49 protein-coding genes, 1 tRNA gene and 2 pseudogenes are annotated in these 52,747 nt (G+C 42.6%); 16 read left to right on the top strand and 36 right to left on the bottom strand.

Annotation, left to right across the window (positions count from 1 at the left end; genetic code table 11):
* Positions 1-485: 485 nt before the first annotated feature.
* The 11 genes from E4T82_RS09055 to E4T82_RS09005 all read left to right on the top strand — a co-directional run bounded on the left by E4T82_RS09055 (position 486) and on the right by E4T82_RS09005 (position 9,982).
* On the top strand, positions 486-1,298 hold the full coding sequence (locus E4T82_RS09055; RefSeq protein ID WP_135182512.1) for a Cof-type HAD-IIB family hydrolase: 813 nt from the start codon (positions 486-488) through the stop codon (positions 1,296-1,298).
* A gap of 12 nt (positions 1,299-1,310) precedes the next feature.
* Positions 1,311-2,531: a peptidase T gene (pepT, locus tag E4T82_RS09050; protein WP_135182511.1), complete on the top strand. Its 1,221-nt coding sequence runs from the start codon at positions 1,311-1,313 to the stop codon at positions 2,529-2,531.
* Between the two features lie 145 nt (positions 2,532-2,676).
* Complete coding sequence (locus E4T82_RS09045; protein ID WP_135182510.1) at positions 2,677-3,315, top strand: helix-turn-helix transcriptional regulator; 639 nt, start codon at positions 2,677-2,679, stop codon at positions 3,313-3,315.
* 127 nt (positions 3,316-3,442) lie between these two features.
* Positions 3,443-3,760 (top strand): PadR family transcriptional regulator, encoded by a 318-nt coding sequence (locus tag E4T82_RS09040; protein ID WP_135182509.1) that lies wholly within the window; start codon positions 3,443-3,445, stop codon positions 3,758-3,760.
* Positions 3,757-4,857 (top strand): DUF4097 family beta strand repeat-containing protein, encoded by a 1,101-nt coding sequence (locus E4T82_RS09035; protein ID WP_135182508.1) that lies wholly within the window; start codon positions 3,757-3,759, stop codon positions 4,855-4,857. Before E4T82_RS09040 ends, E4T82_RS09035 begins: the two co-directional genes overlap by 4 nt.
* Positions 4,858-4,867: 10 nt before the next feature.
* Positions 4,868-5,452, top strand: a complete 585-nt coding sequence (locus E4T82_RS09030) for a DUF1700 domain-containing protein (RefSeq protein WP_135182507.1) — start codon at positions 4,868-4,870, stop codon at positions 5,450-5,452.
* Entirely contained in the window at positions 5,439-6,008 is a 570-nt protein-coding gene (locus E4T82_RS09025; RefSeq protein WP_135182506.1) for a DUF4097 family beta strand repeat-containing protein, read from the top strand. The genes E4T82_RS09030 and E4T82_RS09025 overlap by 14 nt, the downstream gene beginning before the upstream one ends.
* A gap of 38 nt (positions 6,009-6,046) precedes the next feature.
* On the top strand, positions 6,047-6,277 hold the full coding sequence (locus E4T82_RS13100; protein ID WP_135182505.1) for a hypothetical protein: 231 nt from the start codon (positions 6,047-6,049) through the stop codon (positions 6,275-6,277).
* Positions 6,278-6,475: 198 nt separating this feature from the next.
* On the top strand, positions 6,476-7,210 hold the full coding sequence (locus E4T82_RS09015; protein ID WP_135182504.1) for an ABC transporter ATP-binding protein: 735 nt from the start codon (positions 6,476-6,478) through the stop codon (positions 7,208-7,210).
* 11 nt (positions 7,211-7,221) lie between these two features.
* A complete protein-coding gene (locus E4T82_RS09010) occupies positions 7,222-8,550 on the top strand; it encodes a hypothetical protein (protein WP_135182503.1) in 1,329 nt (442 codons plus the stop codon).
* A gap of 238 nt (positions 8,551-8,788) precedes the next feature.
* A complete protein-coding gene (locus tag E4T82_RS09005) occupies positions 8,789-9,982 on the top strand; it encodes a cation diffusion facilitator family transporter (protein ID WP_135182502.1) in 1,194 nt (397 codons plus the stop codon).
* A gap of 34 nt (positions 9,983-10,016) precedes the next feature.
* Here the strand turns inward: E4T82_RS09005 and E4T82_RS09000 are convergent, their stop codons facing one another.
* The 16 genes from E4T82_RS09000 to E4T82_RS08925 form a co-directional block, all read right to left on the bottom strand.
* On the bottom strand, positions 10,017-11,159 hold the full coding sequence (locus E4T82_RS09000; RefSeq protein WP_135182501.1) for a mannitol-1-phosphate 5-dehydrogenase: 1,143 nt from the start codon (positions 11,157-11,159) through the stop codon (positions 10,017-10,019).
* A gap of 14 nt (positions 11,160-11,173) precedes the next feature.
* Entirely contained in the window at positions 11,174-11,611 is a 438-nt protein-coding gene (locus tag E4T82_RS08995) for a PTS sugar transporter subunit IIA (RefSeq protein ID WP_135182500.1), read from the bottom strand.
* Position 11,612: 1 nt separating this feature from the next.
* The gene (locus E4T82_RS08990) at positions 11,613-13,565 is read right to left on the bottom strand and encodes a BglG family transcription antiterminator (protein ID WP_135182499.1); all 1,953 of its coding nucleotides are present in this window, start codon (positions 13,563-13,565) and stop codon (positions 11,613-11,615) included.
* A gap of 50 nt (positions 13,566-13,615) precedes the next feature.
* Complete coding sequence (locus E4T82_RS08985; protein WP_135182498.1) at positions 13,616-15,379, bottom strand: PTS mannitol transporter subunit IICBA; 1,764 nt, start codon at positions 15,377-15,379, stop codon at positions 13,616-13,618.
* Between the two features lie 210 nt (positions 15,380-15,589).
* Positions 15,590-16,429 (bottom strand): amino acid ABC transporter substrate-binding protein, encoded by an 840-nt coding sequence (locus tag E4T82_RS08980; protein WP_135182497.1) that lies wholly within the window; start codon positions 16,427-16,429, stop codon positions 15,590-15,592.
* Between the two features lie 30 nt (positions 16,430-16,459).
* The gene (locus tag E4T82_RS08975; RefSeq protein WP_135182496.1) at positions 16,460-17,092 is read right to left on the bottom strand and encodes an amino acid ABC transporter ATP-binding protein; all 633 of its coding nucleotides are present in this window, start codon (positions 17,090-17,092) and stop codon (positions 16,460-16,462) included.
* Between the two features lie 8 nt (positions 17,093-17,100).
* Positions 17,101-17,742, bottom strand: a complete 642-nt coding sequence (locus tag E4T82_RS08970; RefSeq protein ID WP_135182495.1) for an amino acid ABC transporter permease — start codon at positions 17,740-17,742, stop codon at positions 17,101-17,103.
* Between the two features lie 624 nt (positions 17,743-18,366).
* Positions 18,367-19,398, bottom strand: a complete 1,032-nt coding sequence (locus E4T82_RS08965; RefSeq protein ID WP_135182494.1) for a galactitol-1-phosphate 5-dehydrogenase — start codon at positions 19,396-19,398, stop codon at positions 18,367-18,369.
* A gap of 34 nt (positions 19,399-19,432) precedes the next feature.
* The gene (locus E4T82_RS08960; RefSeq protein WP_135182493.1) at positions 19,433-20,773 is read right to left on the bottom strand and encodes a PTS galactitol transporter subunit IIC; all 1,341 of its coding nucleotides are present in this window, start codon (positions 20,771-20,773) and stop codon (positions 19,433-19,435) included.
* Between the two features lie 32 nt (positions 20,774-20,805).
* Positions 20,806-21,084, bottom strand: coding sequence for a PTS galactitol transporter subunit IIB (gene gatB / locus E4T82_RS08955; RefSeq protein WP_135182492.1), 279 nt, complete (start codon positions 21,082-21,084; stop codon positions 20,806-20,808).
* 11 nt (positions 21,085-21,095) lie between these two features.
* Positions 21,096-21,554 (bottom strand): PTS sugar transporter subunit IIA, encoded by a 459-nt coding sequence (locus E4T82_RS08950; RefSeq protein WP_135182491.1) that lies wholly within the window; start codon positions 21,552-21,554, stop codon positions 21,096-21,098.
* Between the two features lie 3 nt (positions 21,555-21,557).
* Complete coding sequence (locus E4T82_RS08945) at positions 21,558-23,621, bottom strand: BglG family transcription antiterminator (protein ID WP_135182490.1); 2,064 nt, start codon at positions 23,619-23,621, stop codon at positions 21,558-21,560.
* Between the two features lie 363 nt (positions 23,622-23,984).
* Complete coding sequence (glmS, locus tag E4T82_RS08940; protein ID WP_135182489.1) at positions 23,985-25,799, bottom strand: glutamine--fructose-6-phosphate transaminase (isomerizing); 1,815 nt, start codon at positions 25,797-25,799, stop codon at positions 23,985-23,987.
* Positions 25,800-26,300: 501 nt separating this feature from the next.
* On the bottom strand, positions 26,301-26,825 hold the full coding sequence (gene lepB, locus E4T82_RS08935) for a signal peptidase I (protein ID WP_135182488.1): 525 nt from the start codon (positions 26,823-26,825) through the stop codon (positions 26,301-26,303).
* Positions 26,826-26,872: 47 nt separating this feature from the next.
* The gene (locus E4T82_RS08930; protein WP_135182487.1) at positions 26,873-27,502 is read right to left on the bottom strand and encodes a GDSL-type esterase/lipase family protein; all 630 of its coding nucleotides are present in this window, start codon (positions 27,500-27,502) and stop codon (positions 26,873-26,875) included.
* 176 nt (positions 27,503-27,678) lie between these two features.
* Positions 27,679-27,930, bottom strand: a complete 252-nt coding sequence (locus tag E4T82_RS08925) for a hypothetical protein (RefSeq protein ID WP_135182486.1) — start codon at positions 27,928-27,930, stop codon at positions 27,679-27,681.
* A 315-nt stretch (positions 27,931-28,245) separates the two neighbouring features.
* Between E4T82_RS08925 and E4T82_RS08920 the strand changes: the two genes are divergently transcribed.
* Complete coding sequence (locus tag E4T82_RS08920; protein ID WP_135182485.1) at positions 28,246-29,367, top strand: NAD(P)/FAD-dependent oxidoreductase; 1,122 nt, start codon at positions 28,246-28,248, stop codon at positions 29,365-29,367.
* Positions 29,368-29,423: 56 nt separating this feature from the next.
* Here the strand turns inward: E4T82_RS08920 and E4T82_RS08915 are convergent, their stop codons facing one another.
* The 11 genes from E4T82_RS08915 to E4T82_RS08875 form a co-directional block, all read right to left on the bottom strand.
* Positions 29,424-30,467 (bottom strand): zinc-binding dehydrogenase, encoded by a 1,044-nt coding sequence (locus E4T82_RS08915; RefSeq protein WP_135182484.1) that lies wholly within the window; start codon positions 30,465-30,467, stop codon positions 29,424-29,426.
* 290 nt (positions 30,468-30,757) lie between these two features.
* Positions 30,758-31,912, bottom strand: coding sequence for an MFS transporter (locus E4T82_RS08910; protein WP_135182483.1), 1,155 nt, complete (start codon positions 31,910-31,912; stop codon positions 30,758-30,760).
* A 157-nt stretch (positions 31,913-32,069) separates the two neighbouring features.
* On the bottom strand, positions 32,070-32,411 hold the full coding sequence (locus E4T82_RS08905) for a Lin0368 family putative glycerol transporter subunit (RefSeq protein WP_135182482.1): 342 nt from the start codon (positions 32,409-32,411) through the stop codon (positions 32,070-32,072).
* Between the two features lie 15 nt (positions 32,412-32,426).
* A complete protein-coding gene (locus E4T82_RS08900; RefSeq protein ID WP_135182481.1) occupies positions 32,427-32,786 on the bottom strand; it encodes a Lin0368 family putative glycerol transporter subunit in 360 nt (119 codons plus the stop codon).
* A gap of 17 nt (positions 32,787-32,803) precedes the next feature.
* Complete coding sequence (locus E4T82_RS13035; RefSeq protein ID WP_265588326.1) at positions 32,804-33,043, bottom strand: DAK2 domain-containing protein; 240 nt, start codon at positions 33,041-33,043, stop codon at positions 32,804-32,806.
* Between the two features lie 64 nt (positions 33,044-33,107).
* On the bottom strand, positions 33,108-33,383 hold the full coding sequence (locus E4T82_RS13030; protein WP_265588325.1) for a DAK2 domain-containing protein: 276 nt from the start codon (positions 33,381-33,383) through the stop codon (positions 33,108-33,110).
* A 66-nt stretch (positions 33,384-33,449) separates the two neighbouring features.
* Positions 33,450-33,644, bottom strand: a complete 195-nt coding sequence (locus E4T82_RS13025) for a dihydroxyacetone kinase subunit DhaK (protein WP_280842414.1) — start codon at positions 33,642-33,644, stop codon at positions 33,450-33,452.
* Positions 33,645-33,684: 40 nt separating this feature from the next.
* Entirely contained in the window at positions 33,685-34,431 is a 747-nt protein-coding gene (locus tag E4T82_RS08890; RefSeq protein ID WP_280842413.1) for a dihydroxyacetone kinase subunit DhaK, read from the bottom strand.
* An 18-nt stretch (positions 34,432-34,449) separates the two neighbouring features.
* Positions 34,450-34,833, bottom strand: a complete 384-nt coding sequence (gene dhaM, locus E4T82_RS08885; protein ID WP_135182480.1) for a dihydroxyacetone kinase phosphoryl donor subunit DhaM — start codon at positions 34,831-34,833, stop codon at positions 34,450-34,452.
* The gene (locus tag E4T82_RS08880; RefSeq protein ID WP_135182479.1) at positions 34,834-35,640 is read right to left on the bottom strand and encodes a triose-phosphate isomerase family protein; all 807 of its coding nucleotides are present in this window, start codon (positions 35,638-35,640) and stop codon (positions 34,834-34,836) included.
* Positions 35,634-36,077, bottom strand: a complete 444-nt coding sequence (locus E4T82_RS08875) for an RpiB/LacA/LacB family sugar-phosphate isomerase (RefSeq protein ID WP_135182478.1) — start codon at positions 36,075-36,077, stop codon at positions 35,634-35,636. Before E4T82_RS08875 ends, E4T82_RS08880 begins: the two co-directional genes overlap by 7 nt.
* 244 nt (positions 36,078-36,321) lie before the next feature.
* On the opposite strand from E4T82_RS08875, the gene E4T82_RS08870 reads away from it, so the two are divergent.
* The gene (locus E4T82_RS08870) at positions 36,322-37,074 is read left to right on the top strand and encodes a DeoR/GlpR family DNA-binding transcription regulator (protein ID WP_135182477.1); all 753 of its coding nucleotides are present in this window, start codon (positions 36,322-36,324) and stop codon (positions 37,072-37,074) included.
* Positions 37,075-37,122: 48 nt separating this feature from the next.
* On the opposite strand, the gene pyk is transcribed toward E4T82_RS08870, so the two are convergent.
* The 3 genes from pyk to E4T82_RS08855 all read right to left on the bottom strand — a co-directional run bounded on the left by pyk (position 37,123) and on the right by E4T82_RS08855 (position 42,881).
* On the bottom strand, positions 37,123-38,628 hold the full coding sequence (gene pyk / locus E4T82_RS08865) for a pyruvate kinase (protein WP_135182476.1): 1,506 nt from the start codon (positions 38,626-38,628) through the stop codon (positions 37,123-37,125).
* A 51-nt stretch (positions 38,629-38,679) separates the two neighbouring features.
* On the bottom strand, positions 38,680-39,693 hold the full coding sequence (gene pfkA, locus E4T82_RS08860; RefSeq protein WP_135182475.1) for a 6-phosphofructokinase: 1,014 nt from the start codon (positions 39,691-39,693) through the stop codon (positions 38,680-38,682).
* Positions 39,694-39,773: 80 nt separating this feature from the next.
* Positions 39,774-42,881: a DNA polymerase III subunit alpha gene (locus E4T82_RS08855; RefSeq protein WP_135182474.1), complete on the bottom strand. Its 3,108-nt coding sequence runs from the start codon at positions 42,879-42,881 to the stop codon at positions 39,774-39,776.
* Positions 42,882-43,134: 253 nt separating this feature from the next.
* Here E4T82_RS08855 and E4T82_RS08850 point away from each other — a divergent pair, with 253 nt between their 5' ends.
* Genes E4T82_RS08850 through E4T82_RS08840 form a run of 3 tightly spaced genes read left to right on the top strand, consistent with a single transcriptional unit; the run spans position 43,135 to position 45,059 of the window.
* A complete protein-coding gene (locus E4T82_RS08850) occupies positions 43,135-43,500 on the top strand; it encodes a GntR family transcriptional regulator (protein ID WP_075104337.1) in 366 nt (121 codons plus the stop codon).
* 3 nt (positions 43,501-43,503) lie between these two features.
* Positions 43,504-44,211, top strand: a complete 708-nt coding sequence (locus E4T82_RS08845) for an ABC transporter ATP-binding protein (protein ID WP_135182473.1) — start codon at positions 43,504-43,506, stop codon at positions 44,209-44,211.
* Between the two features lie 14 nt (positions 44,212-44,225).
* Positions 44,226-45,059 (top strand): ABC transporter permease, encoded by an 834-nt coding sequence (locus E4T82_RS08840; RefSeq protein ID WP_135182472.1) that lies wholly within the window; start codon positions 44,226-44,228, stop codon positions 45,057-45,059.
* Positions 45,060-45,112: 53 nt separating this feature from the next.
* On the opposite strand, the gene E4T82_RS08835 is transcribed toward E4T82_RS08840, so the two are convergent.
* From E4T82_RS08835 to E4T82_RS08815, 6 genes and pseudogenes are all read right to left on the bottom strand, one after another.
* Positions 45,113-49,555, bottom strand: coding sequence for a pullulanase (locus tag E4T82_RS08835; protein WP_135182471.1), 4,443 nt, complete (start codon positions 49,553-49,555; stop codon positions 45,113-45,115).
* Between the two features lie 187 nt (positions 49,556-49,742).
* Positions 49,743-50,726: pseudogene (gene add / locus E4T82_RS08830) on the bottom strand (adenosine deaminase).
* Between the two features lie 161 nt (positions 50,727-50,887).
* Positions 50,888-50,975: transfer RNA gene (locus tag E4T82_RS08825), tRNA-Ser, on the bottom strand.
* Positions 50,976-51,193: 218 nt separating this feature from the next.
* Positions 51,194-51,385 carry an XRE family transcriptional regulator gene (locus tag E4T82_RS08820; RefSeq protein ID WP_135182470.1) on the bottom strand — a complete coding sequence of 64 codons (192 nt, stop codon included), beginning with the start codon at positions 51,383-51,385 and terminating at the stop codon, positions 51,194-51,196.
* Positions 51,386-51,526: 141 nt separating this feature from the next.
* Positions 51,527-51,673 (bottom strand): hypothetical protein, encoded by a 147-nt coding sequence (locus E4T82_RS12530; protein ID WP_167753606.1) that lies wholly within the window; start codon positions 51,671-51,673, stop codon positions 51,527-51,529.
* A 938-nt stretch (positions 51,674-52,611) separates the two neighbouring features.
* Positions 52,612-52,747, bottom strand: a pseudogene (locus tag E4T82_RS08815) (ISAs1 family transposase); the annotation flags it as partial.

Genomic DNA, 52,747 nt, shown 5'->3' with positions numbered 1-52,747 from the left:
TTGAAGAGCTCAAACATTACGCTAAAAATCCATATACAACACTAAAATAAATTTAAAGACCAGCCAAATCCCTTGGCACACAAGGAGGGAGCTGGTCTTTGCTTGTTTTTAAGTGATAAACTCGGGATGGACTGCCTTGAGCCCTTAGTGTCGTCTTTCTGCCACCCTGGCTCTTTAAACAATCCACCCTACTTAACCACGCTTTCGGGTTTCTAGGCGCGTGAAAAAACAGCACAAGGGGCTAACCTCGCTCTCCTATTTTCGGGCTCGGGAAAAAACAGCACAAGGGGCTAACCTCGCTTGCCTATTTTCAGGCTCGGGAAAAAACAGCACAAGGGGCTAACCTCGCTTGCCTATTTTCAGGCTCGGGAAAAAACAGCACAAGGGGCTTGACGCGCTTTCGTGTTTCTAGGCGCGTGAAAAAACAGCCCACTGGGCTGTTTTTTTATGCTATACTAGTCTATAGAATACTGAAGGAGGAATCTATGATAAAATTACTTGCCCTTGATATGGACGGGACTTTGCTCAATAGTCAGAAGCAGTTGACAGAGCCCCAGATTGAGGCAATTCATCGGGCTGTGGAGAGCGGTGTCAAGCTAGTTCTTTGTACTGGGCGTATGTTGACAGGGGTCAAGCCATACTTTGACCAGCTGGGACTGGATGCGGAAAATGAGTACGTCATTGTCAATAATGGCTGTTCAACCCACCAGACGAGTGATTGGAAGTTGATAGACTGGGAGGAACTATCACCTGATGACATTCGCTACCTGACCACTTTCATTCCAGAAAGTGAGATGCAATTGACCTTGTTTGACGAGGAGCACTACTATGTCCTTGACGATCAGCCAAATGAATACTCACGCACAGATGCTAACTTGGTCTTTGTGGAGCCAACGATTTTAAGCATGGAGGAGGCGACCAATCAGAGCCGTCATCTCTTCCAAGCCATGTTTGTCGGCACCAAGGAAGCAACGGATGCGTTTGAAACCAAACACGCAGCAACACTCAACCAACACTTTGACGCTGTACGCTCGCAGGATGTGCTACTAGAAATCCTGCCAGCAGGAACAAATAAGGCTTCTGCCTTGAAGAAATTAGCGGAACACCTGCAGATTTTACCTGAGGAAATCATGGCCATTGGCGATGCCAATAACGATATTGAAATGCTTGAATTTGTAGATCTCAGTATCGCAATGGGCAATGCCAATGACCACATCAAATCTATAGCAGATGATGTCACCGATACCAATGACCAAGACGGTGTAGCCAAAGCCATTTATAAACACATTTTACATTAAAAGGAGAACAACATGAAATACCCTACTCTTTTAGACCGCTTTCTTGTCTACGTGAAAGAAAACACACGTTCAGATGAGAACTCTACGACCACACCTAGTACGCAAAATCAGGTGGAGTTTGCTCAAAATATCCTGCTTCCTGAAATGGAACGCATCGGGCTTCAAAATGTCCACTATTTGCCAAATGGCTTTGCCGTCGGAACCCTTCCTGCTAACGACCCAAGTTTGACCCGCAAGATTGGCTTTATCGCCCACATGGACACAGCCGACTTCAATGCCGAAGGAGTTAATCCACAGATTATTGAAAACTATGACGGTAAGCCGATTACTCTTGGAACATCTGGCTTTGAATTGCACCCAAAAGATTTCCCGCAGCTCAACAACTACCATGGTCAAACCTTGATTACAACAGACGGAACAACCCTGCTAGGTTCTGATGATAAGTCGGGAATTGCTGAAATCATGACAGCGATTGAATACTTGGTCGCACATCCTGAAATCAAGCACTGCGAAATTCGGGTTGGATTTGGTCCTGACGAAGAAATCGGAGTCGGTGCCGACAAGTTTGATGTAGAAGATTTTGATGTGGACTTTGCCTACACCATGGACGGTGGACCATTGGGCGAACTCCAGTACGAAACATTTAGCGCTGCTGGTGCCAAGATTGACTTTATCGGTCGCAACGTGCACCCAGGATCTGCCAAGGATCAAATGATTAATGCTTTCCAATTAGCAATTGATTTTCACAATGCTCTTCCAGAAGCGGATCGCCCTGAAAAAACAGACGGCTACCAAGGATTCTTCCACCTCATGGATATGTCAGGAAGCGTAGATCAGGCACATGCTTCTTACATTATTCGTGATTTTGAAGAGGCAGATTTCCTAGATCGCAAACAATTGATGCTCGATATTGCAGAAAAGATGAATCAAGACTTTAACACACCACGCGTCATCGTCAATCTTCAAGATCAATACTACAACATGAAGAAAATTATTGAAAAGGACATGACCCCCATTACCATTGCAAAAGAAGTCATGGAAAATCTCAGTATTCAGCCAATTATCGAGCCAGTTCGTGGGGGAACGGACGGTTCTAAAATCTCCTTCATGGGGATTCCAACACCTAATATCTTTGCTGGTGGTGAAAACATGCACGGACGCTTTGAATTTGTCAGCCTTGAAACCATGGAAAAAGCGGTTGACGTCATCTTAGGCATTGTAGGGCATAAATAAACGATCATAAACACCCACTTGACTGCAGTCCGTTTCGTTTTCAAGAGATTTTTGCCCCTGTGCAACCAATAGTAGCAAAATATAAAGGAGGCTTTCTTGGCAAATACCCTTCCATTTGCTAGAGTAAGGATAAGGAGGTGACACTATGTTACTAAATGAAAAAATTCGTCTCATTCGTACCATTCATCAATTGTCACAGGAACAATTCGCTGAAACATTTGTAGTCAGTCGCCAATCGGTCTCCAAGTGGGAAAATGGCAGTGCTATTCCTGACCTTCAAATTCTCATCAAAATAGCTGACTTTGCAGACATCAGTTTGGACCAGATAGTCAGAGAAGAGATTGATTTCCCAATTCAGCAAAAAGCAGAGCAAGAAATACCCGAAGTCAAACCTCAACGAACCACTGGTCTTTCAATCCAAGATTATCTCGGAAAGGTCTGCGATGTCTCTCTCAATACCATCTGGTATCAGGTCCTGCGGAATGTCAAAATCGTTGGTTGCTACAAAAATATGATTTGTTTTGAAAAACACAAACGCTACGGCTACTTTAATCTCCATCGCTGTCTGGATATTCTCGTCAAAAGGGAAGAGGACTACACCCCCTTCAACCATATCTCCCTTGGAAAATGCAAGGCCTACACGAATACAGATCAATTTTGGGGTGGCAATCACTACCTCTTTAGCCAAGTGAGCGCTGTCCACGAAAACAGTCTCGAACTTCAAACAGGAACATTTACGACGACGATTGATTTTGACAAACTGGTTGTTCTGATGATGAAATAGCTAAACCAAGCACGTTAACGGTGCTTGGTTTTTAGTATGTAAAAATTTTATATATAATGCTTGACATTGCTTGGAGATATGTATATAATTTATATATAAAATATTTACACATAGTCGAGGTGAGCATATGTACTATCCTGTCTCCTCTGTCTTAATCGAATTTCTGATCCTGTCCATTGTCGAAAAGCAAGATTCCTACGGATATGAAATCAGTCAGACCATTAAGATTGTAGCTGATATTAAGGAGTCAACCATGTATCCTATTTTGAAAAAGCTGGAAAAAGCAGCCTTTGTGACCACCTACTCTCAGGAATTTCAGGGGCGCAAGCGCAAATATTACAAGATTACCGACCAGGGGCGCAAGCAAATTATCTTTTTGCAGACAGAATGGACGGAATACAAAGACAATATTGATGGCATTATAGAAGGGAGTCTACGAAAATGACACGCAACGAATATCTTTCACAACTACAAGCGGCCTTAGAAACGCTCAGTCAACAAGACAAAGAAGATGTCTTAGAGTATTTCAACGAATATTTTGACGAATGTCCAGATGTTGATGAGGCGATTCGGCACCTAGGAACACCACAAGAAGCAGCTGAAGAAATTCTTGCCAATCTTGATATGGAAGTCGTCCAACATGTGACAGAAACAGATCCTATCACCTCTCCGCAAATCAGTATTTGGAATCGATTGTTTGAGAAAACCCAACAGACGCTTCAAGATTCCCAACGTGAAGCAAGAGAGGCATTTTCTCCAGTTACCCTAACTCTGGAAGATATTGATACGATTCAATTGGAACTGGAGGATTTCCACCTTACCATCATAGAATCCGAAACAGAACGTATAGAATTGCGCTACTTCCAACATCAACTGAATGCAGAAAAGCCATTTCACCACAGTATTTACGGAAAGACCTTGTCACTGCAAAGCCGAGACGGAGGCATCCGCGTTCCAGCTCATTTCTTCTTGCAGTTTGCTTTTAATCCTGAAGTCACACTTGCTCTTCCAAGACATATCCAGCTCAACAAACTGACTGGAAGATTGGAAGATACCAATCTGCAATTAAAACTACCGACTATCCAAACACTTGCCCTAGAAGTTGAAGACTCTAACCTCTCTATGGAAGGTCTGACAACCGTTACTACATCACTCGAATTAGAAGATGCAAATATCACGATAAAGGATAGCCACTTGCAAAAGCTGTCTCTCGAGATGAGCGACAGCAACATGAGCCTCTCTCACTCCACCATTGAGCAGGCACACTTGGAACTAGACGATGCCAATTTCTCTGCTTCTACTGTTCGTTTCTTGCAGCATGTCCACATCTCAGCCTGTGACAGCCATCTTTCCTTGACACTAGAGAAACAGGCTGGAACTTCCTATCATTTTTCTTCTGAAGACGGGGCTATGTCCATTTCTCCAAAACTTCAGGGACAGATTCAAGTTGACGACGATTACAGCCAATTTGACTACCAAGCTCCCGATGAAGAACACCGTTTAACCATTGAAAACGAAGACGGTATGCTAACGATCAAATAAGGAGAATCACATGACACGTAACGAATATCTTACACATTTGCAACGATACCTCAAACACCTACCAGCAGAGGACTATCAAGACGCAATGGAGCATTTTAATGAATACTTTGATGAGGCAGGAGCTGAAAATGAGGCACAAGTGATTGCTGACTTAGGCAGTCCCAAGCAGGCCGCACGGGAAATTCTCGACCAACTCTATGAGAAAAAGACCAAGGCTGGCACTACTACGACTCAACATACCATCCTCATTGTCGCACTCAGCATCCTAGCAGCACCTGTCGCCTTTCCCCTAGCCCTCACCCTCTTAGCCTTGTTTCTAACTGCTATTCTCCTCGTTTTTAGCTTCCTTTTGGTATTAGCTTCTGTGTGGATTAGCGCCCTTGCTGTAGGTTTAGCTCTTCTGCTTGCAGCCTTTCAGAGTTTTTCTATCGGCTGGACCAGCTCCCTCCTCTTTGTTGGGCTGGGACTTGTTGCCATTGCTCTTGGAGCTCTCGGTACACAAGCAACCATTATCCTTGGAAGAAAGGCTATCCTTGCCCTTGTTCGCTTGATTCAAGAAAAAATCATTAGGAGAAACCGTCATGAAATCATTTAATCGCTTTACCAAAGTCTGCTTAACCCTTCTCTTTATCGGACTCAGTCTCACAGGAATTGGCTTCCTACTCGGGGGCTGGACAGATGTGGAGCAACAAATTACGAACCGTAGGCTCGAAACAGTTGACTTTGACAGGCTAGAGTCCCTCGAAATCCAAACGAGCATTATTCTTTCTCCTTCAAAAGACGACCAATTTCACCTCAGCTACTATCACTATCTCAAAGATAAGACTGTTCCTGTTCGATATCAGTTAGGCGAGCAAAAACTGACCGTTACTGACAATCAGCAGAATTCTTTCGTCAATGTCAATGGCCTCTTCGAAGTTGTTCTTCATCTCAGTCAACAGAATTGGGTCGAAGACCGTATTCCTCGCTTAGAGATTCCTAAGGGAACAAACTTGAAAGAATTAATTGGTTCGATTGACGTCGGAAACCTTCACTTGGAAGATGTCCAGATTGATAAGGTCCAGCTATCTGTCAATGTGGGATTTGTCGAACTAAATAGGGCAAAACTTGGAACGGTTGATGTGAATCTAGATACGGAGACATTCACCTGAAAAATAGCAGCCTAGCTCCCCAGAATCAGGAAACAGGATTGATACAACTGAATGTCGGAGAGATGACCGCTACCAACCTTAGTCTAGCCGGAGAAAATAGTATCTTAACAGACCTCGGCAGCATCGATCTCCAACTCAACCCTAAATCGGCTGTTCACATTGATGTCGATGCTGAGCTCGGTAGCGTTTCAAACACCTTCCACTATCAAGGCAAGACCGCAGGACAACTCAATCTTCAAACCGCTACAGGCGATATTCGGGTGAGGTAGAAGATAGATAGCAGACGAATACTATAGTCTTATCTCCAACCGAACACGCCCTAAAAAACTGTTCTCTCTTTAGCAAGTTACTGCTGAAAATCCCTTTGGTAGTGACATATCTCTTGCAAACCTTGTTCGCTTTACAGCTTGTCTACCTTTAGGTATGAACTAAATGACAATAACATTTTTATCACCTTGGAGGCCCCTATGACCCATACAGCAATCACTGTTTCCAACCTGTCCAAAGAGTTCCAAATTGATCAGAATAAGACAGCTTCTGTTCTCAAGAACATCTCACTTCAAGCACATTACAACGAGTTTACTAGTATTCTCGGTATTAGTGGCTCTGGAAAATCGACTTTACTCAAATGTATCTCAAGTCTCCTTGCTCCCTCTAGTGGATCTGTTCATATCAATGGTCTCAATCCCTACAAGCTACGGAACAGCCAACTAGCCAAATTACGTCGCAAGGATATTGCCTTTATCTTTCAATCTTATAATCTACTCCCTGCTTTGCCAGTCCTTGAAAATATAGCGATTCCATTACGACTATCTCATCGCCCTGTTGATACAAAGAAAATCCATAACCTGCTATCCCAGATGAAATTCCAAGCGGATGCCCATACCTTTGTCAAACATCTTTCAGGTGGAGAGCAACAAAAAGTAGCTATTGCCCGTGCAATTTTATCAGATAGTTCCATTATTTTTGCAGATGAGCCTACAGGAGCTCTGGATAGTCATTCTCGACAGATTATTTTTGACTTATTAAAGGGGTTAGCCAAAGCTGGAAAGTGCGTCCTCATGGTCACACACGATTTGGAGTTAGCCTCTCAAACTGATCGAGCTCTCGTTTTAAAAGACGGGCAGATTGTCCACGACATCTCCTCACCGTCTCCTGATACTCTCTATCAAGCACTTGGAGTATCGATTTCAGATAAGTAAGGAGGAACAGGATGTTTCATCTCATCTTTTATCAATTTCAATTTTCTAAAAAGTTATGGCTTAGCATGATTCCACTCTTTCTTGCTGCTGGTATCATCATTGGACTATCGCTAAATGGTATTTTTAATATTAGAGATAATCTTCATACTCTACAAGTCAATGACCCTACGCCCATTTTTATATTCCCAGTTGTTTTTGGCGGAATCACTCTTTTTTTCAGCATTTCTACTTCGATTCAACTACTCATTGATATGTTGAAAAAAGATTATGAATGTTGGGCTATAGTTGGAGCTAGCCGTGTACACATTGCTTTCCTTGTTGGAGGACAAATGTCTCTCATTGCCAGCTTCTCTAGTCTCCTTGCCTATCTTATCTCTATACCTAGCACCTATCACTACTATTATTTCCTACAACAATTCTTTGGCAAAGACTGGCTACCTGATATTCCCCTACGTTTCAATGTACTAGCAGGAACTTCTTCTATTTTACTCCTCACCAGTATTGCTTTTATCAGTGGTGCGTTTCATACATACAAACTGCTCGCAAGTCAATACCGAAAACAAAGTAAGGTAGCACGTATACTAAAATTCATTAAAAATGTAACACTAAGCCTTATCATTTTATCTTTAGAAGGATACCTCTTCTATCAAATCTTACAACCACATACAATGTCAAGTAAGTCTCTCTTTCTGTTTTATTTCCTCTTCACTCATCTTTTTCTCATCTACCTCCTCTTCCCTCATCTCCAGTTATTCCTTATACGAATATTTCCAACTAGTTTTTTTAAAAACCACTACGCACCTATTATCGCAAAGTGGACTATCTTCCACCAGCCCCTCTATCTAAAATCGCTGAATACCTCTATTTTATCCGCCATTACCTTAATGTCAGGATTTCAGCTACTCTCACAAAACATCTTCTATCTGTTTCAGGAAAACGCTGATTTAGAAATGAAAGTATCCTTTTTCATCTATTTAGGTGCCCCATTGATTGTTATCCTGAGCAATATTATTTCAATTACCTCATTATCTATAGAAAAAGAGAAACAAGATAAAATCCAACTAGATACTTTAGGCGCCTCACCTTATCACTTATGTATCATTAACATCTGGCAAGCCTCCATTCATATTCTTACTATCTTTTTTATATCACTTGGATTCAATGGTTTTCTCCTATTTTGCATTAGCTATGTTCTAAAAGAAAATCAGAAACTTCTAGCTACTATTTCTGGATTATTTTTGCCAGGGCTGATTATCTCCTCTATTTTATTTATTTTACTTCTCCTAACTAATCTGTGGAGCAATCAATCTTTTCAAAAGAAGATTTCAAAAAATATCTGACATCCTTATACGTCACAGTCTAAAACATTGGGCGTATCTACCAATAAGCAAGGAACCTCCCACTCCCCCTTTTTGCTTTCAAATAACAGGTCTTAAAACATAACCTCCTTAAACATCATAAAAAGCGCATGCGACTAGGTAATCGTGAGATGCGCTTTTCTTGTGTTTGGTATGAAGTTTGTCTCCCCTTGAAAAATCCTAGTCATTCTGCTACAATGAAGCAAACAAGGGAGGGATTATGAACCAACAAGCATACAATTTGAAACTGGCTGAGCGTGGGGCGATCGTATCGATTATCGCCTATGTCGTCTTATCGGGAGTAAAGCTAGCAGCTGGCTCTCTCTTTCACTCAGATGCCCTTACTGCAGATGCTTTCAACAATATCTCAGACATCATCGGCAATATCGCCGTGCTGATTGGATTGAGAATGGCGCAGAAGCCTGCGGATACAGACCATAAGTTTGGGCATTGGAAAATGGAAGATTTGGCAAGCCTCATCACCTCTTTCATTATGTTTGTCGTTGGATTTCAGGTGCTTCATAGCACCATTCAAAAGCTCCTCAGCAAGGAAGTGGTCGAGATTGACATCATGGGGGCAATCATTGGAATCCTCTCTGCCCTCGTCATGTTTGCCGTTTATCTCTACAATCAACGCTTATCTAAAAAGGTTCGTTCCAAGGCCTTAGAAGCAACAGCCAAGGATAATCTCTCCGATGCCATGACTTCTATCGGAACCTCCGTTGCTGTCTTTGCAGCAGCCTTTCAATTTCCAATGATTGATAAAATCGCAGCTATCATCATTACCTTTTTCATCTTGAAAACAGCTTATGAGATTTTTATGGAGAGTTTCTTTACTTTGTCGGATGGTTTTGATGAAGAATTACTCCACAAGTATGAGATGGACATTCTGAAGTTGCCCAAGATTAGTGCGGTCAAATCCCAACGCGGGCGAACCTACGGAGCCAATATCTATCTTGACATCGTTCTTGAAATGAATCCTGACCTGTCTGTCTATGAAAGCCATGAAGTGACCGAACAGGTCGAGCAACTCCTGATTTTGAAACACGGGGTCTTTGATGTGGATATTCATGTAGAGCCATCTGAAATTCCCCACGATGAGATGTATGAGCATGTCTTTGACAAGCTCTACCGCTTTGAAGCGGAAATTCAAGCCCATGAAAAAGGCTATCAAAACTTGATTGAGGACAACTATCTCCTGATTGATGAAAACGGACACTATCTCAATAAGGAGCAAATGCTCCACTCTCACCCTGTCCACTCGCCCCATATGACCAATTTCCAAATGACTTCTATCAGCCAAAAATCAAAACTAGTCACCTTTGAAACAGGGGATAAGGTTCACAGCTCCCTCTGGCGCCGTCACGAAGTCTGGCAGGTCGTCTTTCATCAGATAACACAAAAAACGAACTAGAGCCTCTTCTGCTTTCTAGTTCGTTTTTTCTCTCTTATCCTTCCACTGCCGCAACCAGTTCTGCGACAAAAGCTGGGTCTGTTATTCTTGTCACCTCTTTAACCACGCTGGCAAGGGGCTCTTGGGTTAGCATTGCTTGTAATTCAACAGATTGGTCATCTGTTTCATCCTTGTATTCAAAGATATAGCGGATAGTTTGCAGGAGGGCATCATAGCTCAAACCACGCTCCCGTAATTCACGGATAGGGCGAATAAAGCGCTCATCATAGCCGAGTTTGCGAATTGGGGTACGGGCTACACGGGCTACATCATCTACAATAAAGGGATTTTCAAACCGACTGATGATAATCTTGTGGTAGTCTTCAAGCGCTGTTTCCTCAAAGCCCCACTTGGCAACGAGAAGGCTACGAATTTCAGCTAGGACCGCTTGAACAGTTGTCTTAACCCTCGGATTTTCAAGAGCTTCCAAAATCGTTTGCGCTCCGAAGTGCGCTCCTGTATAGGCTGATGTTGCATGCCCTGAGTTTACAGAAAATAACTTCCGTTCAATGAACGGTTCAAGGTTTGCCTCATAGTGGACTTTTGCTAGCTTCAAGTCAGGATTTTTCATGGCATGGGTTTCCACGACCCATTCATTGAAAGGCTCCACTACTACAAACAACGGATCTTCATGACTTTGAGCAGGGACAATGCGGTCGACCGCAGCATTTGGAAATCCGATATGCACTTCTGCAAAGGTCAAGCCTGCTTCAGACAGGTGTTTTTTCACTTCTTCATAGAGGAAGCTAGAACCACCAATCATGTTTTCACAGGCAAGAACATCAAGGGGCTGGGTATTGCCTGCTGCCTGACGTGCTTCAATCCCTTGCGCTACTAGAGGTGCGATAAAAGGTAGGATATTTGGGCCAATCGCTGTGGTCACCAAATCAGCTTCGGCAATGGCAGCGACCACTTCTTCTGGATGTTTGCCATTGTTAATCCCCCGCACACCTGATACGACAATGTGGCGCTGTCCCTCTTCTGCAATCTCAATTTCATAGCTACCTCGCTCATTGAGGGTGTCGATAATGCGTTCGTTGACATCGACAAAGGCGATTTCAAAACCATTTTCAAATAAAATTTCACCGATAAAACCACGACCGATATTTCCTGCACCAAAATGGACTGCTTTTTTCATCTCACTCCTCCTTTCTATCCAACACTATTTAAGAGAGCGATCACTTCTTCTTTTGACTGAGCATCTGCTAGTTTGACTACATTGTCTACATCAGCACAGAAAATGGAGATTTTTTGAATGATGTCCAAGTGCTCATCACCAAGACCCGCAATCCCAAAGAGGACGGTGGCAATTTTGGGATCAGCTGCTGTGCCAAAATTAACCCCCGCAGGAACTTGGACGATGGTAATTCCTGATGAACGAACCTCTTTTTTGGCTGCATCTGTCCCGTGCGGAATAGCGATAAAATTGCCCATATAGACGGATAATTCTTCATTGCGCTCGATCATCGCCTCAATATAAGCCTCATGAACATGGCCTGCATCTACTAGTTGACGACCGCAAAAGCGAATCGCTTCTTCTTTTGTCGCAAATGCTTGTTTTAATTGAATCAGTTCTTGTTGAAGTTTCATATTAGTTCTCCCATTGTTTGATTGTTTCATTGAAGATGGTATTCAGAAGCTGATAGATAATCTCCTGATTTCCTGTCCGATAAATTTCGGTATACAGGTTATTTTCGATAATAGACTGGCTAATCGCTGTCATCAGTTCGCGCATTTCGTCCTGCTCTCCTACCCTCGTCAACATGACCAAGACCCGCTGAACAGTTTCTGGGTGATTGTTCATAGACAAGGCTGTCACTGGCTGATGCAGGGATACGATTTGAAAGTGACTCTGTGTCACTTGACTGGACTGGGTATGAAGCAAGGCTAGATTGGTATTTGGAATGGCAAGTGGGCTCATTTCAAAACGTGCAATCAACTTCTTTGCGAGATAGTCCTTATCCTTGACAAAGGAAAGCTGATCCACAATCTGCTTCACCGTCTCGTCAAAGGTGGATTGATTCTCTAGCTCATAGAGTGAGAAATGTTCCAGTAGCTGGCTACTCCCCTTCACATAAGCCTGCAAATCATGATGTTTATTGACCACAATGTCCTCCCGAACAGCTACCGTTCGATGCTCCTGAATCGACTGCAAGGTTTCCTGCAATTCCAGTATTTCCTTGGTATTGGGAAAAGTTGAAATCACATCCAGATTCATCTGTGGAAGCGGTTTGGTGGCAAGGCAGTAATCATACTGAGAGAAGTCTACTTCTGCCAGATTGGTCGTACTTTTCACATCCATCCAGCCCACAAACGGGGCCACGCTTTTAATCTTGGACACGAGGACACTGGTTGTCAAAGGGCGCTCATCTGTCACCAAGAGCATGCGAATCGGATAAATATCGGGGCTTCGTCTGAGGCTGGAAGCAAAATGGAGGGTCACCAGTTCATATTCGTATTCATTATGGATATAGCGCGGAAAAAGATCCTGCATGACCAGACTGACAAGTCTATGCAAAAAAGGATTCTTCTGGGTTGCTAGATAAGCTACATTGGTAGTTGCGCGATCTGGAAAAAGGACAGGCACCGCCAAACTCAAACGAATATGGTGAAATAATAAGGGAAATAGCACCTTGTCTTTGACAAACTCAATCTTGGTAAAGCGCGACACACTATCCACCAACTGAGAAATACTATAATAAAAGCCACCGTCAAAATTTTCACTAAACAAGGGCACTTCCTGCCGCTTGATAATCACCTCATCCAAGATTGCTGCAAAGTAGATGATTTCTTGAATGTTATAAAATTGCTTGGTTTCCTTGGCTAGGTCTGTGAACACTTTCTGAGCAAAATCGAGGGCTAGCTTAGACAGATTGACCTGCTGGCTTACTTCTCCCTGATTATCTGCTAGTCCTAGCAAAATCATCAGAAATTCCTTGAATTTCGGGTCCAAATCCCCCAGCAAATGTTGATAGCGCTCAAAAACCTGACGTGCCTGCCGTATCCTAGCGACCTGTAAAATCGGAAAGTCAGCATAGTTGTCCGCCCAAAAATCCTGAATCGAAATGGTATTGGCCAGCAAAATGGCTAGAAAGCGGCGCTTCTGACTGGTCGAGCTTTCCACCCGATACCCTCGCTGGCGTACCAATTGCAAATCAAAAACCGCCAGGCGTCGCTCGATTTCTGCAATGTCTTGAATCACGGTGACATTGGAGACCAAAAACTGTTCTTGCAATTGCTCATTGGTCACCGAATCCTGACTGGTCAGCAATTGATAGGCCATCAAGGTCTGGCGCTGGCTCGGAGAATAAGCCGTATCTGCCTCATAATCGCTCAAGGCAGAAAGGTTCCCTGACAGGTAGTATTTCTTTCCATCCTTGAGCAATTGAATTTCTTCTTTAGAAAGGCTCTCTGTCAAGTCCGACAAGGTCCGATAAACCGTCCGTGAGGAGACCTGCAAGATATCCGCCATTTCCTTTAAGGAAAGCTTTCCTACCTGCAGGAAAGCCTTCATCAGTTGTTCTTCTCGTTTGGTGAGTAACATATTTTTATGATCCATAGTTATTGTGAATGTTCTCTTGGAATGACCGTTACCTACTTCTGAATGCCAGCCACCAATTGATCATAAGCTGGCGTTGTGACAAGGCTATCAACGACCAAGAGTTTCGCTTGTGGTGCTACTGCTTGGACATTTCCTTGTTCGGCTACAGTCGTTACAATCAAAGTCGTTTCTGCATTGTGCTCTGATAAATCTTCATAAGGTACGCTGACAACTGGCATCTCAATGCCCTTGTTTTTAAAGATGGCACGCAGAGTTACCTGCCCCATAGTCGCTGAGCCTTGAGCATCCCCATAAGGAAAGACCACTTCCGTTACCCGCTTCAAATCTAGCGACACAGCTTCACCGTTTGCTTCTATTGGACTTGAAGCAGAGAGGTCGACTTGGTTTGTCAATCGAGCGATGATCTCATCGTATTTTGGCGACGTCAAGAAATTATCCACCGCTACGTGAATGGCACGTGGTGTGCGTTGTGCAGCACGATCTGCCAATTCTTCTTGGGTGATAATGAGCGTATGATCTGTATCTTGGAGATTCGCAATCGCCTTATTGGTCACGGGGATGTTCAAACCTGCTTTTTTCACCTTATCACGGAGCAAGGATGCACCCATGGCAGAACTTCCCATACCTGCATCGCAGGCAAAGATGATTTGGTGTACGTTGTCTGTCGTCACATCGCTTGATACAGCCACCTGTGCTTGACCTTTTGCAACAGCTTTTGCAGCTTTAGTGGCTGCTTGCGCTGATTCCAGAGAAGCTCCTTCTGACTTGTCCGCTTTCAAAATGATAGAGGCAACGAGGAAGGAAGCAGCAGCTCCTGCAAAGACACCGCCCCAGACAGCTAAGAGATTTGCAACGTAATTCCCTTCTTTTGGTACAAGACCGGTAATGGCAATGATTGAACCTGGTGAAGATGCTCCCACAAGACCTGCATTCAACAATTGGAAGGTAAAGGTCCCAGATACACCACCTGCAATCGCAGCTAGAAAGAGGGCTGGTTTCATCATCACGTATGGGAAGTAGATTTCATGAATCCCACCAAGGAAATGAATGACCATTGCTCCCCATGAAGAAGATTTAGCAGAGCCTTTGCCGAACAAAGCGTAGGCAAACAAGATACCAAGACCAGGTCCAGGGTTTGCTTCCAAAAGGAAGAGAACAGATTTTCCGACTTTTAAGACTTGTTCAGTTCCAAGCGGTGTAAAGATACCGTGGTTAAGAGCGTTGTTCAAAAACAAGACTTTTGCTGGCTCGATGATGATATTGGCTAATGGCAAGAGTTTCATATCGACAATCACTTGAACACCATCTCCGATAGCTGTTGTCATGCTGGATACGAATGGTCCTACCACTTTAAAGCTAATCAACATGAGGGCAAATCCGATAAGACCTGCCGAGAAGTTGTTGACCAACATTTCAAATCCAGGACGAATCTTTTCTTGGAAGGCTTGGTCAAATTTCTTGATGACCCATGCACCAAATGGACCAACCAGCATAGCACCGATAAACATTGGCACTTCTGAACCCGCAATAACCCCCATGGTCAGGATTGTGCCGACTACACCACCGCGTTGGCCGTAGACATTGTAACCACCTGTGTATCCAATCAAGAGTGGCAATAAGTATTTAATCATTGGACCTACAATGGTTGCAAAGGTTTCATTTGGCAACCAACCAGTTTCAATGAAGAGCGAGGTCAAGACACCCCACGCAATAAATGCCCCAATATTTGGCATCACCATATTTGATAAGGTCGTCCCCAGTTTTTGAATCCGAACCTTTAATGAAGTATTTTCCATATTTTCCTCCTAATTCTTTCTGATTTTATTATACACTCACCTCTGACAGAAAAAAACTCAAATCTTGTCACAAAAATTTTGACAAAACTATCCTCTTCAACTAGGGTTTGATGAGATTGGAAGAGCATCATTGGTATCCAAGCGCAAAAAAACCTACTACTTATCATAAGTAATAGATTCTTAAAGTAAGGATTTCGTAGTTTTGACAGACTAGTTGCGTTTGAGAGCATCTGTGGCAACATCTTCTCCGAACCATTTGTCAGAGATTTTTTGAAAGCTTCCGTCTGCATACAATTCCTTGAAGGCTGTATTAATCTTGTCTACCAAGGTTGCATCCGCCTTACGGGCACCGACTGCGAAGGCTTCTTTTTCAAATCCTGCATCGATAATCGTATAGTCACTGATTAAACCTTCTTGTTGCAAGTAATAATTGGCATAAACACGGTCAATCAAGAGGCCATCAATTCGGTCATTTTTCAAGTCAATCAAGGCTTCGTTAAAGGTTGCGTATTGCGTTGCTTCATTATTTTTTACAAGATCTTTTAAGATTGTGGGCTTTGCTTCAAAATTCGCATACCCTGACGAACCTGCCTGTGCTCCCAGCACTTTGTCCTTCATACCTGCATTATCTGTAATATTCGATGATTTTTTGGTCACCAATACTTGGAGATTGGCCATGTATTCATCTGTAAATAGGACTTTTTCACGGCGCTCATCGGTTGCTGAATACCCATTCCAAATCAAGTCGATGTTGCCATTGTTGAGTTCTGTTTCTTTCAAGTCCCAGTCGATTGGCTGCCATTCAATCGCAATCCCGTACTTGTCAAAGACTGCTGTCGCTAAGTCAATATCAAAACCTGCATATTGCCCATTTTTTTCTTCAAATCCCATAGGAACAAAGGTTTTGTCAAAGCCAATAGTGATTTTTTTAGTCTCTTCATAGCGAGACCAGTTATCTGTTTTGGTGCTTGAAGCACTGGAGCTACAAGCTGTCAGAGCCAGACTGGCTACCATGGCTACTGCCCCGACTACAAGTGATTTTATCTTCATATTCTATCCCCTTTTCTGCTGTTCAGTCTTTTAATGTTTGGGCTCAATCTTAATAATCTCATCGGCAATATTTTCTGCAAATTGCATGTCATGGGTAACCACGATTTGCGTAATGCCAGTCCTGCGATTTTCAAGAATGAGATGTTCCACTTCTTTTCGTAACTCAGGATCAAGTGCTGAGGTCGGTTCATCGTAACCAATCATCTCAGGGTCAATCATCATGGCGCGCGCCAAGGCGACACGCTGCTTTTGTCCCCCTGATAAGGAATACGGGTAGGCATCTGCATGACCTGCTAGACCAAGAGTTTCAAGTAAGTGACGGGCTTTGCTTTCGGCCTCTGTACGAGAAGTATGCTGCGTTTTAATGGGCGACAAGATTAGATTTTCCAACACCGATAGGTGCGGAAATAACTGGAAATCTTGGAAAACAAAGCCCAGCAAATGTCGTTTCCCTAACTCTTCTAAGGGAAGTTCTTCCCCATTATAGATTAATTGACCAGAATCAATGCTCTCAAGCCCTGCCAACATCCGTAGCAAGGTAGTTTTTCCACCGCCAGACTGCCCAACGATGGCAAGGATTTTTCCTTCTGGAATCACGAGGTCATAGTTGGAAAAAATCTGCTTATTGTCAAAACGTTTGGAAAGATTGCGTACTTCTAACATAAGACCTCCTATTTATAATAATCAAATTTTTTCTCAATCCGATTGGCAACCAAGGTCACAAGACCAATCATCACCAAGTACAAGGCACCTGCGATAAACATAGGCGCTAGACTAACATCGCGGTTAGCCGCGGTCCGACTAGCAAGAAGCAAGTCGTTAACCCCAAGCGCATAAATCAGGGACGTATCCTTGACCAGGGTTGTCACTTCGTTAAAGACGCTTGGAAGAACAATTTTTACCACCTGAGGAAGGACAAGGTAGCGAATAGTCTGAACAGGTGTAAATTTCAATACTTTTGCTGCCTCATACTGCCCAGCAGGAATTGCCTCGATTCCCCCGCGAAAGATTTCAGAGAAATAAGCCGCATAGTTGAGGGTAAAGGTGATAATCACCGCAGGCATTCGATCAAAGGTAATGCCCACGCTCGGCAAGACATAATAGACAAAAATCAACTGGAGCAACAAGGGCGTTCCACGCATGATGAGCACATAAAGATTCAAAAACCAGAGCAAGGGCTTAAATGGAATTTTCATCAGAAAGGCTACGAACGCTCCTAATGGAAGAGACAGGAGCAAGACCATCACAAAGACCTGAAAAGATACCAAAGCACCATTTAACAAGCTCGGTAAAATTTCGATAATATATCCCATAATCTCCTCCAAAATAGTAATTAAACCTTAGTATAACAGAAATTTCTGAAAATTAAAAGACCTTTTCCTGCATTTTTATAAGATATAGTGAAATTTTATTCCATCTCAAGGCAAATAAGCTACACTACCTTTTCAGCTTCTTTATTATCATAAAAAATAAAGAATATAAAAGGGAGTGGGATAAAAATCGTGATTTCGTAGAAATCGATTATCCTCACTCCTTTATTTATAGGTTCGGGTTAACATAATCCACTGGATTATTTTACTCCCACCCCGCAAGGTTGACGTGGCTTGTAGAATATTGATTTATCAATGTCATGGATAAGTTGCTCACAACTTTCTGTTCTCTTCAATGCTCCACTGGAGCATTGACCCTAGCGACAAGCCTCACTTTCTAGTTTCTAGGCTCAAGTATCCATAGTCACTCCCCTGACTATTGATAGACGTCAAACTGCTCAAATTATAAAAATAAGGAAGTTGGGTACTGATGATGTCCCAGCCTCAAACTCTTACCTAGTTAAAAACGCTTGTAACATCTCAAAGACTTCTTCTTTTGAAAATAGAATATTGGCATTTTATCATGCTAAGCTTTTTTCATTCGTTAATTTACTTAAACAATTCATCCTACCCTCCATTTACGGTCACAAAAATTTTCCCACTGATTTTACGCTCACGATAGTCATCAAAGATTGTATGGAAACGGTCAATTGTGACATCTGCCGCAATCAATGGTTCAATTTGAATGGCTCCTTTTTTAAAGAGTTCAACAGCCTCGTTCCATTCCTCCCCAGGCCATGGTGCAGAATAATTCATCCAGGAACCACGCGCAGTTAATTCCTTACGATTGATTAATTCAAAGGTCTCAAACTCAATCGTCAAGTCTTTATGAGGCGTACCAATATAGAGGATATGTCCTTTTTTAGCAGCTAATTTATGAACAATATAGTAACTCTGATTTGCTCCTGAGGTCTCACAAACAAAATCAAACTGATCATAAACTGCCTCTAGTTGCTCTGGATAAAGAGTATTAACAGTGGCTTTGGCACCGAGTTCCTTCGATAATCTTAGTTTGTCATCACTAATATCAAATGCCGTAACATCATAACCGTAACTAACTAAAATTTGGAGAGCTAGAAGTCCAATCGAACCCATCCCAATTAGCGCAACCTTTTTGACATCTAAATCCTTAAGCTGCGCCACATTAAAACCATGGAGATTCACAGTGAGAGGCTCAATGAAAGCAGCTGTTCGTAAGTCAATTTCTTCTGGAAGTAATACCAGATTGTCCTCCGACATTACTTTATATTCTTGAAGTCCACCATTTTCGCGAGAACCAATAAAACCGTAACCCTCACTTAAGGAATAATTTCCTTTTTGACTCTGTTCATCGTCAAAGTTTGGTTTCAAAGGAATGACTGCCACCTTGTCCCCAGCTTTGAATTTATCTGATTGACTAGCTTCTACTATTCCTGAAAATTCGTGTGTCAAAATAATAGGATAATATTTTGCTTGATGTCCAAAAAATCGAACATAGTCTGAGCCACAAATCCCTGTGTAAGCAATTTTTACCAGAACATCTCCAGCCTTTTCAAGAGTTGGTTTTTCTAAATCTTGTACTTCAATTTTATTATTTTCAACAAGTACCAATGCTTTCATTGAGGTCACTTCTTTCTATACATTTTCTTTCTACTTAAGCAACATTTTCTTTTTCCATTTTTTTATAACGGGTCCAAGTCAAGTAAAGGCCGATAGCATAAATGATACCAATGATGACAAAACCGATGAGGTTAGTCATATTGAACAGTTGTGTGAAGATATAAGTTACAGGTGAGCCACCTTGGTCAAGTGCGGCTACCCGACTAGCACTGTCTGAAAGCGTGCCAGTTGTTTCTGCTAGCTTTGTTGTCAAACCGATTGACTGGTTAGCAATCCAGATAGTCATAAACATAATCACTATTCCTGAAATCAAGGTCCGGAAAAGGTTTCCTTTATGGACTGCTACGCCCATCGCGATGAAGAATCCGATTGTTGCCAAATCGCCAAATGGCATCACTTCGTTACCAGGGACAATGAGAGCAATGATGATGGTCAAAGGAATAAAAATCAAACCTGCAGAGACAACGACGGGATCTCCTAAAAGGATAGCTGGATCAAGACCAATCAGGAAGTCTGCTCCTTTGAAACGCGCTTGCAATTTAGCTTTAACAACCTCTGAAATCGGAAGCAAACCTTCCATAACAGGTTTGATAACTTTAGGGAGAAGAGAGATAACAGCCGCAACCTTAATCGCTAATTGAAGAATATTTTTAACATCATATCCTGCTAAAATCCCAATAATGAGACCAAGGAAAAGAGCTACAACAACAGGTTGTCCAAAGACACCCAAACGTTTTTCAATTTTTTCATGATCTAAATTGATGTTATTCAGACCTGGGATTTTTTCAATAATCGTATCAACAATAACAGCAATGGGAGCCATATAGGCGGATGTCCCGTGAGGAACAGCAATCCCTTCTAACCCAAAGTATTCATCTGTATCATAGCAGAACCAATCACCAAATTTATAAGCAATCATGGCATGGACAATAACCCCTAAAATTCCAATCCAATAGTTACCTGTTGCGACATAAGCAATCGCGCCTGTAAAGGTCATATGCCAAACATTCCAAATATCAACATTCACCACACGGGTCATTTTAAGAACCAGCATCACAATATTCACTAAAACTGCAATGGGAATTGCAACGAGAGCAATGCTTGAAGCCCATGTAATAGGTGACATACCTGGCCAACCAAGATCGATAACTGTCAAAGTTAAACCAAAATTCTCTGCCATGGCTTGCGCCGCAGGACCAATCTGTGCATTCATGAAATCAACGATAATCCCAATACCGATAAATCCAATACCGATAGAAATCGCTGAATAGAATGCTTTTCCAATTTTTACTCCAAAGAGAAGAGCGATGACAAAAATAACCAGCGGGAGCATAACGGCTGTACCAAGGTCAATAATATATTGTAAAAATTCCATAATATCCTCCTAAAAGATAAAGAATGATGTGATTATTTTAAGTAGCCCAAGATATCTTCTTCAAGTTTTTCTTCATTAATACCAGAGATGAAGCCCATGACCGTCAGAACTGGAATAGCTCCATAGGTCTTTTTCACACGCATGGTTGTACAAATCAAATCTGTACCAGATAGATGAGACTCGATTTCATTAACCCGACATTGAACTAAATTCAAATCAATACCATTATTGGTGCACAACTCTTTAATACGATTAGCTGCGACTGTGGAGGTTGCGACGGCTCCACCACACGCTACGATCACTTTTTTCATGACAATACTCCTTATGATTCGTTCATATAGTTTGTTAACAGATTGACGATAGTGGATTTTTCCGTTTCCACTAAGAGTTGCTTGAGAAGTTCTTCAGTCTGGAAGAGCTTCATCAATTTTGTTAAAAAGATAACCTGATTTTTAGGATCTTTGATGACAATATTGAAAATTAAACGCGTTTCAACTTCTTCATCTGGATCAACCATATGTTGGAAAAACACTGGTTCTTTGGTGCGAATGAAAACAATGGCTTCTTTTTCTGCCAAATGCGCTTCCGTATGGGGCATAGCAATATGTATTCCCACATGTGTCATCAAGCCTGTCGGAAACTCTTTTTCCCTAGATAGAATAGAGTTTAGATAATCTTCTTTTACATAGCCTAATTTACTCAGTTGATCAAAACTATAGGTTAAAACTTCCGTGTTTGTCGGTAATGGTTCATCAAGAAAAATGAATTCTTCTGTGAACATAGGTTACCTCCTCAATTCCATTCGTTTTTCCTGTTCCTCAATCAAGCGATGAATGTCTTCACCCGTTTGACAGGCATCTAATGCAATTTTAAATTTAGTATCTTTTAATAGGTTAAATAAGTTAAAGATGGCTTTTAAATGTTTCTTGCGATCTGTCGTGGACAAGATACATACGTATTTAACAGGAAGAGTTTCAATATTATGAGGATTATCTTGCTCTTCATCATCAAAATAGACTGGTTCTGCTAGTCGAATTAAGCCCATAGCTGTTTGTTTGTTATAGTTTCCTAACTGCGCATGGGGAAAGGCAAAACCATTCGAAATGACCACATAAGGGCCCATCTCTTCGATATTTCCTGTCACCACATCCAGATACTCTGCTGTAATTTCTTGTCTCTCAAGCAGAATGTGACCAACTTTTTGAATAGATTCCCGCCAATCAGTGGCTTCAACATCTAACAAAATACGATCAGCTGTCAGAAATTCATAGAGTAGCTTATCTTCTTCCACTACTTGCTTGCTATCAACATAGGTAAACATTCTGTCCTTGATTGCTTCTTTCAATGTCTGCCGACTATGACTTTCCTCATCAATTTCTTGTGAAATCATTTGATAGAGCTTCAAAGCGATATCTCTATCTAGTCTAAAATCATGATATTCCTTTTCAGCGACAATCTGATTCACTGCATTTGCTATCACAATGTAATCTTCATCTGTAATAAAAGGTGAAATTTGGACGTAGCTCTCGTGCTGGACTGGCAAGGTGGTAAGGATTAAGTCATATTCCCCTCGGATGGTATCATCAGTAGAATAGATGTCTAGATTGAAAGAGAAGTTACTCACTAGTTTACTTTCAATAAAGAACACCTCTGTAGACTTTTTCTCCGTCAAAACAGCCACTCGCAAATTGCTACCCATTCGCTTCTTACGTTCCATCGCTGCATAGACGTGGATAATCATATAATGAAATTCTGTCTGCGTGGCTTTGCGACCAATATTTTCCTCAATAATCGGTAAATATTGCCGCACAACTTTCTGAATCTTTTGATTGCTTCGAACGATATCTTCCATATTTAGCGATATATCACCTTGAAAATCTTCTTTCCGCAACATCCGTAGGATATGGGCTGAAAAATTTTCATAAAAAATATAATCCTCCTTGAAGTCAATATGTAACTCGGTCGAAATTTTTTCGATGAATTTCATAACTGTCACTTGAATGCGAATGCTCTCTTTATTGATGAGTTCATCTAACAGCTCAGCTTGATTTGATTCACTCACTTGCTGGCAAATAAACGCTAGGTCATTTTGAGGAATGATTCCTGTAAAAGACTTGACTAATTCCTTGAATAAAGCTGACTCTTCAGCTCGGAAAACGGTGTGAAGTGGAAATCCTTTTTGATTGCGATAGGTTGAAATTACCAAATACTGTAAAACGCGTTCTAGAAGTTTTTCGGATAAATGCAAAAGGTGCCTCTTTGCAAACAATCGATTCCGCAGCTCGCCAAATCCAATCTCTTCTTCATAGTGTTCATCAAATATCAGTGAATTCAGGACTTTAAAATTTTCTTGGCTCAAGATACTATAGAGAAAGATTCGGATATCTTCTTCTTTGGCAATCAATTGGTAGCCTTTATTGGCCTTAGAAAAGATTTTTAAATGGTGCTTTTTAGCCAGTTCTCTCATGATTTTTACATCATTTACAATCGTCGAACGGCTTGCGAGCAGTTTTTCTGACAGCTGATTGAGAGTGACATACCCTCTGTGAGCAATCAGTATCAGTAGACAAATTAAACTTCGCTCACTAGAACTAAACTTATATTCATAGACATCAAACTTATTAATATCCTCGTAAACAGCCAACTTACTCACTTGCAAATCCAAGATTACGTGCTTTCGTTTGATATACATGCTCCCAAAGTCTAAATTGGCCAGATAATCATTTAGAGACGCAATATCATTACGAATAGTCCGCTCCGATACTTCATGTATCTCTGTGATGTCAGTAAGCGGAACTTTGGATTTTTCCAAAAGCATCGTTAAAATCTCTTTACTTCGCTGATTCATTTGTATGCGCCTCCCTTCTTTTTAATTCTATTGTAAAACCGTTTACAAAAAAATAAAATAGCAAACTTCTTCACCTCTCTGGAAATATTTTACATGAATCATTTTCCTTCCGAAAGTTCTTTCCAATGTGAAAAATTTTGTACGGATTGCTCATTCATGCGTATCTTCATTTGTCTATCTTTTCATTATAAAATGCTCGTAACCCATCCATCTGCAAACAAAAATCCCCGCAGCAGAGCTACGAGGAAAAATGGTAGGCAAATGAATGAACGTTCAGACAAGGAATGAAAGACGCGGACAGTACCGGAGTACGGCAAGTCGAAAGTGAGGATGTATCAAAGTTCATTCAAAAGACTATACATCTTATTCAACCGTAACGGCTTTGGCCAAGTTACGTGGTTTGTCAACGTCTAGTCCACGTTGAAGGGATGCGTAATAGGCAATCAATTGCGTTGGAATGACCATTGAGATGCTAGAGAGGAATGGATGAACCTTGTTGACCACGATATCGTCATCGTCACGCTCCAAACCTTCTTCAACAATGGTCAAGGTGTGCGCGCCACGGGAAACGACTTCTGCGATATTTCCACGGGTATGAGCAGCGATTTTTTCACTTGATGAAATCAAGGCAATCACGGGTGTGCCGTCTTCAATCAGGGAAATAGTGCCATGTTTCAACTCACCTGCGGCAAATCCCTCACATTGGATATAAGAGATTTCTTTTAATTTGAGCGCAGCTTCAATCGTCACGTAGTAGTCATTACCACGTCCGATATAAAAGGCATTGCGGGTGGTTGCAAGCAATTTCTCAACCTTTTCAGCAATCACATCTTTTTCAGATAAGGTCGCTTCAATCGATTGAGCTACAATAGACAATTCATGTACCAAGTCAAACTCACGCGCTTCTTTCTTGCCATTTGCTTCTCCGACTGCTTTTGATAAGAAAGCAAGGGCCGCAACCTGAGCAGTATACGCCTTGGTAGAAGCTACCGCAATTTCAGGACCTGCATGAAGGAGCATGGTATAGGTTGCCTCTCGTGAAAGGGTAGAACCTGGCACATTCGTAATGGTCAAACTTGGAATGCCCATTTCATTGGCCTTCACCAAGACCTGACGGCTATCAGCGGTTTCTCCAGACTGGGTCAGGAGGATAAAGAGGGGCTTCTTGCTCAAGAGTGGCATGTGGTAGCCCCATTCAGAAGCCACACCCAATTCAACTGGCGTATCAGTTAGAGCTTCAACCATATTCTTAGCAGCATAACCTGCGTTGTAAGAGGTTCCTGCTGCAAGGATATAGATACGGTCTGCTTCCTGAACAGCTTTGACAATGGCAGGATCGACCATCATCTGACCGTCCACATCAGAGTATGCGCTAATCAACTTACGCATCACGGTTGGTTGCTCATCAATTTCTTTTAGCATATAAAACGGATAAGTGCCTTTTCCGATATCTGACAAATCAAGTTCGGCTGTATAGCTGCCACGCTTGATTGAATTTCCGTCATAATCCATAACTTCCACACTGTCTTTGGTCACAATAACCAATTCTTTATCGTGAATTTCCATGTATTCACTGGTTTCACGAATCATCGCCATGGCGTCTGAGCAGACCATATTGTAGCCTTCACCAAGACCTATGAGAAGCGGAGATTTGTTCTTTGCCACATAAATCGTGTCAGGATTAGCAGCATCAATCAAAGCAAAGGCATAAGAGCCTTGGATGATGTGAAGGGCTTTTTTGAAGGCTTCAAGGACAGACAAGTCCTCTTCCTCAACAAATTTCCCAATCAAATGTACTGCAATTTCTGTATCTGTCTGCCCCTTGAAATCATGCCCTGCCAAGTAAGTGTTTTTCATTTCAAGATAGTTTTCAATCACACCGTTGTGAACAAGGACGAAACGTCCTGTTTGCGAGGTATGAGGGTGGGCATTGTCTTCCGTTGGTTTTCCATGAGTTGCCCAACGTGTATGACCGATGCCAACGGTTCCTTCTACAGCATCTCCCACCTTAGCAGATAAGTCGGCGATACGACCTACTGATTTGACCAAGTGTCCTGTTGCCCCACCTGTCACAAAAATTCCCGCTGAATCATAGCCACGGTATTCTAATTTTTCAAGTCCTTGAATTAAAATATCCGTTGCATTTGTATTTCCTACGACACCAACAATTCCACACATACAATCTACCTTCCGTTTCTAGTAATCTTTTATTGAATACTTAACAAACTCCAACATTAATCCTTTTTGCTATTTTCTTAGATAGTCCGGACACAAGCAACTCTCTTCCATAAGTTGAAGATTATGGAATAATCCTATTGCCAACTTTCAACAGTCCACTGGACTATTGAAGCAATGCCTATTTTTAAGTCTAAGGTCTCAAAAAATGCCGTTCCTAGCAAACACTTTGTCTTTGCTAGGAATTCCACTCCAGCGAAAATATCAGATTTGGACTCACTTCGTTCCCCCACTCTTTCACCCCCAGTATCAACCAGTCGCTTTGTAGACTGTTGCTACCCGATTTTAGAGCGGGAAAACAATGTAATGCTGTTTTTTATTTTTATTAAGAAAATTGGTATAGTCATCTATTTTGCAAACAAAACCAATAAAATTAGTATATAGAAAAGATTATTATTTGTCAAATTTAAAATTGGTCTAGTCTAATTTGTAAAAAAACTAACCCTATTTCTGGGTTAGTCCGATATCGATAAAACCAAATTCACCGATTGGGCTGATGCGGAAAGTCAGACGCCCGATGACTTGTTTGGATGAAATTAAACCAAGTGTGCGGCTGTCTTCGCGGTTGGTGCGAATGTCATTGAGAATCCAATAATTCTTTTTCTCAAGCCGAGGGACAATGATATCTTCTGTATAGTAGTCTTGATGATTGGCTGATTTACTGAGATAGGTTTCCGCGACAATTTCATTGTTGCGGTACAGTACATCGTCCATGTACGTCACGCTATCACCCTCCTTGGCAATAATCCGACCGACATATTCTGCACCATCTACTTGATATAAGACAAAATCACCGTATTCGAGTTCCTTACCTTTTACTGCAATGATGATATCATCTTCTTTGAGGTACTGGTTGGCCATTTCCTTGGTGATGGTGACTGGTTCAAAGACCCAGATACGCAGTGCGATAAGCCCCAAGACCAACAAACCAATAATCATAATGTGATGAATAAAATCCCTTTTTGCCATCCTTCTCTCCATTTCTCTATTACTAGTATAGCATATTTTCTCAAAAACTACCTAGGACTTTCTCCCATGATTGCGGCATACACCCTATCTGCTACTAGCTGATTGCCTAGCGGAGTCAAATGTAGCCCGTCGCTATAATACTCTAGATGACCTTCTGTCAAGGGATAAACATTAATCCACTCTAGTCCGCGTTCTTCGGCAATTCTAGGAATAATCTCCTGTAACTCGGTGCGTACAATGTCATTATTCAGCCCAAATCGGCTAGTCGGAACATACGGGGGTACTAGGAGATAGACATCTGGTTGACTGGGCATTTTCATGTACTGATCGACCAGCTCGCCATATTCCTTGATAAAACGCTCTTTATTCCAATAAGGGCCACGACTATCATTGCTTCCAATCATAATGATGACAATATCTGCCCCACTTTCAAGCGACAACTGGGCATTTTTTTCCTGTAAGTAGGGATAATCTGAGGTAGACTGCAAGGAACGACCACTCAGACCGAAATTTGACACCTGATAATAATGTCCTAATTTTTCAGCCAAGATGCTGGGATAGGCATCACGTTCTCGATTTTCTAAGCCATAACCATAGGTCAAACTATCACCGACAGTCGCAACCTTAATCGCTCCATTTCCAATCGTCAGGACTTCTGGGTACATTATATCTGACATATCTTCTCCTTTTTTCTATTCTACCATGAACAATTACAGAAGACAATAAACAGAAACGAGTAGTATAGACATATCATTCGAATATAATAACGTTCTGGTTTTAGTAAAAAGTCCTCTTTCGTATAAAAAAACAAGCCACCTAATATGTGGCCTGCATACTTTATGCATTTCATTTACTATTTGTGTTTCTCCTGTTTATCCGACAATAATTTATAGGCATTGTAGAAGAACAATAAACCACCAGGAATAAATAAAATGAAAGCAGCGTTTGCTCCAACAATCTCGTATAAGACATATAGAACGATCCACAGTCGTCTTGTCCCCCCTTCTTGTTCCCATAACAAAATGTCATTATACACGTAAAAAGAACCGAAAATAAGAGCTATACCGATTGCAATGCTAAAAAAAGCTTGAAGTTTTGTTTTCATCCAATTATCTCCTTGTGTCAAATAATATATCACAATATCAGCCATCAGTCAATTAGGAATACTCGCACACAAATCCGATAAAAAATGGGAATTACCTTTGAATTTCATATCTTATTTTTGTTATTTTCGAAAGAATACTGAACATATTTTGAGAAAAACGAACAAAGAATAGCGAAACATGAGCCTTGAAGAGAAATACTAAACTTTAAATGCAGGTTCTTATACATCCATACTATAAAATCATTCAACAAGACGAGATTTTCAAAGAGTATATAATAAAGTGAATCCCCCGCGCCTTTATGCTATACTAGAGGTATGACAGAGAAAAAAATTATCATTATCGGTGGGGGAATCGTTGGCTCTACTGCTGCTTTTTACCTCTCTCAAGACCCAGACATGCAGGTTACACTTATTGATGAAGGAACCGGCAATGCAACACGGGCTGCTGCTGGCATTATTTGTCCTTGGCTCTCCCAGCGTCGCGACCAAACTTGGTATCGCCTAGTGGATAAGGGAGCAGCCTTTTATCTGGAACTGATGCAGGATTTACAGAAAGCAGGTATCACCGATCTGCCATATAAGCAAACAGGAACTTTGGTTTTTAAAAAGAAAGACTCCCTGCTCAGCAAATTAGCGACCATGGCACAAGAAAGACGGAACCAGTCTCCCATGATTGGCCAACTCGAAGTGCTAAAAGGGCAAATGCTAAGGGAACAAGTCCCTCCTCTTATAACAGACCAAGGCGCTGTTCTCACACATGGAGGTGGACGAGTGGACGGTGGACAACTCTTAGACCAATTGCAGGAACTATTTCAACAGCAAGGCGGTCATTTCATCAAGGGGCAAGCTCAGCTCTTGCCTGACAAGCAGGTGCAGGTAGGTGCAACTGTTTATCCTTATGACGAGATTATCTTGGCAACAGGTGCCTGGTTGCCAGATCTTCTCACACCACTTGGCTACGCGGTCGATATTGCTCCGCAAAAAGGACAGCTGCTTGAGCTAGATACCACCTTTGATACGGATACTTGGCCGGGCTGCATGCTCCATGGAGAAATTGACATTCTGCCATTTGAAGAGGGAAAACTGGTCATCGGAGCAACCCATGAAAATGACCAAGGCTACGATTTATCACTTGATAGGGAGAAAATCCAGCAGATGAAAGACATTGCTACTTCTTTTATCCCTGACTTGGCGCAATCCGAAATCAGCCAGACCCGCGTTGGAACCCGTGCCTATACTTCGGACTTTCTGCCCTTTTACGGAAGACTATCCCAGCAACCTGCTCTCCTAGTAGCAAGCGGTCTCGGATCCTCTGGACTGACCTGCGGCCCTTTTATCGGCTGGCAACTGGCCCAGACTATCCTTGGACAAAAGACAGGGTTTGATGCCACCCCCTATTCACCAGATGCTTATATCACCGTCAGACAAAGCGACTAATACCCAAAATCCCTCTTCCAAATGGAAGAGGGATTTTAGAAGGTTAGAATGTCATACTATTCTACAATCAACATGGATTTGATAACCTTGCGGTCTGCCATGTCTTGGTAAGCTTGGTCAATATCGTCCAAGGAATAAGTTTGGGTAAAGACGCGACCTGGATTGATGTCGCCGTCAAGAACGGCTTTGAGCAAGACTTGCTTGTTATAGGTCGTTACAGAGGCTGAGCCACCTGCAACTGAGATATTTTGGGCAAAGGTTGAGCCGAGTGGGCGGCTGTTGTAATGCGGTACTCCGACAAAACCAACGCGCCCACCATTATGAAGCACTCCGAGTGCTTGTTCGATGGCAGCTTCTGTTCCTACACATTCAAGGGCTGCATCTGCTCCACCCCCTAATAGTTCACGTACTTTGGCAATGCCCTCTTCACCGCGTTCTGCTACGACAGCTGTCGCCCCTGATTCCAAGGCCATGGCTTGACGATCGGCATGGCGGCTCATCAAGATAATCTGTGAAGCACCCATCATTTTAGCCGCAATGACTGCACATTGACCCACAGCACCGTCGCCAATCACGACCACCTTGTCTCCACATTGCACATGTGCAACACGGGCTGCATGGTAGCCTGTAGGCATAACATCTGCCAAGGTAAGAAGAGACTTGAGCATCCCTTCTGAATAGTCAGACGGCTGTCCAGGTACCTTCACCAAGGCCCAATTTCCATAGTGGAAACGAAGGTATTCTGACTGGAATCCACCGCCCCAGTTGGTCGGCGCTGGGTGATTGTCACAAGTTCCGTCAAATCCTGCACGGCAAGCATCACAATGCCCACAACCATGTGTAAACGGTACAATGACAAAATCACCCGGTTTGACCGTAGTAATCTCACTCCCTACTTCTTCCACAATCCCCAAGGCCTCATGACCAGAGTTGATCGAATGCGCTGCCTTATCATCCCCATGCGAATAAGACCAAAGGTCTGACCCACAGACACAGGCCCGCACAATCTTAATAATGACATCATCCTTTTCTTGAATCTGAGGCTTGTCCACCTCACCGATAATCATAGAACCAGCCTTTTCAAAAATCGCTGTTTTCATGTACTTTCCTCACTTTCTTTTACCATAGTGGATTGAGAAGGGAATAGGACAAGGCAGAGAGCTACAGATAGAACCGGTGTTCATCAAAGCAACTGAACGATGTCCTAATACTCAAAGAAAATCAAAACGCAAACTAGGAAGCTAGCCGAAGGCTGTATTGAAGTACAACAAGGCGACGCTGCCACGTTTGAATGTGATTTTCAAAGACTATAACCTTTATTCAATTCACTATAAACTGTTTCTAGTATAGCACTTGAAGTAAACTCCAAGTCAAGGATTTTTACAGAAAATCATCTATTTTTTATTTTGAACAATTCATATGCCAACAGGCAGGCAATAACCATCAGGCCAGCACTGATATAAAACGGAGTGATGAAGGTTTCAATCTGGAGTTTTTCTAGTAATTTGGTCAGTAAGACAGGTGTTAGAACGACACCGATATTTCCACCAGTAATGGCAAGACTAGTCACAAAATGAACTTGTTCCTTAGGAAAGTGCTTGGAAATATAGTAAAAATTGAAAGACATGATGCCGACAAAACTCATCCCCACTAAAATACTAGCCAATACAAAGAGTGGCAGGTTGAAAGGTAAGGTAAAGAGAAGATTGCCAAGTCCCATTGCCATTAGGACAGCAAAGAGGGTTCTGCCGCCTAATTTCTTTACAATCGGTCCAAAGAAACAGCCTGTGATGATTCCGCTAAAGGCCAAGATGGTAAGCAAGTGACTGGACAGGGTGGTAGAAAGACTGTACTGGGTCACGAGTAAACTTGGAATTTTAATGGTCGCACCGATATAACTAATCCCCACTAGAAAGGTGAGACAGACCACCAAGCCCACCTTACGGTTCCAGACAAGGGTTTCTTTGACAGCTACCTGCGCTTGATGTGCCTCAGGAACATGGAGGTAAAAGAGCACCAAGACTGGGAAGGCTAGCAGATACACTAAAAAGGTATAGTTCACCCCAATGAGTAAGGCATAGCCTGCAACAAAGGTGGTCAAGGCCTTTCCTATATTTAAGAAAGCCGTCCGCAGACCAATCATCTGTGCTCGCACATCTCCCTCGTAAAAGTCACTAATCAGGCTGATAGACAGCGAATTGTAGAGCCCAATTCCCAGTCCTAAGAACAAACGACAGACAAAGATGAGGGGAAAGGAAGCCAAAAAAGTGGGCAAGGCACCAAAGATACCAATCAAGCCCAGTCCTAGCAAAACAGTCCGCTTGGTACCAAGCCAAGATACGACTAGGTTGCTCAATAAGACCGTAATGGTGATCATCATGGCAGGCACCGTCACCAAACTTTCTACCGAAGCAAGCCCAATATTGGCATTCCTTGCGTGGTAGTATTCATACAATTTGGGAATGGCTGGCGCAATTGCCAAGTGAGACATTAAAAAGATGGAAATCACCAAGAGTGAGAAGCGCATCATGGATTTCGTTTTCATGTTTTCTCCTTTCTTTTACACCATAAAGCAAAACATGTACCATTATACACCGAAATAAGTCGAGATACAAGTTTCCACTTGGCCTCTCTGACAAACAAAAAACCTTGCTCAACCACTATTGATTCAGCGAGGTTTTTTCATTTTTCAATTGATGGGACTATAAGAAGAATGATAGAATCACTCCTCCGATAAGTCCTCCTACTAATGCGGCTGCTAGATTTGGCATGGCCTTATTTAGTTTTCCACCACGTGTGAGTGTTGAGACAAACACTCCAACACCTGCTGCAAGCCCCATGTCAATCCAGACAGAACCTGCTTGCGTAATCATTGGTTTTGGAATCCCATGATTCATTGCCCAGACTGTTCCAACGATGAAAGCGGCTGCAAGCCAGCCACCAATTGCCCCCCAGTGTTCGACCATTTTTCCCCAAATCATTTGAATGACAAAAGGAAATACAAAACTACCTACTATTGTCGCAATTGCTTGTTGAATCGTCATACTGTGTGCTCCTCCCTATTTTGCATCCCGTTCCATATCATCTAGAATCTTTGCAGAAACAAAGCCCCCTAGAGCAGATCCAAGCGCTACTAACAAGAGAGTAGGTACAGAACTAGCGACTTCATTCCAACCGAGTAAAAAAGCATCACGACAAATACCACAAATGGCAATACCTAGCCCCATATCTACAAAGGCTGTGTCATCATCTTGCTTAATCAAGCCAACATAATGATTCATGAACCACATAGGACCGATGATAATAAAGGCTGCAAAATAGCCGCCAACAATCCCGTAGGCATTCCCAAATGCTCCCCAAACACTCATTACAATCATGCCTGCAATCATGTACCCCAGCGTTGATCGTAAAAATTTCATATCATCTCTCCTTCAATCTAGCCTAACTTCTTTACAAAACATTCAAACAGTTTCCACGAAGATTCTGCACCTGGATCCCGATGGCCGATGGCTCGTTCACCTAAACGAAGAGCACGCCCTTTTTTAGCGACAATGTTATCTGTACTTTCTGCACCTTGTTTCATCACAACTAGCGCTTCTTGCATGACCGATGCTACATCGTCTGTTTCTTGATGCTGTGTTAAATAGTCCATTGCAGGAGCCATGGCATCAATCATAGTCTTATCACCAAGCTCTGCTTTTCCGCGATTTTGTACCGCAGTAACTCCTGCCCGTACATCTCTACAAACTCTGCAAAAGAAACCGCTTGCTTGTTCTGCGCAGCTGCCCCATTTTAAGAAAGAAACTGCCGTATAAGGGGCCAGAAGCTCCACCGACTTTTCCTAAAAGAGACATACCTACTTTTTTAAACAAGGTAGAGATGGTCTCAGTTGCCGTATCAAATTGTTCTAGTTGCTTGCTAACATCACGAAATCCAATGCTCAGATTGATGCCGTGATCGCCGTCTCCAATACTTGAATCTAAGGAGGTGAGGTAATCCCGTTCTACTTCAATCATTGCAGCCATTTCTTCAATGACAGCTTTAAAATATCCTATTATTAAATGTTGTCATTATCATCACTCCTATGCTTTATAGTAAGGGGTATCACATGGTAAATCGAGCAATTCTTTCAATTCTGCGTCCACTCGAAGCAGAGTGATGGACATACCAACCATATCCATTGAAGTGGCAAAGTTCCCTACCAATGATTTATGGATGGCAATTTGATCAGTTGTCAACAATTCGTTCAACTTGCGGTAGCAGATGTATTGATCCATGAGTGGTAAGCCACCTAGACCATTTACTAATATAGCAACTTCATCTCCGACAGCTAATCTTGATATAGCTGTAGATTTCTTCTACTACCTCATCAGCTGGGCGTAATTTCTCACGGCGGATACCTGGTTCTCCATGCAAGCCCATCCCGACTTCCATGTCTCCATCTTCCATGTCGAAAATTTCTTTTCCAGTCACTGGCAAGGTTGCAGACGACAAGGCAACCCCCATTGAGAAGGTGTTTTCATTTGCCCGTTCAGCTACCGCTTTTACCGCGTCCAAGTCATATCCTTTGGCAGCAGCGGCCGCAGCTACTTTAAATACAAACAGGTCACCTGCAACTCCACGACGATCGTCAAAGTTTTCAGATGAAATCAAATCATCTTTTACAGTAACGGTTTCTACCCGGATACCATCATCTGCTGCTAATTCAGCTCCCATATCGAAGTTCAAGACATCCCCTGCATAGTTCCCGTAGAGATATAAGCATCCCTTACCACTGTCAACAGCTTTTACGGCATTGTAGCATGGTTCTGGAGATGGTGAAGTGTTGACATTGCCGACTACAGCAGCATCAGCAAAATCTTTTCCAACATAGCCCAAGAATAAAGGTTCATGGCCTGATCCTCCACCGATGATAATCCGTACCCGCGGTTCTTCACTTAGCTGCTGACTAACTACTACACGGTCATCATGCTCTAATAGTCTTACATACTGAGGATTCGCTGCTGCATAGCCTGCTAGCATTTCTTCTACCACATTGTAGCCGTCGTTAATGAGTCTTCTCATGAGTTGTTCCTCCAAAAATTATTTATTTAAAGATATTTCTTCCAATATATCCTCGGTACAGGCGCCAATTGATGCTTGTACTGCTCCTATAAAAGCTCCTTCAATCAAAGGGGCGTCAAATAGGGTGACTTTCTGTCTATCTTCTTCTAAATCCATCATCTCTATAGCTGTCTCCGAGCTGAGGATAGAACTTCCAATATCTGCAAAAATATAGATTTCTTCGCATTCACAACAGGCGTTCAGATGTTCGTAGATGGTAATGGCATTGGTTCCTAAACGACCATCGCCAGTTCCGCCTGCTGAAATAATTCGTACAGCTGTGGAATCTATCATTTCCTCCAGCATTTCCTTCAACCCCTCTGAGATTTTTTCAGAATGGGATACTAAAATGATTGCTTTCACCTACTCACCTTCCTGCCTTTTTATCTGATGAACGAGTCGAATAATGTCTGCAAAATGATGCGGATTATGACCGAAACGTCCGACAAAGACCCCGTCCACGTTTTCATCTTTCACTAGCATCTTCGTATTTTCTTTACTCACAGATCCACCGTAAATAATCCTGACAGAAGTTGCCACCTCTGTTCCGTAGTCACCAGCGAGAATCTCACGAATGATGCGATGGGAGGCCCATACATAGGCATCATCTGCGGCCTCTGCTTGACCAATCGTCCAAACAGGCTCATAGGCAATGACTAGACGCTTGAGGTCGTGACTGCTGATACCAGCTACTGCTGTCGACAATTGCTGCATAAAATAGTCTCGCCTTACTTCTTCTGTGCACCGAACAGAATCGCCGATACAAAGAACAGGAGTCAAACCTGCCTCAAAGGCTAGCTGCAACTTCTGATGAATGAGCACATCTGTCTCACCAAAGTATTTCCGACGTTCAGCGTGACCCAGCTCTACATAAGAGCCTCCCATATCGATCAATGATTCGATAGAAAACTCGCCCGTCATTGCTCCATTCGCAATGGGAGCGATATTTTGAGCACCGTATCCTACCCTACCGTCTCGCAACATAGTCGCTGTTTGATGCAGAACCCCTAGGCTTGGAAAATAAAATAAGTCAACATCGGCATCTGCTAACGACTCTAATTCCTGCAAGAAACCTGCTAGGTACTCTTTTTCTAATGCCATCGTATTGCGATAATTTTTCTGGCTCAAGCCCACGATCGGTCTACGCGTGTTTTTTCTGTCCTCTAGCATCTATTTTCTAACTCCATCACTTGCGCAATTTTTTTAGAAGAAGGACTTTCCACAAAGTGTTGTCCCAAGAAGGTAAGGACTAGTTCAGCGGCTAAATCCCGACCCACAACCTTGGATCCGATGGTGATAATGTGGGCATTATTACTCAATTCCGCACGTTTTGCAGAGTAGATATCATGTACCTGTGCCGCACGAATCCCTTTAATCTTATTTGCAGCCATCGCCATTCCAATTCCTGTCCCGCATAATAAGATTCCCTTTTGTACTTCACCTGCTAAAATGCCATTCGATACTTTTTCTGCAATCCCTGGATAGTCAATACTATCTTCGGAATAGCAACCATAATCTTCTACGTCATATCCATGACTTCCAAGCACGGTTTTAATAAACTCTTTTAGTCCGTAAGCATTATTATCTGCTCCAATTCCAACTTTCATATAGCACACCTCTCTGAAAATTTACTATCACAATGATACCGCTTTCTTTTCTTTTTTTGTCAACGTTTTTTGTTTTTTAGAACAAAAAGATAAATAAAAAGAAAGAAAGGAAACTAATTGGAAAGAGTTCGCGTTGCAACCTTCACAATACTTACTTTATATATGCTTTTACTTGACATTTTCCACTATTTTCGCTATGATAACGTATCGATAACCGTAAGAAAGATCGAATCGGAGAATGACCATGTATCAGGAAGAAAGACATAGAAAAATACTCGATATTTTATCTCAGAAAAAAAGTATACGTGTCAAAGATTTAAGCGAAGAGTTAGGAGTATCCCGTGTAACCATTCGGAATGATTTGGCGATACTTTCCCAGAAAAAACTAGTAGATCGAAGTCATGGAAAAGTGAGTGTCATCGATTCCTTAAACTTCCCAGCGCATACTTCCTATAATTTTAGAAGTAAGAAAAATGACATCTTAAAACAGCAAATCGCTCAAAAAGCATTTGCCTTAATTCAAATCCTCATCGATGCAAGCTCTACTGCTTACGAGCTGAGCAAATTGATTAGCCAGTCCTCTCTTCGCCTCACGGTGTTAACGAATGGAATGATGACCGCTGAGCTCTTAAAAGATGTTCCTAATATCACTACGATTCTCATCGGAGGGATTCTCAGAGGACGCTCCAACGCTATTGAGAGCACCTTGGGAGCAGAGATGTTGCTCAAGATGAACATCAATAAATTATTTGTCTCTGCACATTCTTTCAATTTGGCAGATGGCTTGTCCGACTTTAACATTTACGAAGTTGAACTAAAGAAGATGATGGTCAAGCACTCGGAAAAAGTCATTGCCTTAATTGATTCTTCAAAACTAGAAAATTCTTCTGTTGCAACCTTTCTGAGCGCTGATCAGATTGATACCTTCATTACTGACGATCATATTCCCGCTAATCTGTTAGAAAAATACCGACATTCTGGTTTGCATATCGTATAACAGCACCAAAAAAGCCTTAGTGATTTTCACTAGGCTTTTATCTTACTTTTATTTTACAGTTCGGACACGCATGGTGTTTGTTGAACCAGCAACACCAACTGGCACACCTGCCACGATAACAATATCGTCGCCTGATTGAACAAGACCTGCTTTAATCGCTTCGCGTTCTGCCAATTCAAACATGTCATCTGTAGAGGCTGGCTTATCCGTCACAACTGGAATGACCCCCCAGTTAATCATCAATGATTTTTGCACTTCTTCTGTAAAGGTTACAGCCAAGATGTCTGCATCTGGACGATATTTAGAGATAGAACGTGCTGAGAATCCAGTTTCCGTCACTGTAACGACCAACTTGATGTCCATTGAGTGACACGCATCACGAACTGCTGACGCAATCACTTCTGTCTTACTTGTACGCTCAAAGTTAGAAGCATCCAAACGACCGTATTCGTTTAAGAGAGTTTGGGCATTTTTAGCAATGGTTGCCATTGTACGAACGGACTCAACTGGGTATTTACCGTTTGCTGACTCACCTGAAAGCATGGTTGCGTCTGTTCCGTCAATAACTGCATTGAATACGTCTGATACTTCTGAACGAGTTGCACGTGGTTTTTCAGTCATGGTTTCAAGCATGTTGGTTGCTGTGATAACGGCTTTACCTGCTGCGTTGACTTTAGTGATAATCATTTTTTGGTAAACTGGAACCATTTCAAATGGTACTTCAATCCCCATGTCACCACGCGCAATCATGATACCATCTGCTGCTTCGATGATTTCATCAATGTTGTCAATCCCTTGTTGGTTTTCGATTTTCGCAAACAATTTCACGTGAGCATTTCCAGTTTCTTCACAGATTGCACGTACTTCGTTGACATCTTTTGCAGTACGAACGAATGAAATCGCGATAAAGTTCAAGCCTTGCTCAAGACCGAAACGGATGTCTGCGTTATCGCGCTCAGCAAGCGCTGGGAAAGGAATTTTAGTGTAAGGAATGTTTACACCTTTTTGTTTTGCAATGACACCGTCATTTTCAACCGTTACTTCAAATTCACGTTTTTCATCGTCTTTGGCAAAGACACGAAGACCAAGTTTCCCATCGTCCACAAGGATTTGTTTGCCGACTTCAACATCATCATAGATGTCAAGACCACCAGCAACGTTCAAGGCAATCACTTCACGAGTTGATTTGATTCCTTGCTTGGTAGCAACACGAAGCGTTTCACCAGTTGTATACTCGTATTCTTTTGCATCGCCTTCAAACAATTCTGTACGGATTTCAGGACCTTTAGTATCAAGCAAGAAACCAACTTTTTGACCAGCGATTTCTTCAGCACGACGGACTGTTGCCATACGGTCACCTTGCTCTTGGTGGTCACCGTGTGAGAAGTTGAAACGGAATACGTTTGCGCCTTCTTTGATTAATTCAGCGATTTTCTGAGCAGATGCTTCAACATCTAATTTTTCACCCCAGTAACCATCTTCACCGAATTTTTTACCACCACGGATTTCAACCGCAGGACCTAATGTAGCAACAAGTTTTACGCGTTTATTCATGATTTGTTTTCTCTCCTTCTGTTGTATCAAGTGTATACAGGCATCATCGATTTAGTAACGAGACAAGCTACGAGCTAGTCCAGCTAACTTAGCATCCCCTCTATGAGGGTTGTTGACAATAATCTTACCGTCTTCACCGAGGCAGAAAAGGGCATTTTCTTCTTTTGTACCAAGGATTGGGTTGGCAACGAGGTCATCTTTATGAACACCAACAGCAAGACCACCACGCCCTTCTTTCAGAAGTTCTACAGCATAAGCCCCCAAGCGGGATGCAAGAACGCGGTCACGAACCGTTGGACGACCACCACGTTGGATGTGGCCAAGCTCGATGGCACGAAGGTCGCTGGTATCGCCAGCTTCTTTCAATTTCTTCGCAAATTCGTGAGCGGACGTCACTCCTTCAGCAAGCATGACAATGTTGTGGTTTTTCCCTTTTTCGTAGCCCTTGCGGATGCTTGCAACCACCTCTTCAATTTGGAAGTCTTCCTCTGGGACGATGATTTCATCTGCACCGATGGCAATACCGGTCCAAAGAGCGATGTCACCAGCGTGGCGTCCCATCACTTCCACAACGAAGGTACGGCGGTGGCTCATGGCTGTGTCACGAATTTTATCAACCGCATCCATGACGGTCATACACGCTGTATCAAAACCAATCGTAAAGTCTGTACCTGGAATGTCGTTATCAATTGTACCTGGGATACCGATGGCTGGGAAACCATGCTCTGTCAAACGCATCGCTCCGTGGTAAGAACCATCTCCACCGATGACCACGACACCTTCGATACCATGCTTTTTCAATTGCTCAATCCCTTTTAATTGACCTTCTAATTGAGCAAACTCTGGGTAGCGGGCAGAATACAACATGGTACCACCAGTACCGAGAATCCCACTAACGCCTTCTTTTGTCAATGGAAAAATGTCCCCAACAACCATTCCGGCATAACCATAGTTAATCCCGAAGACTTCCATTCCTTCTGAAATTGCTTTACGAACGACCGCACGAACGGCAGCATTCATACCAGGGGCGTCACCGCCACTGGTCAAAACAGCAATACGTTTCATTTAACTAATGCTCCTTTTTCATTTTTAACTGTATCATTATATCACATTTACCCGCAGTATGCTTGACTTTTTACTAATTTTTACCGAAAAACCGTTTTCATTGAAACTTTCTGTAAGCGAGGTTGCAAATGGGGTGATTTTTCGACAAATATCCGTTCTAATTGGACGGTCTGATTGCTATCTTGGTAATGCAAAATGACTGGAATCGTTCCTGGATACTCGGCCAAAATTGCAGCAATGTTCTGGTCATGCTCTCGATTTTCCAACAAAATCCAAAATTTTTCAGTGCTCGGTTGCTCCAGCCTATCCAAGACCAGCTGCAATTGGCCATCTCTGTCTTGAACCTTGCCTGTCAGATAGAACATCTCGCCTTCTTTTAAGAGATTCTGATAGCGTTGGTAGGTTTCGGGAAACAGGGTCACGTCGAGTTTTTTCTTGGTATCAGTCACTTGGACAAAGGCCATTTGTTGACCTGTCTTCTTAGTACGAATAACCCGAACCGACTGAACTTGTCCTAGAACTGTAGCTCCACTTCCTGCCACCAATTCCGCAAAAGGGGTATGCAGCTTGCTAGAAGATTTCGCTAATAATGCCAAGGGGTGGGGACTGATACCAACCCCGATAATGGACTGCTCCAAACTAAATTTTTCACTGTCGCTATAGTCTTCGGCATCCAGCCAACTATAGCTCTCTTCCGAAAAGAAGGTTCCAAAGGTATCCGCAAAGACAAAGAGATTGTCCAAGTTTTCCAAAATCTTCTTGCGATTGGGCTCAAAGTCATCGAACAAACCAAGCTGAATCAAGGGTTTCAAGGTCTCCTGCTTCTTAAACGGAACAGGAAGGCGTAGAATAAAATCCTCCACACTCTTAAACGGTCGCTCTTCAATCATCCAAAAGGCCAATTCTTTGGGCAATCCCTTGATATTTTTCAAGCCCATGTAAATCTTTTTCTCGTCAAATTTATCGTGGTAGGGAATGTTGTTAATCGTGACAGGCGTAACTTGGAAATCAAATTGCAGGGCGTCTGAAATGTAATCACTGCTTGAGTAGTTGAGCATGATATCAAAAAAGACATCGGGATAATGGGTTTTAAAGTAGGCCAACTGAAAGGCAAGAGCTGAATAAGCATAGGCGTGGCTACGGTTGAAACCATATCCTGCAAATTTTGCCATCATAGCAAAGATCCTTCTTGCCTTGTCCTCCTCATGTCCATTTTGAATGGCTCCTGCAAGGAAGTCCGCTTCCATGCTCTGCATTTCTGTCTTGTTTTTCTTAGACATGGCGCGGCGTAACAAATCGGCTTTCCCAAGAGTAAAGCCCGCAAAGCGCTGAGCAATCTGCATCACCTGCTCCTGATAGAGCATAATGCCATAGGTCGGTTGCAAAATAGCTGCAATCGAATCATCCAATAGATCAACGGCTTCCTGACCATGCTTGCGCTTGACAAAGTTATCCGAGTAATCACTGGCCCCTGGACGATTGAGACTGGTGGTTGCTACAACGTCCTCAAATCGACTTGGTTGAACCCGCTTGAGCAGGTGAATAGCTCCTGGCTGCTCAAATTGGAAAATCCCCTTGGTCTGCCCCTTGGCAAAGAGTTCTAAGGTGGCGCTATCTTCCAAGTCGATGTCTGAAATCACCATTTTCTTGCCATATTTTTCCTCCACAGTTGCTGCCATTTTCTGGACGAAGGTCAGATTGCGCAAACCGAGGAAATCCATTTTTAATAGACCATTCGCTTCTACAGCATGGGCATCATACTGGGTAATCAGCATGTCCTCACCTGCCTTTAAGGGAATGGTATCTGTCAAATCCTTATCGCTCATCACAACCCCTGCCGCATGAATCGAGGTTTGTCGTGGTTGCCCCTCAATCTGCTGGGCAATCGCATAGGCTTTTTGGTATTCAATTTTACTATTGATGACCTGACGAAAAGACGCGTTTCGTTCATAGGCAATAGCTAGCGTATCACGGAAAGAAATCTTCTTCGTGATGCTACTCACTTCATATTCTGGTATTCCATAGCGCTTTAAGACATCCCGCAGGGCCTGCTTGGCTCCAAAGGTAGAGTAGGTCACAATCTGCGCCGCATGGAAACTCCCGTACCGTTCCCGCACATAGCGGATAAAATCACCACGGTGAATATCTGGAATATCAATATCAATATCAGGCATGCTGTAGCGTTCTACATTTAAAAACCGCTCAAAGAGAAGCGCATGCTTAACAGGGTCAATCCCTGTAATGTAGAGGGCATAGGCGACGAGACTTCCAACCGCAGAACCACGCCCCATTCCCATGTAATAGCCCTGACTGCGACCAAAACGCAACAAATCCCAGACAATTAAGAAATAGTCGTCAAAACCCATCTGGTGAATGACCGCTAGCTCCTGTTCTAGACGCTCCTGATATACAGGACTAGTCAGGCCTCTACTTCGCAGGCCTTCTTCCGCTTTTTCACGAAGTTCTTCCACCGCTAGGCGCTCCCGATTAAAACGTGGCAACTTCAAGGCCTTATCCAGTTCATAGGAAATGCCAGAAACCAAGCGGTTCAATTCGTCTAACGCTTCTGGAAAACGTTGTCGAAACATCGCTGCCAGACTTTCTGGGCTGACAAAAGACTGATGATGAACCAACTGCGACACTTGATTGAGAGGAACATTTTCCTGAATCGCATGGAGAACCTGCAAGACCTCTGCTTGGCTTTCCTCAAAATACCGCACGGTGTGAAGTGGAACCAAGGGACGACCTGATGGTACAACTGGCGTCGTCTCACAGACCCCAATGTAAAAATCCACCCCTACATCATACTCTTCAATCCCATCAAAATACGGGATAATCAGAGCAATCCCTGTCAAGTACGGTCGAATGAACTCAAATTCTCTTTGCCCTGTCATCTTGGCCGTTGAGATTTTGAGGAGATTTTGGTAGCCTGCTGTATTTTGGGCAATCAATTGAACCACCAAAGTCTCATCTTGAGAGAGAGATAGCTCCATCTCACAGCCAATAATCGGCTGGATTCCTGCCTTCTCACAAGCCTCCATAAAGGAATAGGCCGCATACAGATTATCACGATCCATGATACCTAGATGCGTGTAACCCATTTCCTTGGCACGCGCAACATAGCGCTCGATGGTCATCATACTATCCATAAAGCTATAGACGGTCTTGGTATCCAACTGTGCTAGCATATATCCCCTCATTTTCTTTCTATGTCCTTTTCGTTCTTATCTACTATTATACACGAAAAATAGCCCCCTTGCTACTCTTGGCTTTGACACCCTTGTAGGCAATCCTATTTTAAAAAAGATGGATTTTTTAGAATAAAATGAGAAATAATACTTGCAATCTTAAACAGAAAATTGTATCATATATATAAGACAAAGATACAGAGTGGCAGATGACTATCTGTCACCTTATAAAATATCATTGAAAGGAGCTATCATGGCTTGGAAATTCGATAACAACTTCCCAATCTATATACAGATTGCCAATACCATCAAGTTGCAAATTGTGACGCACCAACTCAATTCTGGAGATAAACTTCCGACCGTGCGTGATTTAGCAGAAATTGCTGGTGTCAATCCCAATACCGTTCAACGGGCCTTGTCTGATCTCGAAAGCGAAGGATTTGTTTACTCAGTCCGCACAACAGGACGCTTCGTGACAGATAATCTCGACCTGATTCAGCAGACCCGGGTCAGTTTGGCCAAAGACGAGCTAGAGAACTTTGTGACCAATATGTTAGACCTGGGATTTGAGCAAGAAGAGCTCGTTCAGCAATTGGAAAATTATCTACAAGGAGAATAGGATATGGAAAAGAATTTTACCCTCGTTGAAATCCAGCAAGTATCAAAAGCATACGGCGGATTGGTAGCCTTAAATAATATCAATCTCAAACTGTCAGCTGGAAAAATTATCGGTCTCTTGGGACCAAATGGCTCTGGTAAGACGACCTTAATCAAATTGCTCAATGGTCTACTCCAACCCGAATACGGTCAGATTTTAATCAACGGTCGCAGACCATCTCCTGAAACCAAGCAAATTGTGTCTTATCTACCCGATACGACTTACTTGGATGAACACATGCGAATCACCGAAGCCATTGATTTCTTCAAGGATTTCTATGCTGATTTCGATGAGGCACGCGCGCTTCACCTGCTTCAAGACCTCAACATTGAGCTCAACAGTCGCATCAAGCATTTATCAAAAGGAAACAAGGAAAAAGTTCAGTTGATTTTGGTCATGAGCCGGCAAGCCCTCCTCTATATCCTCGATGAACCGATTGGTGGTGTGGACCCTGCTGCCCGTGACTATATCTTGCGAACCATCATCAACAACTATTCTCCAACCTCTTCTGTCTTGATTTCAACCCACTTGATTTCAGATGTCGAACAGATTCTCGATGAAGTCATCTTCCTCCAGTACGGCAGTGTCATTCGCCACAGTGATGTCGATGATTTGCGGATCGAAAGCGGAGAATCCATTGATGAACTTTTCCGCCGTGAGTTTAAGGCTTAGTAAAGGAGATGACTATGTTTGGAAAGTTATTAAAATATGAATTTAAGGCGGTCGGCAAATGGTATCTTGGCCTCTATGCCGCAGCTGGACTACTCTCTATCATTATTGGTTTGTGGCTCCAAAACCTCATCCAACGTCCAGAAGCGCCCCTCTCTGATTATGACAGAGGATACCAAGTCGGAACCACACTCGCCAACACGATTGAAGGCGTGGTACTGACTGCGATTATCATTGGCTTTGCCATCGTCATTGCAGGTCTCTTCCTCTCAACCCTCTTTCTCATTATCAATCGTTTTCGAAAGAATGTCTACGGTCGTCAGGGCTACTTGACCATGACCCTGCCTGTGAACAGTCACCAGATTATCCTCAGTAAACTAACGACTGGTTTTGTCTGGAGCCTCCTATCTGGCATCACCACGATACTATGCCTCTCTATTCTCTTCTTCATTGCCTTTGCGCCAACACTTAACGAAAATCTAGGTGAGGTGATGCGGGCGCTCAATAAAGCCTATCAAGAGCTGACAATGCTGGCAGAAATGAACCTTGGTCTTTATTATATAATTAGTCTCATCGTAGGTACTGTGAATTCTATTCTCTTGATTTATTTTGCTATTTCACTCGGTCAGCTATTCAAGGACCACCGTACCTTGCTCGCTGTTGTCTTCTATTTTGCCATCAACTTTGTAGAAGGTATCCTCAGCTTCGTATTGCTCGCATCCATGGGAGGATATGTTGGAGCACCAATGCCCGCATATAGTATCCTTACTATCATCCTCAGCCTCCTCCTCTCTGTTGGCTACTACTTCGGTACCTACTACATTATGACCAATAAATTGAATCTTCAATAACCACAAAAATCTCTGAAACACGATTGTTTCAGAGATTTTTTAGTAAGAACGCATTACTCGCTCTTTTTATTTTTTCTAACCATGGCTAGTCCTGCTGCAAGCGATAGAATAGCTAGCCAGAAGCCTGCCGTTGAGGACTCGCTACCTGTTCTTGGTAAGCCTTTCCGATTCTTTCTTCCTGGCGTTCTTGGCTCATCTTGCGGCTGGGACTGGTCACTCACCTTTGGTGGCTCTGATCGAATAGAACTTGGCGGTGGTGTTTTCTGATCATCTGTCTTAGGAGTAAGGGTGACAGGGACAACCAACTCGTCCCTACTATTATCAGGGTAGGTCACGATAACTGAAATACCATATTCACCCGCCCTAGTTGGTAACTCCGTACCTGGGGCAAGCTGAACCGTCCCTTGACCTATCTCTGCTACTGCTCCTATAATATCTGACTCATTCAACTCACCTTCTGGTTTCGTCACATGAGAAACCGTTGGGCTGGTCTTCTCTGCATCAGACTTCGCAATAATCTTAACGAGGACATCAAGCTCATCAGTACTATTATCTGGATAAGTCACTACAACTGGAACATTATGTTCGCCCACTGTGCTTGGCAACTGCGTGCCGTCTTTGAGAGTAACTGTACCGTTGCCCTTATCTTTGACTGCACCTGTAACGTCAGCCACCGTCAACTCGCCCTCTTTTCTTTCTACTGTATCAGCAGTCGGTGTGGTCTTATCCGCATCTGTCTGCGGTGTTGGTTGCGGATTGTCTTGTGTGTCTGATGAAGCTGGGACTTCTTGGTAAACATAGGTCACAACCAGAGTAGTATTTCCTACCACTCGACCAGCCGTAGGTGCTGAAGAGACTAAATGACTATGTTCATCCACCTCTCCAACCTTGTAAGTTCCTGCTGGAGCTAATGTATAAGTTTTGCCATCGTAGCCCACAATCGTCTGTGTCTTGTGTTCGGATTCTTCCGTATTGTAGGCAGTATCGACTGCTGCATTATAGTGAACAAGGGCATTGTCTTTCAATACTCGATCGTTGATGTCGCGATATTTAATAATCACCGATCCTTTGACTATTTTGTCTCCACTCGGTGGTATCTGCGCATCTTCTTTTGCAATCCGTAAAACCGTTGCGGTCAGCGGCGCAAGGGTCAAGCCATTTTCGGTGAACTGGATCCCCTCTGGCGTTTTAATCGCTTCTGTACCTGCTTGTTTTCCGTCTGCTAGTACGGCTGCATTCTTCAGAGATTGTTTGACTGTAAAATGGCGCTCCTTGATATCGGCGTTGACAAAGACCAGATAGACATCACCATTGCTTGCGACAGTCTGGTAACCCAAAACAAGATCTTCTTTTTCAACACCATCTTTTCCTGCTGTCGTCAGCAAGGTCACGCGTTTGTCAACTTCTTCTTTAGAGGCTAACTTGAAAGCATCTGTGGATTTACGCAGAGCCACCAAGCCTGCCGTATAGGCACGGCTTTTTACATGTTCAGGATAGGCTACGCTGTCTATCGCCTTGCTCCAGTCAAAATGATTGACCGCATCGCTTGAATCATAGGAATCATGGATAAAATATGGATAATCAAATGGGCTACCGTCTTCATTGGTCAACAGATGAGACTTGTTTGGCACCTTATCGTCTGAGACGGGCGTGCGATAGTCTGGGTGGCGGAATTGCTTGGTCCGACCATATTCTTGACCCGAATGGATAAATGGTGTCCCTTGAGAGGTCAAAATCATGAGATTCCCCAGACGGAGACGGCGATGAATCTCCTTTTCATTTTCCGGCTTGGTAGGGTCTTTTTTAATCGACTGGGCGATAATGTCTGCTAATGGCAAATTATCATGAGCTGCAATGTACTGGATGACATCACCTGGATCATCTGCTACAAAGTTTGTTGGCTGCGCCTTGATATTGCGGAAAACTTTTTCAATATCCTGTTTTCCATTGGTGATAAAGGCCGGCGTACCTTCATTAGGATAACCTGACTTCAGCGTATTGCGGATATCATCTGAAAATACCGCGGCCGAATTGGTGAATTTCATCCAAGACTGGTCAGCAGGCTGAATAGGTTTGTTTTCATCCCCTGAGTAGGTTGTCCAACCTTCTCCTAGCATCACGAGATTGGGATTGAGCTTTCTTGCTTCATCGTAAGCCTTTTGAATGGTTTCAGCATCATGGTCCCCCATCAGGTCAAAGCGGAAACCATCCACCTTGTATTCGTCAGTCAAATACTTGATAGAGTCCACCAAAACCCGACGGCTCATATAATGGGTTGTTCCAAAACGACCGCCACCGTAGCTGGTTCGCGGAGTACCATCTGCGTCCATAAAATGATAATAATTTGGCTCTAAATCTTCAAAAAGATCCGTTTTCGCTGTGTGATTATAGACGACATCCAAGATGACCCCCATACCACGCTTGTGAATTTCATTGACCAGCTCCTTAAATTCTGCGATGCGCGCACTCGGATTGGTCGGATCGCTCGAATACATACCTGTTAGAGAGAAATAATTCTGCGGGTCATAGCCCCAGTTATAGTTGCTATTACTAGAAGCGTATTCGTCCATCCGCTCTGCATTTTTGAGTTCATTGACATGGTAATAACTAAGGACAGGCAATAGCTGAATGTGGGTCACACCCAGCTCTTTTAGATAATCCAATTTCTCCACAAAAGCTGAGAAGGTTCCAAACTGTGCCTTCAAGTCATTTGCAATCGCCTGATCAGACGTAAAATCACGGACATGGGCTTCGTAAATCACTGCATCTTTCCGGTCTTTAAAGCCTGAGATACTAGCATAAGTCAAGTCTTTTGGTCCGACTTCTGTTGGGTCTACAAAGGCTGCTTTAGCTACTTTATAAGAAGGATCTATCCCTGCCAAATCGCTGTTCCAGGCAGCTAAAGACTTGGCATAAGGATCCAAGGTTAAGACAGATTGGTCACCCCGCTTGATTTCATAGTGGTAATAGTAGCCACGATAGTCCCTAATCCCTAGGTCACTATCTGCGGTCAAGTCTGCATACCAGGTTCCTTTTTCCCCTTTGGTCATGGCAACTCTGCCAATCACCTTTCCTTGATCTTCTTTATCATAGACCACTAGTGACACCTGATCTGCACTTGGTGACCATAGGGTCACGGCAACTTTTTGACCATTTTCTGTCACACGGGCCCCCAGCTCACCATCATATTGATACAAGTTATCTTTCAACTGCCAATTCATACCTGTCTTAAATAGCTCACTTCCATAACTTACTGTATAAGGAGAGTGCTCCTCATCAAACTCTCCTTGAATCATGACTTTTTTCGCAGGTTCATTCAAGACAATATCCTTGATTTCTACAGGTTGATTGTCCTTATTTTTCACCTGTATGTTCTTTAATAGCTCTTCTTTTACAGCATTTTCCAAAGTGGTAAAGGTTGCTTCAATTTCAGTTGGACGAATCTGTTGTGCTCCTGTCAATCGAATATTATTGACAAAATAAGGATTGGTATAAATCATAGGATCGGCATCTCTCACGAAAAGCTGGCGATGTTTTTTCAGGTCTGTAAAACGGTAATCATTTGGCTGAATCTTCACATCATCGCCTGACTTGCTCTCATCTAGTAACAAAAAGCCGATTGATTTAGCCACATCAGTCAATTTAACATCAACATAGGATCCATACTTGCCCTGCTTATCAAAATCAACCCCATCAGGCCAATTCGTCGTAGGCTGTTCCACATCTCCCCACAACCACAAGGACTTGCGGTCATAGTTGTTGTCTGAACGCAGATAATTGATCCGCACCATGCCTTCCGCTATCGGCTCATAGGGATAGGGAGTGTAGGCATCATCCAGCCAGATTTCATTCATCTGAGAACTGAGCAACTCCACCGTTTTATCCCCTGTCAGATTTTGACCTGCTATGTCATTGATTAAGAAGCTGATTTTTTTCCGCTTTGTTGCAGATAAGGGCACATCTAGATAATAGCCATACTCATCTTGCTTCGCCTCTGAAAACTTAGTGGCTCCCACAGGCCAGGCACCATTCTGACTAGAGGGTTTCTCTACATCATCCCAAGTCCACAAGCCAATATTCGCAAGGTTATCCGAAGGCAGTTTTTTGAAGTGCAGACGGATAGATCCTTCTTTGATTTCATCCACTTTCCCTACAGTTGCTGACCGAAATACAGAGACTGTCGCTTCCGTCTCAGCTTGTCCTGTCGCCTTGTCCGAATCGACTGGCTCAGATGCACTCGCTTGACTAGTTTCCCCAAGAATCTTATTTGGTGTTTCTTGACGGTCTTCTGTCTGATCCTTGTCTTTTAGCCCATCTTCTTTTGGTATTACAGAATCCACCTGCACCTTTGCTATATCTGAACTTGCCTCTTCTGCTTGGACCATCCTATTACCCACGATCCAAAAACTCGCTGATAAAAGGACCGAGGCAGTACCATAGGTTAACATACGCAAGCTAAAGTGCTGGTGCTCCTTGCTAGCTGTTTCTTTTTTCATTTAGAATCCTCCTAGAAACGAATTGAACGCAAACGTTTGCTTTACTCATTCAGTATATCCTATTTCTATCGAGATGTAAAGGCTTTCATGGTGATTTGTAGATATTTTTTACATCTGATACAGAAAAACATCACGAGCTGGGCTTGGCGTGATGTTCTGCTGATTTTAGTTCGTTTTGATAGGCGTGTTACAATTTTTTTAAGAGCTTCTCTTTTTCTGCTTCACTTGTGAAACTAGCTCGAATGGCGTTCTGGTTAAAGCGATAAAAATCTGCCTTACTGGTTCCAAAATACTGGACAAACAGGGCATATTCCTTGGTCAAATTGGTATCTGACACCGTGCGATTATCCGTGTTAATCGTGATATTGGCACCCATGTCATAGAGAGCCTGATAAGGGAAGTCTGCCAACCTTGGAGCTGCTCCTGTCTGCAAGTTACTGGTCAGACACATCTCAATCGTTGTACCAGATTGGACAACTTTCTCCATCGTTGTACGGTCTTTCAATAGAGCTGTGCCATGACCAATTCGAGAAATACCGAGTTGGATGGCATGGGCGACATTGGCGACACAGCCACATTCTCCTGCGTGAAAGGTTAGGGGTAAGCCTAGAGCTTGCGTTTCTTTGATCGCCTCTTCCAATGCCTGCGTCGGAAAATCTGCTTCATTTCCTGCAAAATCAAATCCTACCAGACCCTTTTGGGCTAGACTTACAACTTCTGCAAAAATATCCTGAGTCTGTTCTCGTGGAGTTTGCTTCAAGCCACAGACCAAGACTTTAGCGACAATTCCAAATTCTGCTTCTGCTTCCTTGATGCCTTCCAAAACAGCTTCAACAGTCTCTAAGGCAGTTAAGCCTTAATCCATGGACAACTGCGGTGCAAAGCGAATTTCCATATAGAGGACATTTTCTTGTGCTGCTTGCGCTGCAACATCATAGGCAGCAAGTCGAAGAGCTTCCTTGGTCTGGAGCAAGGGGCGAATCACATCAAATACGGTCAGGTAATCCAGCAAAGATTCCGTCTGTTCCGGTGCTGTCACTAGCGTCCGTAACTCCTCATCATCAAGAGGCAAAGAAATCTGGTCCATCTCTGCCAACTGTCGAATAGCCCTCAGGGATAAGGAACCATCCAAATGGCAATGAAGCTCTGTTTTCGCTAATGTCTGGAGAATTTTTTTCCTGCATTTGTTACCTCTTCGTTCGTTTATTGTTATCCATCATACCATATTTAGACTAAATTTCAATAACAATGGAAAAAACAGAATATTTTCATAAAAACAACTACAGCTGTAAAGAAAAACAAAAAAGGCTCCACCTAGGGAACCTTGTAAAACGGAAGACATGGGATTCGAACCCACGCACGCTGTTACACGCCTACCGCGTTTCCAACACGGCCTCTTCAGCCTCTTGAGTAATCTTCCATATTCTACAATGGAGCCGGTGGGAGTTCCTAAAACCTTGTTAAACTAAAGAATACTTTGTTTTGGGTCTGTTTTTAGGTCTGATAGAAAAAATCATGACCTTATCTCCTATCGCTCTTTTATATTCTGACATATTCAATCCTTAAAGTCAAGAATTTTTTCAAAAAAACGCGGGAAAAAAGGCCGGTCTTTCGACTGGTCCTAGAAACATCCTGTTTTTATTCGATAATCTCCTTTACATATTCTGTTAATTTAAGCACATTTTCATAAGACATGCGCTCAATTCTTGTAAGTCCATTTGCATAATTCGATAAGGTCTGTTCTGAAATTCCTGTACATTTAGAAATTTGATAGCGTGACTGCGTTACTAATAAATTTGATATTTCTTCCTGAGATAATACCTCGATCATGTTTCTACCCCTCATCATCTTTTGAAATCCAAAAATATACTAGAAATATGAAAATAAAAATCACTAATTGCTTCATAATTCTTTCGTGTTATGATATACTCAAAATAGGCGTAGGGGCTTTCGCCCCAAACCTATTGAACCTTATTTAAACTTCCTTGCTGGGGCTGTTTTCTTAGGTTCTTTTTTTGTTGCCTTTATCAGTTCTGCTAGCCCTTTTAGACTTGCTCCGATACCTGTCAAGGCAATCCCTACCGAGCTTACAAACTCAGCTATTTCTGAGAGCTTCATAACTCTTTCCTTTCTTTTGATTTTCTTATCTAAGGTAACCTCCCCTTACCTTATGTCTATATTATACTATTATTTATAATAGTAGCCAAGTGTTTTTACAAACTTTTTTCGATTTTTTTTTAAAATTTTTTGCTCCTGCTTCCGTTATAACGGCAATCATCGAAAATGTCTGTTATAACAGCAACAAAAAAACACCAGCACGAGGCTGGTGACTCCATAGACTTCAAATAATCAACTAAATGAGCCTTCGCTCTGCTTCAAAAATACGCAATTTGTTAACCGATAACCGACCAAGGTCTGAGCCATAGGGAGCTACCCCATAACTTCCTTGGCGTTTTAGTGGCTAGGCAGGACTGGTTACCTCCAACTTTCACCCGACGTTCAGAAAATATCCAATATTTAGCAGTATTGTTTTTTCTATGCACCTTTGGGCTACTCATACAGATTTTTAGTGTAAGCAACAATCTTTTCAATCGTCAATGTGCACAATAGCTTATTTTGGCATTACCACCGCTTCGCAAGTCGCCAAATTTGGATTTAGTGGCTTATTCCCCACTGGGGCGTCTATTATCGCTACCACCGTTTAATCTTGGTCTAATTACGCATTTTATCCACATCATACGCACTCTTGCTATTCTTTCACTTCGCAACAATCTATCATCACTCATAGATTGATTACTTATCTAGCGACAGTATCCCATCGCTAGCGTAACGAGAATGACGCATACAATCTTAGCATGTTGTCAAGCAATCTTCACTAAGTTATTTAGTTGATTATTTGAAACCTGTGGAATATTTAATTATATATCAAATACATACAAATGTCAACTACTTTTACAAACTTGTCACGACGTACGCATGAAAAGTTTCCCAGTGAGCTTTCGTCCTTAGAAAGCATTTTAAAACAGGCAAAACATTCGGTCTCCCCAGTATTGAATCTACTTCCTAAATAATTGTGGTAAATAGTCCTCCAAATGGACAGAAATATAGCGTTGTTTACGACGATAACTCAAGTCTTTCTTTGAAAACTGAATCACTTTCAAGAAATAGAGACACCATTTTCTGATAACATTC

Source organism: Streptococcus cuniculi, assembly GCF_004570575.1.
GTDB lineage: Bacteria > Bacillota > Bacilli > Lactobacillales > Streptococcaceae > Streptococcus > Streptococcus cuniculi_A.
The sequence above is the reverse complement of the archived record's forward strand: the minus strand, read 5'-3'. Positions and strand labels throughout refer to the sequence as shown.

Coding starts and splice junctions, on each gene's coding strand:
- E4T82_RS09055 (WP_135182512.1), top strand. CDS start 486: ATGATAAAATTACTTGCCCTTGATATGGACGGGACTTTGCTCAATAGT.
- pepT (WP_135182511.1), top strand. CDS start 1,311: ATGAAATACCCTACTCTTTTAGACCGCTTTCTTGTCTACGTGAAAGAA.
- E4T82_RS09045 (WP_135182510.1), top strand. CDS start 2,677: ATGTTACTAAATGAAAAAATTCGTCTCATTCGTACCATTCATCAATTG.
- E4T82_RS09040 (WP_135182509.1), top strand. CDS start 3,443: ATGTACTATCCTGTCTCCTCTGTCTTAATCGAATTTCTGATCCTGTCC.
- E4T82_RS09035 (WP_135182508.1), top strand. CDS start 3,757: ATGACACGCAACGAATATCTTTCACAACTACAAGCGGCCTTAGAAACG.
- E4T82_RS09030 (WP_135182507.1), top strand. CDS start 4,868: ATGACACGTAACGAATATCTTACACATTTGCAACGATACCTCAAACAC.
- E4T82_RS09025 (WP_135182506.1), top strand. CDS start 5,439: ATGAAATCATTTAATCGCTTTACCAAAGTCTGCTTAACCCTTCTCTTT.
- E4T82_RS09015 (WP_135182504.1), top strand. CDS start 6,476: ATGACCCATACAGCAATCACTGTTTCCAACCTGTCCAAAGAGTTCCAA.
- E4T82_RS09010 (WP_135182503.1), top strand. CDS start 7,222: ATGTTTCATCTCATCTTTTATCAATTTCAATTTTCTAAAAAGTTATGG.
- E4T82_RS09005 (WP_135182502.1), top strand. CDS start 8,789: ATGAACCAACAAGCATACAATTTGAAACTGGCTGAGCGTGGGGCGATC.
- E4T82_RS09000 (WP_135182501.1), bottom strand. CDS start 11,159: ATGAAAAAAGCAGTCCATTTTGGTGCAGGAAATATCGGTCGTGGTTTT.
- E4T82_RS08995 (WP_135182500.1), bottom strand. CDS start 11,611: ATGAAACTTCAACAAGAACTGATTCAATTAAAACAAGCATTTGCGACA.
- E4T82_RS08990 (WP_135182499.1), bottom strand. CDS start 13,565: ATGTTACTCACCAAACGAGAAGAACAACTGATGAAGGCTTTCCTGCAG.
- E4T82_RS08985 (WP_135182498.1), bottom strand. CDS start 15,379: ATGGAAAATACTTCATTAAAGGTTCGGATTCAAAAACTGGGGACGACC.
- E4T82_RS08980 (WP_135182497.1), bottom strand. CDS start 16,429: ATGAAGATAAAATCACTTGTAGTCGGGGCAGTAGCCATGGTAGCCAGT.
- E4T82_RS08975 (WP_135182496.1), bottom strand. CDS start 17,092: ATGTTAGAAGTACGCAATCTTTCCAAACGTTTTGACAATAAGCAGATT.
- E4T82_RS08970 (WP_135182495.1), bottom strand. CDS start 17,742: ATGGGATATATTATCGAAATTTTACCGAGCTTGTTAAATGGTGCTTTG.
- E4T82_RS08965 (WP_135182494.1), bottom strand. CDS start 19,398: ATGAAAGCATTGGTACTTGTTGAAAATAATAAAATTGAAGTACAAGAT.
- E4T82_RS08960 (WP_135182493.1), bottom strand. CDS start 20,773: ATGGAATTTTTACAATATATTATTGACCTTGGTACAGCCGTTATGCTC.
- gatB (WP_135182492.1), bottom strand. CDS start 21,084: ATGAAAAAAGTGATCGTAGCGTGTGGTGGAGCCGTCGCAACCTCCACA.
- E4T82_RS08950 (WP_135182491.1), bottom strand. CDS start 21,554: ATGTTCACAGAAGAATTCATTTTTCTTGATGAACCATTACCGACAAAC.
- E4T82_RS08945 (WP_135182490.1), bottom strand. CDS start 23,621: ATGAATCAGCGAAGTAAAGAGATTTTAACGATGCTTTTGGAAAAATCC.
- glmS (WP_135182489.1), bottom strand. CDS start 25,799: ATGTGTGGAATTGTTGGTGTCGTAGGAAATACAAATGCAACGGATATT.
- lepB (WP_135182488.1), bottom strand. CDS start 26,825: ATGGCAAAAAGGGATTTTATTCATCACATTATGATTATTGGTTTGTTG.
- E4T82_RS08930 (WP_135182487.1), bottom strand. CDS start 27,502: ATGTCAGATATAATGTACCCAGAAGTCCTGACGATTGGAAATGGAGCG.
- E4T82_RS08925 (WP_135182486.1), bottom strand. CDS start 27,930: ATGAAAACAAAACTTCAAGCTTTTTTTAGCATTGCAATCGGTATAGCT.
- E4T82_RS08920 (WP_135182485.1), top strand. CDS start 28,246: ATGACAGAGAAAAAAATTATCATTATCGGTGGGGGAATCGTTGGCTCT.
- E4T82_RS08915 (WP_135182484.1), bottom strand. CDS start 30,467: ATGAAAACAGCGATTTTTGAAAAGGCTGGTTCTATGATTATCGGTGAG.
- E4T82_RS08910 (WP_135182483.1), bottom strand. CDS start 31,912: ATGAAAACGAAATCCATGATGCGCTTCTCACTCTTGGTGATTTCCATC.
- E4T82_RS08905 (WP_135182482.1), bottom strand. CDS start 32,411: ATGACGATTCAACAAGCAATTGCGACAATAGTAGGTAGTTTTGTATTT.
- E4T82_RS08900 (WP_135182481.1), bottom strand. CDS start 32,786: ATGAAATTTTTACGATCAACGCTGGGGTACATGATTGCAGGCATGATT.
- E4T82_RS13035 (WP_265588326.1), bottom strand. CDS start 33,043: ATGATTGATGCCATGGCTCCTGCAATGGACTATTTAACACAGCATCAA.
- E4T82_RS13030 (WP_265588325.1), bottom strand. CDS start 33,383: ATGATTGAAGTAGAACGGGATTACCTCACCTCCTTAGATTCAAGTATT.
- E4T82_RS13025 (WP_280842414.1), bottom strand. CDS start 33,644: ATGGATCAATACATCTGCTACCGCAAGTTGAACGAATTGTTGACAACT.
- E4T82_RS08890 (WP_280842413.1), bottom strand. CDS start 34,431: ATGAGAAGACTCATTAACGACGGCTACAATGTGGTAGAAGAAATGCTA.
- E4T82_RS08880 (WP_135182479.1), bottom strand. CDS start 35,640: ATGCTAGAGGACAGAAAAAACACGCGTAGACCGATCGTGGGCTTGAGC.
- E4T82_RS08875 (WP_135182478.1), bottom strand. CDS start 36,077: ATGAAAGTTGGAATTGGAGCAGATAATAATGCTTACGGACTAAAAGAG.
- E4T82_RS08870 (WP_135182477.1), top strand. CDS start 36,322: ATGTATCAGGAAGAAAGACATAGAAAAATACTCGATATTTTATCTCAG.
- pyk (WP_135182476.1), bottom strand. CDS start 38,628: ATGAATAAACGCGTAAAACTTGTTGCTACATTAGGTCCTGCGGTTGAA.
- pfkA (WP_135182475.1), bottom strand. CDS start 39,693: ATGAAACGTATTGCTGTTTTGACCAGTGGCGGTGACGCCCCTGGTATG.
- E4T82_RS08855 (WP_135182474.1), bottom strand. CDS start 42,881: ATGCTAGCACAGTTGGATACCAAGACCGTCTATAGCTTTATGGATAGT.
- E4T82_RS08850 (WP_075104337.1), top strand. CDS start 43,135: ATGGCTTGGAAATTCGATAACAACTTCCCAATCTATATACAGATTGCC.
- E4T82_RS08845 (WP_135182473.1), top strand. CDS start 43,504: ATGGAAAAGAATTTTACCCTCGTTGAAATCCAGCAAGTATCAAAAGCA.
- E4T82_RS08840 (WP_135182472.1), top strand. CDS start 44,226: ATGTTTGGAAAGTTATTAAAATATGAATTTAAGGCGGTCGGCAAATGG.
- E4T82_RS08835 (WP_135182471.1), bottom strand. CDS start 49,555: ATGAAAAAAGAAACAGCTAGCAAGGAGCACCAGCACTTTAGCTTGCGT.
- E4T82_RS08820 (WP_135182470.1), bottom strand. CDS start 51,385: ATGATCGAGGTATTATCTCAGGAAGAAATATCAAATTTATTAGTAACG.
- E4T82_RS12530 (WP_167753606.1), bottom strand. CDS start 51,673: ATGAAGCTCTCAGAAATAGCTGAGTTTGTAAGCTCGGTAGGGATTGCC.